Raw genomic sequence first — 55,726 nt, forward strand, 5'->3', positions numbered from 1 at the left:
GCCGAGACGAAGACCTGGGCGTAGCCCGGATCGGCGTCGGCGAAAAAGATCGTGCCCTTGTTGAACATCGCGAACAGCGTGATCACTGCGAACACGATGCCGGCGGCGCCCAGGATGACGCGCCCCGGATAGCGGGTCAGCCGCTCCGACAGATGCGCGTACCAGCCGGTGATGCCGGGAATGTCGCGCCAGTCGCCGGTCTCCGACGCTTCGATGGCGCGCTCGTGCTCGGCGTCGTGCGGCGGCCGCTTGCCGAAAATGCCGCCCAGCACCGGCAGGAAGATCAGCGCCACGACCATCGACGCCGACAGGATGACGATCAGCGTGATCGGGAAATAGCTCATGAACTTGCCGGCGACGCCCGGCCACAGCAGCATCGGCAGGAAGGCCCCGATCATGGTCGCCGTGGCGCTCACCACCGGCCAGAACATGCGCAGCGCCGCCTCGGCGAAGGCCTGCTTGGGCTTGTGGCCCTCCGTCATCTTGCGGTCGGCGTATTCGACCACGATGATCGCGCCGTCGACCAGGATGCCGACCGCCAGCAGCATGCCGAACATGATCATCATGTTCAGCGTGTAGCCGATGCCGTTCAGGATCATGAAGGCCATCAGGAACGAGGTCGGGATGGCGATGCCGACCAGGAGGCCCGAGCGCAGGCCGAGCGCCGCCACCACGATGATCATCACCAGCACGATGGCGAGCAGGATGGAATCCGACAGCGAGCCCAGCATGTCGCGGATGTCGGTCGACCGGTCGAACAGATAGGTGACGTGGACGCCGGGCGGCCAGGTCTTGGCGGCCCGATCGACGATCTCGCGCACCGCCAGGTTGTTGGCGATGATGTTGGAGCCGATGCGCTTGGAGACGTCGAGCGAGATGGTCGGCTGGCCGTTCACCCGCGCATAGGTTGTGGGGTCGTAGAAATTGCGCCGCACCTGCGCCACGTTCGACAGCGTCACGGTCGAATTGGCGTTCGAGCGGATCGGAAGGTTGAGCAGGTCCTCGGCATTGGCGATGACGCCGGGCACCTTGACCGCGAAGCTGCCGTGGCCGGTGTCGATCAGGCCCGCCGCGATGAGCTTGTTGTTCGTGGAAACCGCGCTGAACAGCTCCTGCTGGGTCAGGCCATAGGCTTCGAGCTTGGCCGGATCGATGACGATCTCGAGCTGCTCCTTGCGCTCGCCGTCGATGTCGACGTCGAGCACGCTGGGCACCAGCTTGATCTCGTCCTTCAGGTCGCGGGCCAGCTTCAGCAGGGTGCGCTCCGGCACCTCGCCCGACAGCGCGACCGAGATGACGGGCTGCAGCGCGATGTTGAACTCCCGCACCACCGGCGGATCGGCTTCCGCCGGCAGCAGCGAGCGCGTCTCGTCGACCTGGGCGCGGACGTCCTCCAGCGCCTTCTGCTTGTTGAAGTTGACGTCGAACTCCAGGATGATCACCGCGACGCCCGAATAGGCGCGCGCCGTGATGGTCTTGAGGCCCTCGACCGAGCGCAGCCCGGTTTCGAGGGGCTTTACCAGAAGCCGCTCGCTATCCTCCGGGCTGATGCCCGGATAGGTCACCTGGACCAGAAGCACCGGGATCGGGATGTCCGGCTGGGCTTCCTTGGGGATTTTGGCGAAGGCGACGATGCCCGCGATGATCACGACCAGGATCAGCGCGATGACCACGCGCGTGTTGTTCACCGCCCATTCGACTATCCGGGTCATGACGACTTTCCGCCCTTCTCGGCCACCGCCTCGACATGCTGGCCGTTGTTGACGAATTCCTGGCCGACCGTGATGACGCTCACGCGGTCCGGAAGGCCGGCGACCCACATGCCGTCGGGTCCGTCGGACACGACCGACACGGGAAGGAACCGCGCCGTGCTCGCGATCACCGCGCGCACGCCGATCCGCCCCGAATCATCCAGCACCAGGATGCCGGGCGAAATGTGCTGCGCCCGGATCTTCTTGACCGCGATATGGATGTCGACGCTCACGCCGTCGCGCAGCTTGGCGTCCGGATTGGGAAGCTGGACCTCGATGCGGAAGGCGCGGGTCATCTGGTCGGCGCGGTCGGCCACGAAGGTGACGGTGCCGGCCACGGTCTCGCCGGTGACGAGGTTGACCGTCGCATGGTCGCCCAGGCTGATCTGTCCGACTTCCTGCTCCGATACCGTGCCGACGGCGAGGAACGGCTCGGGCGCGATCACCATCTCGCACTTGTCGCCGGGGCGCATATAGTCTCCCGCATTGACGTAGCGGTCGTCGACGATGCCGTCGAACGGCGCCTTGATGCGGGTGTTCGCCAGCGCGACGTTCATGGTCGCAAGGCCCGCCTGGGCCTGGGCATAGGCGGCCTCGGCCTGGGCAAGCTGGGTCTTGGAGCGGAAGCCCTCCTTGAACAGGTCCTGCGCGACCTGGAGCTCCTTCTGGGTCTGCGCCACCATGGCGGCGGCCTGCGCCACCTTCGCGCTGCGGTCGTTGTTCTTGATCTCGCAGAGCGTGTCGCCCTTCCTTACCCGGTCGCCCTTGTCGAAATGGATCGCCTGCACCACGCCCTCGACTTCGGCGCGGACGTCGACCTCGTTCTTCGCCTGGGTGCGGCCGCGCACATTGATCGTCGCGTCGCGTTCGGAAGACACCAGCGTGGCGACGCTGACCCGCGGCACGCCCGACGTGGTGCGCGCCGCGTCGGGATCCTTCGGCGTCGCATGGCTGCCGAGCAGGCCGGTCGCGACCCAGATCGCGACGAGCAGCGCGATGGCGGTCGCCCACTGATAGCGCGGCTTCAGGCGCAGCCAGAAGCCGGGCATGTACGTGTCGTACAGCCGGCTGATTGTGCTTGCGATCTGGCGGAACATGAGATGCCTGGACTCCGTTATTCGGCCGCCTCGGCCGCTTGTTGTTGTTCCTCGATCTCGGCGCGATGCGTGGTCAGGAAATCCAGGACCGCGGCGTAAACCGCGCGGCCGAACCCGGCCACGAACTTCTCGCCGTTCGAATGGGATGCGGTATCATGGCCGTTCAGATGCGCCAGCTTGCGTTCGACTTGGCCGATATAGTCATCGAGCATTCCGCCGACGCGGCTTTGCGGCAACAGATCGGCGAAAAGCATCGCGAAGACGAAGGGCGAGCGGTGCCGGTCCTCCGGCAGGGGTTTCAGGAGCGAGGCGATGAAGGCGCTGCGGCCCGCCGGCGTGATCGAATAGACCTTGCGGTCGGGACGCTTCTCCTGGGCCTCGGACCTGACGGAGACATAGCCTTCGTCGGTCAGCCGGTTCAGCGCCGGATAGATCGACCCGAAGCTCGCCTCGACGAAATGCTGGTAGCCGTCGTCCTCGAAAAGCTTCTTGATCTCATAGCCGGTGGCGTCGCCGCGCGTGAGAATCCCCAGGCAGATTGTGCGAACGTCCACGACGTCAGGCCCCGCCGATCTATATAGGTCCGATATAGATCGTCGCTATATATGTTCGCAGGTGCGAAGTTCAAGCTGACATCGCAAATTTACCACGCGGAACCGGGATGCGCGCCTGGCAACCGTCGCAACTAGCCAACGGATGCTTGCGAAGGCGGCCTCAGATGACCTCGACCCGGTCCACTTCGACGCCCTTCTGGCCCTGGCGGGTGGAATAGCGGATGCGCTGTTCCGGCTCCAGGACCTGCACGCCGGAGCGCCGGAGCGCGCTGGCATGGATATAGACGTCGCCGCTGCCGGAATCCGGCATCACGAAGCCGAAGCCTTTCTGGTCGTTGAAGAACTTGACCTTGCCCTCGACCATCGGGCCGCTGGGGCCCGCGTCGCGGTCGCGATGGCCGAAACCGCCGCCTCCGCCGAACCTGTCTCCGCCGCCGCCCCCGAAGCGATCCCCGCCACCGAAGCGGTCTCCGCCGCCGAACCGGTCGCCGCCGCCGCCGAAGCGATCGCCGCCGCCAAAGCGTCCGCCGCCGCCGCCCCTGGTGCGCCCGCCGCCGCTATCGCCGCCGAAGTCGCGCCGCGGACCGCGTGGCCCGCCGCCGCCACCGCCGCCGGTATCGGCCGTGCTGGTGTCCACGCTGTGCACCGCCACGACCTGAAGGCCGCGCGGCGAATCCTGCAGATCGCAGACGATGGTCGCGCCTTGTGGAAGTTCGGAGTGCCCCGCCGCCTGCAGCGCCGATGCGTGACAGAACGCATCGCCGCCGTTCTCAAGTGTGATGAAGCCGTAGCCTTTGGTTGCGTTGAACCACTTGACCGTACCTTTTGCGGACGCCTGCGCGAGAGAGCGCGAGCCGCCATTGTCGAAGTTCGCCATGATGCCGAATGCCGTACCCCGCCGGAATGCCCAGTCGCTCGCCCGCCCACCGGCAACGGCCGGGCTCGTCCCAGCTATCATGCGCAAAACTACGGTGAATCCGCAACAGGGGTAGGGCCGTTGCGGCCATCGCCGGCGCCCGTTTTTGCACTTGGCGGAGCGCGGGTGGCGCGCCCCGATATGGGTTGTCGGGCGTCGGACGCCCGGCATGCCCGCCGGACGGAACCGCCGCCGCGTGTTCGCCGCGCAAGTTTATCAAATGATGAGTTCAATGAAGCGCCGGGGTCTATTGCCTTTTTCCGGTTTGACCTTCGCCTATGCTTGGGACCTCCGGCGCTGAAGGCCGGCGTCCTTCGCGATCCGCGGCCCGCCACGGCGGCGCCGAGTCCGCTTCGGCCGCCGGCGCGCCAACTATTTGAGAAAATCGATCAGGATCGCGTTGACGCGCGCCGGTTCGTCATGCGCGACCCAATGCGTCGCCTCCGGCAGGTAGGTCAGCCGCACATCGGCGCACAGGGCCTTGCTCGCCTCCGCGAGCGCGGGCAGGGCGTAGGGATCGTTCTTCCCCCAGATGATCTGGACCGGCGTCGCGATGCTCGCCGCCGGGATCGGCGCGAATGTCCGCGCGCGGATGGCGCGATACCAGTTGATCGTCGCCGTCAGGGCGCCGGGCCGGCTCCAGGCTTCCCGATAATGCGCGATCTCGGCATCGGACACCGGCGCCCGGGCTTCGCGCAGCGCGCCCGCCAGCGCACGGTAGTTGCCGGCGCGCATGAGCATTTCCGGAAGCCGGGGAATCTGGAAGGCGCGGACATACCAGCTCGCGCGCCGCTGCACCGGATCGTTGTCCATCGCGTTGCGCCACACCGCCGGATGCGGACAGTTCAGCACTGCCAGCTTGCGGACCGTTTGCGGCGAACGCGTCGTCGTCCACCACGCCGCGACGGCGCCCCAATCGTGCCCGACGAGGAAGACCGGCGCGCTTGTGTAGTGCGCCGCGAGCGCGACGACATCGGCCGCGAGCTTGTCGAGGTCGTAATTGGAGATGCCCGCCGGCTTGTCGGACAGGTTGTAGCCGCGCTGGTCCGGCGCCACGACCCGATAGCCCGCATCGGCCAGTGCGCCGATCTGATGGCGCCAGCCGAACCAGAACTCCGGAAAGCCGTGCAGCAGGATGACGAGCGGACCGTCCTCAGGCCCCGCTTCCGCGACGTTCAGCGTGACGCCGCCGCTCGCGGCACGGTGCGTGAAGCGGATGTCGGACAGATCGGTCATGGCGGAGCCTCCCCGGCGCGAACTTGACATTAAGACTTTTGGCCGTCATATACCCGCCATCGCTTGACGGTCGCACGCGGCGTGCATGGCACGCTCTCACCGCAAGCTTCATGAAAACTCCCGTTCGCTCCAGATGTGCGTGGAAGACGGCAACAAGCCGTTATCAGCGCGTGCATTCCGCACGTCCGTGCGGTTAAGGAACATTTTTTGAATACGACATTCGATTCCCTCGGCCTTTCCGAGCCGCTCCTGCGCGCCCTCGCCGCCGAGAACTACACCCACCCCACCCCCATCCAGACGCGCGCGATCCCGGCCCTGCTCGGCGGCCGCGATCTGCTCGGCATCGCCCAGACCGGCACCGGCAAGACCGCCGCGTTCGGCCTGCCGCTGCTGCAGCGCCTGGCGGAGAACCGCAAGCCTGCCGCGCCGCGCGGCGCGCGCGCCCTCATCCTCGCGCCGACGCGCGAACTGGCGATCCAGATCGATCAGAGCCTGAAGACCTATGGCCGTCACCTGAACTTCCGCCACGCCGTGATCCTGGGCGGCGTCAACCAGAGCCGCCAGGTCGCGGCGATGAAGGGCGGCGTCGACATCCTCGTCGCGACGCCGGGCCGCCTGCTCGACCTCATCAAGCAGAATTTCATCCGTCTCGACGGCGTCGGCATCCTCGTCGTCGACGAGGCCGACCGCATGCTCGACATGGGCTTCATCAAGGATGTGCGGCGCATCGTCGCGATGCTGCCGAAGGACCGCCAGTCCATGCTGTTCTCCGCCACCATGCCGGGCGAAGTCGTCCAGCTGATCGGGGACATGCTGCGCCAGCCCGAGCGCGTCGAGGTCTCGCCGCCGACCATGACGGCCGACCGCATCGAGCAGCGCGTGATCCACATCGCGCAGAAGGACAAGCGCGTCCTCCTGAGCCATCTGCTGCGCGACGAGGCCCTCAAGCGCGTCATCGTCTTCACCCGCACCAAGCACGTCGCCAACCGCGTCTCGGACCATCTGGAACGCTCCGGCTTCTCGGCCGACGCCATCCACGGCAACAAGTCGCAGAACGCCCGCCAGCGCGCGCTCGAAGGCTTCAAGTCGGGCGATGTCCGCGTCCTCGTCGCCACCGACATCGCGGCCCGCGGCGTCGACGTCGACGGCATCACCCATGTCATCAATTTCGAGCTGCCCAACGAGCCCGAGAGCTATGTCCACCGCATCGGCCGCACCGCGCGCGCCGGCGCGCAGGGCGTTGCGATCTCGTTCTGCGATCCGGCGGAGCGCAGCCATCTGCGCAACATCGAAAAGCTGGTGAAGCGCCAGATCGAGGTCGTGGCCCACGACCTGCCGGCCGAGGCGCTGACCGCGGCCAATGTGAACGAGCTGCCGCGCTCCTTCGGCCATCAGAAGCCGGCGGAGAACAATTATCGCCGGCCGAAGCGCCGCTTCCATCCGCGCGGCAACCGCCGCGCCGCCTAGCCGGGCGTCGGATCGACCTTGTAGGGAAAGGCTATGTCGGGCGACCAGTCGCGCCGGGCATAGCCGGCCGCCCCCATGCAGGCGGTATAGACGCGATTGAACATCTCGTGCCGCTCGGCGTGGGTGCCCGCGATGCCGTGGATGTCGTAGTTGCGCGCGACGCCGGCCCTGGCCTCGCAATCGGCGCTGTCGAAGGTGAAGCGCGACTGCGAAGCGGCGCCGGGCTCGAACGCATCCGACGTCAGATCGCCGTAGGACTCGCAGCCTGCCAGCAACAGGCAGACGGCCGCGACGAGAACCGGCCTATGCATCGCGCACCGCCTTTTCGACGGCGGCGTAGGTGAAGCGCGCGATCGGCTCGATCTCCTTGATCACCTGCCGGAGCTGCACCGTGTTTTCCTGGATGAACGCGAAGCTGCTTTCGCGATTTTCCTTGAGCCGCTCCAGCCGCGCCTCGATCCTGGCCTGCTCGTCGGGTCGCAGGTCCCGTGCGTCCAAGTGGGGCTCGAGCGCGGCGATCGTGTCGCTGGCGTCGAAGATGCCGTCGATCGACATGGAGATGCGCAGGATCAGCGTGTGGACCCGGGCGCGCAGGTCGGCGCGGCTGAGGTCGTAGAGCGACTCGCGGTTGCGGTTGTAGATGTCGACCTCGCCCATCGCCGAGCGCAGCATGCGCGTGGTGATCGGCCCGTAAGGATCGCCGATCTGCTTGGCGTCCGCGGCATAGCCGATGATGATGTTGAGGGTGGTCAGGACCTCGCCGAAGAACAAAGCGGCGTTGCGCTCGCGCCGGCGCCGCTCGATATACCATTCCATCTGCGTCGCCGCGAAGCCGCCAAGCGTCGCCAGCACGGCGCCCAGGAACACCGCCCACAGCGTCGAGAAATTGGAGATGAAATCCATGTCTTGCGGAGCGAGCGCCACGCCTTCCTCCCGGTGGCGGCCACCTTATAGGATGGCCGCGCGATGAGGCCACACCGTGCTTGAGATATTCGTCGACGGCGACGCCTGCCCCGTGAAGGCGGAAGTAGAGCGCGTGGCGGAGCGCCACGGCCTGGCCGTCGTCATCGTCAGCAATGGGGGCCTGCGCCCCAGCCGTCATCCGCTGGTCCGCCATGTGACGGTCGCCGCCGGCGCCGACGCCGCCGACGACTGGATCGCGGAACATGCCGGGGAGGGCGACATCGTCGTGACCGCCGATATCCCACTTGCCGCGCGTGCCCTGAAGAAGGGCGCCCGCGTCCTCGGTCCGTCCGGCAGGCCATTCACCGAGGCCGGCATCGGCATGGCGCTCGGCATGCGCGGTCTGCAGCGCCATCTGCGCGAGGCCACCGGCGGCCAGACCTACAATGCCGGCTTCACGAAGGAAGACCGCTCGCGCTTCCTGGGCGCGCTCGAGAACGAGATACAAGCCGTCCGCCGCGCCTTCCGGAAACGCTGATTGAATCAGCCCTCCATGATCGCCGCGCGCAACGCCGCGAGCCCGTCGGTCAATGCCGCCGGACCGGGCTGAAGGATCAGCGGCGACTTGATCTCGACGATGCGATCCGCCGTCACCGCGGGAATGGTCTGCCAGCCCCGCCGGCCGCGGATCTTCTCGGCCGAGACTTTCTTGCCGCACCACGATGCCACGATCACATCCGGCCGCGCCGCGATCACGTCGTCAGCCGATACGATCCGGTCCTTCGCCGCCTGATGCCCGCGCAGATGCCCGAAGCAGTCGATGCCGCCGGCGACCTCGATCAGTTCCGAGACCCAGCCGATGCCGGTGATCAAGGGATCGTCCCACTCCTCGAAATAGACGCGCGGCCGCGGTCCGCGCGCCGACGCGCGAATGGCGTCCACCTCGCGCTCCAGCCGCCCCGCCAGCGCTTCGCCTTTCTCCGGCGCGCCGACCAGCGCGCCCAGCGTGCGGACCATCGCGAGGATCCCGGCGATGTCGCGCTGGTTGAACAGGTGCACCGCGAGGCCCGCGCGCGCCAGGGCGGCCAGGATGTCGGCCTGCAAGTCGCTGAAGGCGAGCACCAGGTCCGGCCTCAGTTCCACGATCTTCGCGATGTTGGCGCTGGTGAAGGCGGCGATGCGGGGCTTTTCCTTGCGCACCTGCGGCGGACGCACCGCATAGCCGGTGACGCCGACGATGCGGTCCTGCTCGCCCATCAGATAGAGCGTCTCGACGGTCTCCTCGGTGAGACAAACGAGGCGGCGCGGCGGAAACGTCATGGGACGGCCTCGGCAAATCGGCGGGACGATAGCAAGGTTGCGGCCTTGCGGCACAACGCGGTCTGAGCGTTAGACCCTCCGGCAAAATCTGCTAGGCTTCTGCAAAGAGCGGTGGGGATTGCATGCTGCGTTTAAGGGAATTGGCCGCTGCCGCCGCCCTGTGCCTCGTGGCGATGAGCCTCGCCATGGTCGTGCCGGTCCTTGCGACGGTTCACGTGGCCTTCCGTCCGGATATCGCCCTGCGCCAGGTGCAGTTGGCCTCGGCGGAGGCCAATGCGGCCCTGCATGTGGCGATGGACGGAACGCCGGCGCCGCAGAAACAGGCCCAGCCCATAGCCGTTCCCGATCCTGCGGTGGCCCAGCAGGCCGACGCCGCGGATCGGTTGCGCGGCAAGATCCCGCCCGAGCTCTTCGCCTATTTCGACGTCTATCTCTATGTCAGCAAGGCGGCGTCCGGCGCGCTGGCGCAGCACATGTATGTGTTCCACAAGGACGCGGCGAATGCGCTGCTCTTCGAGCAGAGCTTTCCCGTCTCCACGGGGCGCGAATTGCACGAGCGCTACTTCACCTCCACGCCGGTCGGCCTGTTCGAGCTCGATCCCGACCGGTTCGAGCGCGTGCACTATTCCCACACCTGGCACGGCGCGGCGATGCCCTGGGCGATGTTCCTGAACGCGACGCTGCACGGCAGGCAGACCGGCGTCGCGCTGCATTCCGCGTCCGTCCACACCGCCGAGCTTGGCCATCGCGCCTCGGGCGGCTGCGTCCGCCTGCCGCCCGAAAAGGCGGCGGAATTGTTCGACCGTTTCCAGTCGCAGGAACGCGGCATGGTGCCGGTCTTCGCCTATGACCGCGCCCGCAACCGCACCAGCGGCGACGGTGTCGTGCTGCGCGACGGCCAGGGCCGGCCGATCCTGACGCCCGGCTTCCGCGTGTTGGTGTTCATCGAGGACTACGACGGCGGACCCGCGCTGGTCGCGGTCGTCGCCTGATCAGCCGGCGATGCTCTTCGCCACCGCTTCCGCGATCCTGATGCCGTCGACGCCGGCCGACAGGATGCCGCCGGCAAAGCCCGCGCCTTCGCCGGCCGGATAGAGCCCTCGCGTATTCGTGCTCTGCAGATCCTCGCCGCGCCGGATGCGGATCGGCGAAGAGGTCCGCGTCTCCACACCCGTCAGGATCGCATCGTCCATCGCAAAGCCCGGGATTTGCCGCCCGAAAACCGGCAGCGCCTCGCGGATCGCGGCAATCGCATAATCCGGCAGGCAGTCCGAAAGATCGGTCAGATGAACGCCCGGCCGATAGGACGGGGTCACCGCGCCCAATTCGGTCGACGCGCGGCCCGCGAGAAAATCTCCGACCTTCTGCCCCGGCGCCTGATAGGTGCCGCCACCGGCCTCGAAGGCTTTGCTTTCCCATCTGCGCTGCAGATCGATCCCCGCCAGCGGATGCTCGGGATAATCGGCCGGCGTGATGCCGACCACGATCCCGGCATTGGCGTTGCGCTCGTTGCGCGAATACTGGCTCATGCCGTTGGTCGCGACGCGCCCCGCCTCGCTGGTCGCCGCCACCACCGTGCCGCCTGGGCACATGCAGAAGCTGTAGACCGAACGCCCGTTCGCGGCGTGGTGCACCAGCCGGTACTCGGCGGCGCCCAGTTCCGGAATCGAGCGGCCGTAGCGCGCCTTGTCGATCAGCGATTGCGGATGCTCGATACGAAATCCGATGGAGAACGGCTTGGCCTCGATATCGACGCCGCGGTCGAACAGCATCTGGAACGTGTCGCGCGCGCTATGGCCGACCGCGAGCACGACGTGATCGGTCTCGATCCGCCCGCCATCCGCCAGCACCACGCCGCGCACCCGACGCTCGGCGTCGAGTTCGATGTCCGTGACGCGGTGGCGGAAGCGGTATTCGCCGCCGAGGCCCTCGATGGTCTCGCGCAGGCTTTCCACCATCGTCACCAGCCGGAAGGTGCCGATATGCGGATGCGCCTCGGTGAGGATCTCCTCCGGCGCGCCGGCCTTGACGAATTCGGTCAGCACCTTGCGGCCGAGATGGCGCGGATCCTTGATCTGGCTGTAGAGCTTGCCGTCCGAGAACGTGCCGGCGCCGCCCTCGCCGAACTGCACGTTGGATTCCGGATCGAGCACCGCGCGCCGCCACAGGCCCCAGGTGTCCTTGGTGCGCTCGCGCACCGCCTTGCCGCGTTCAAGGACGATCGGCCGGAAGCCCGACTGCGCCAGGATCAGCGCCGCGAACAGCCCGCACGGTCCCGCGCCGATCACGATCGGCCGCTTCTCCAGCCGCTCCGGCGCCCGTGCGACGAAGCGGTATTCCAGGTCCGGCGTCGGCCCGATATGCGGATCGCCCTTCAGGCGCTTCAGGACCGCGGCCTCGTTCTCCAGCTCGGCGTCCACGATGTAGACGAATAGGATCGCCGATTTCTTCCGCGCGTCATGGCCGCGCTTGAACACGGAAAAGCTCTTCAGTTCCCGCGCCGGAAGGCGCAGCCGCTTGAGGACCGCGCCTTTCAGCGCCTCCGGCCCGTGATCGAGCGGCAGCTTGATTTCCGTCAGTCGCAGCATGGCCGACAGATAGGCGAGGGCGTCCGCGAAGGGAAGGGCGCTTGCGCTTCCGGATCGGCGCACCGATACAGGCGGGATGACGAAGCCCCCGACCATCGCGGTGATCGGCGCTGGGCCCGCCGGGCTGATGGCGGCCGAGGTGCTGAGCGCGGCCGGCGCCGCGGTCACGGTCTACGACCGCATGCCGTCGGCGGGCCGCAAGCTGCTGATGGCGGGACGCGGCGGTCTGAACCTCACCCATTCCGAGCCGTTCGAACCGTTCCTGGCGCGCTTCGGCGCAGCGGCGCCGAGACTTCGCCCGATGCTCGAAGCCTTCCCGCCGTTGGCTTTGATCGCATGGGCCAACGGCCTGGGCGCCGAGACCTTCATCGGCTCCAGCGGCCGCGTCTTTCCGAAGGCGATGAAGGCCTCGCCGCTCCTGCGCGCCTGGCTGGCGCGCCTGGACCGGCAGGGCGTTCAGTTCCGTCTTCGTCACACATGGCGCGGCTGGAAGGACGGTTCGCTGCTCTTCCAGACGGCCACTGGCGAGATCGCCGTTCATCCGGACGCGGCGGTGCTCGCGCTCGGTGGCGCGAGCTGGCCGCGCCTGGGTTCCACCGGCGATTGGACGGCGATCCTCGCGGACAAAGGCGTTGCCGTCGCGCCGCTGCAACCCGCGAACAGCGGTTTTTCGGTTTCGTGGAGCGATCTCTTCCGCGAACGCTTCGCCGGCCAGCCTCTGAAGAATGCGCGCTTCTCGCACGGCGAACGCACGGCGCGCGGCGAGGCCATGATCGCGCGCTACGGCATCGAGGGCGGCGCGATCTACGCGCTGTCCGCCGCCTTGCGCGATGCGATCTCCAGGAACGGCCATGCCGCGCTGGACATCGACCTGCGACCCGACATGTCGCACGATGACCTCGTTCGCCGGCTCGCGAAGCCGCGCGGCAAGGATTCGCTGACCAACCATCTGCGCAAGGCGCTGAACCTGTCGCCCGTGGAGACCAATCTCCTGCGCGAGGTCGCGCCTCTCGACGCCGATCCCGCGACGCTCGCCCGGCGCATCAAGACGGTGCGTCTGACCCTGACCGGCACGCAAGGCCTCGAACGCGCCATCTCGACCGCGGGCGGCGTCTCGTTCGACGCGGTCGACGCGGGCCTGATGCTGAAAGCGCTCCCCGGCGTCTACGTCGCGGGCGAAATGCTGGACTGGGAAGCGCCGACCGGCGGCTATCTGCTCCAGGCCTGTTTCGCCACCGGCGCGTTTGCCGCCCGCGCCATCCTGGCTAGGATCGGCGCATGACGCACATCCTCGCCTTCCACGCCCATCCCGACGATATCGAGACGCTCGGCGCCGGCACGCTGGCGCTGCTCGCCGCCAACGGCCACCGCATCACCATCGCGACCATGACGGCCGGCGATTGCGGCTCGGCGGAACACAGCCAGGAAGAGACCGCCCGTATCCGCAAGGCCGAAGCGGCATCCGCCGCCGCCATGATCGGCGCGGATTATCGTTGCGCGGATATCGGCGATCTCTGCGTATTCCTCGACGATCCCACGCGGCGGCGGACGACCGAGCTCATCCGCGCCGTGCGGCCCGAGATCGTGATCACCGCCTCTCCCGCCGACTACCACCCGGATCACGAAGCGACGAGCGCCCTGGTACGCGACGCCTGTTTCGCCTCGAGCGTGCGCAACTACCGGACCGGCCCCGCGCCCGCCCTGGACGCCATCCCGCATCTCTACTTCATGGACCCGATCGGCGGGCGCGACCGCGACGGCCGCCCGGTCGCGCCGGATTTCGCGGTCGACATCTCGGCGCATTTCGCGAAGAAGCGCGAGATGCTCCGCGCCCATGTCAGCCAGTTCGCCTGGGTGATCAGGCAGCACGGGATCGACGACTACACCGGCTCCATGGAGAAATGGTCCGCCAAGCGCGGCCGCACCTTCGGCGTCGCCCATGCCGAGGGCTTCCGCCACTACACCGGCACGCCCTATCCGCGCACCGAGCGCCTTCAGGAGCTGGTTGGCGCCGCTCTCCTCGCGGTCTGAGCGTCAGAGCCCGCCGAGCAGCAGGTATTTGATCGCGAGATAGTCCTCGATCCCGTATTTGCTGCCCTCGCGGCCGATGCCGGATTGCTTGATGCCGCCGAACGGCGCGACTTCGGTCGAGATGATGCCCTCGTTGATCCCGACCATGCCGTATTCCAGCGCCTCGGCGACGCGCATCACGCGGCCGATGTCGCGGGCGTAGAAATAGGCGGCGAGGCCGAAATCCGTCGCATTGGCGATGCGGATCGCATCCGCCTCGTCCTGGAAGCGGAAGAGGGTCGCGACCGGTCCGAAGATCTCCTCCTTGGCGATATCCATCGCCGGCGTGACCTCGGTCACGACGGTCGGTTCGAAGAACGTGCCTCCGAGCGCGCTGCGCTTGCCGCCCATTACGATCTTCGCGCCCGAGGCCGTCGCCTGGCCGAGCAGCCGCTCGACCTTCTCGACCGCCTCTCGGTTGATCAGCGGGCCCTGCGTCACGCCGTCCTCGAAGCCGCTGCCGACCTTCAGCGTCGCGGTGCGCGCCTCCAGCCTGGCCGCGAAAGCGTCATAGACCTTGTCCTGTACCAATATGCGGTTGGCGCACACGCAGGTCTGACCCATGTTGCGGTACTTGGAGACCATCGCGCCTTCCACTGCGGCATCCAGGTCGGCATCGTCGAACACGATGAACGGCGCATTGCCGCCGAGTTCGAGGCTGACCTTCTTGATGGTCGAGGCGCATTGCGCCATCAGCAGCCTTCCGATCTCGGTCGATCCGGTGAAGCTGAACTTGCGCACCAGCGGATGGGTGGTCAGCACCTTGCCGACCTCCGGCGCCTGGTCCGACGTGACGACGTTGAACACGCCCTTGGGGATTCCGGCGCGAAGCGCCAGCTCGGCCAGCGCCGTCGCCGACAGCGGCGTCTCCGCCGCCGGTTTGATGATGAAGGTGCATCCGGCGGCCAGCGCCGGCGCCGCCTTGCGGGTGATCATCGCATTGGGGAAATTCCACGGCGTGATCGCCGCCACCACGCCGACCGGCTCTTTCAGCACGACGATGCGCTTGCCCGCCGCGAAGCTCGGGATCACGTCGCCATAGACGCGCTTGCCCTCTTCCGCGAACCATTCGATGAACGACGCGCCATAGGCGACCTCGCCGCGCGATTCGGCCAGCGGCTTTCCCTGCTCCGCCGTCATCAGCCGCGCCAGGTCCTCCTGGTTCGCCAGGATCAGCTCGAACCATTTGCGCATCAGGCCGGCGCGCTCCTTGGCCGTCTTCGCCTTCCAGGCGGGACCCGCTTCATAGGCGGCCTCGACCGCCTTGCGCGCGTCCTCCGCGCCCAGATCCGCGACCTGCGCGATGATCTCGCCGCTCGCCTTGTCGGTCACGGCAAAGCGCTTGGACGAACCGGCCCAAGCACCGCCCACATAGCCGTCGGCCCGGAGCAGCGTCTCGTCGTTCAATTTCAGCATGGGAAATCCTCGGTTGCAGTGCAAACGCCCGGAAGGGCAACATGGCCATGGCGGGCGCAAATTCAAGCGGCTCTTGCGCCGCGCGGCCCCGCCGCGCAGTGTCATTTTGATGTTCGCCGCGACCGCCATCCGCAATTTCGTCACCCGGCGGGGCAGGGCGCTGCCCTTCAACCTGCTGGGTTTCGGCTCCGCCACGCTGGGCAATCTCGGCCGGGCTTTCACCGAAGAGGAATGCGACCGGACCCTCGCTCATGCCTGGGATCGCGGCCTGCGCTATTTCGACACCGCGCCGCTCTACGGGCTGGGCCTTTCCGAAGAGCGCGTCGGCCGTAACCTGCGGTCGCGCCCGCGGGACGAATACCTTCTCTCGACCAAGGTCGGCCGCCTGATCGAGCCCTGCGCGCCGGGGGAGTCCAATGCCGGTGTCTTCGTCACGGCGCCCGACCGCAAATTCCTCTACGACTATTCCTATGACGGCGTCATGCGCTCCTTCGAGGAAAGCCTGAAGCGCCTCGGCCTGGACCGCATCGACATCCTTCTGGTGCACGATGTCGACGGCTTCACCCATGGCAGCCGCGAAGCCTCCGAAGCCCGCATCCAAGAGTTGATGCGGACCGGCGGCTGGCGGGCGCTCGACGAGTTGCGGGCAAACGGCGCCGTCTCGGCCATCGGCCTCGGCGTCAACGAGGGACAGCCCTGCGCGCGGATATTGGAGCTTGCCGATCCCGATCTTTTCCTTCTCGCGGGACGCTACACGCTGCTGGAGCAGGCGCCGCTGGGGACCCTGTTTCCGCAATGCGCCAGGGCCGGCGCCGGCATCGTGATCGGCGGGCCCTACAATTCCGGCGTGCTTGCCGGCAAGCCGACCTTCGACTACGCCTCCATCCCGCCGGATGTCGCCGCGCGCGTGAAGGCCCTGACCGAGATATGCCGCGCGCATGACGTGGCGCTGCGCGCGGCCGCCCTGCAATTCGTCGCTGCCCATCCCCTCGTGGTCAGTGTCATCCCCGGCGCCGTCTCGCCGGAAGAGGTCGACGACAACGTCGCGATGCTCGAAGCTGCGATCCCGCCCGCGCTGTGGCGCGATCTGAAGGCCGCCGGTCTCCTGCACCCGGACGCGCCCACACCCGCTTAGCGGATCGCAGCCGTCTCCGCTTCGGTATAGGCCGGCGCCAGCACACGGCCGAACAGGAATTTGACCAGGAACAGCACCGCCGCCGCGCCCAGGATCAGGACGACGTGCAGCGCCCAGAACGACGTCGCGCTCATCGTCGACAGCAGGCCGCCGACCCAGCCGACGAAGAAATTTCCCGCGAACAGATGAAGGTAATAGACGCCGATGATGGTGCTTGCCATGCCCTTGGGCGCCGCCCGCGAATAGAGCGCGAGGCCGACCGGCACCACATTGGCGAAGCCGAAATCGTTCAGGATCTCGAACCCGATCGCCCAGACGAGGCTGATCCTGCCGCCATGCGCGGCGATGATCGACGATGCCAGCACGAGCAGGAGCGGCGCCGTCGCGCTGAGCGCGACGCCGGCCGCGATCTTCGTCAGTTCGTCCGGCTCGGGCCAGCGCGCCGCCCACCACCGCCAGAACGCGACTGAGATCGCGATGGTCGCGGCGCTGATGATCGAGCCGTAGCCGAGAAGGTCGGTGATCGGCATGTGCAGGCCGAACAATGCGAGCTGGTAGTTCGCCTCGCCCCACACCAGATAGGCGTTGAAGATCTCCTGATTGCCCACGGCCGCCACCGCGAGCACCGGCAGCAGCGCGACGAGGAGCGCGATCTTGGTCCAGTCGTCGCGCGTGAGCGCCGGCCGCGCCGGGGCTTCGCCGCGCGTCGTCCGGGGTGCATCGGGCGGCAGGCTGCGGCGGCCGAGAAGATAGGTGGCAAGGCCGATCAGCATGCCGGCGCCGGCCGCGCCGAAGCCGTAATGCGGCCCGAAGCTGTCGGCCAGCCTTCCGCACACGAAGGGCGAGGCGATCACGGCGATCTGCACGAAGAACAGGAAGATCTGAAAGGCATCGGCGCGCCGCGGATCGCCGTCCCGGTAGAGGGCGCCGACCTGGCTCGAGATGTTGCCCTTGAAACAGCCGACGCCGAGCAGAAGGCAGAGCAGCGCCAGGAGGAAGGTCGCGTCGAACGCCATCAGGAAATGGCCGACGGCCATCAGGATCGCGCCGATGGTCACCGCGTTGGTGCGGCCGATGACGCGGTCGGCGAGCAGGCCGCCGCCGATCGGCGTGAGATACACGAACGCCGTGTAGAAGCCGTAGATGTGCGAAGCGAGGGCCTGTCCCGACGCCGGACCGTAGATCAGGGCGATGAACGACTGGAACGGCCCGAAGCCCAGGACGTGGCTCATATGCTGCGGCGTCAACAGGCTGTGCGTCATGTAAAGCACCAGCAGCGCCGTCATGCCGTAATAGGAAAACCGCTCCCACAATTCGGAGAAGGCGAGCCAGCCGAGACCGGCGGGATGTCCGAAGAAAGCGGTGTCGCGACGCGTGTGTTTTGTATCGAAGATGGCTTCGGCCACGGCACGGTTTCCGGTTGCTGCACCGCCTGCTTAGCGCAACTTCGCCGGCCGCGCGCGGCTTTGGCGGCCTCTGACGCGATTTTTACCGCGGTTTAATCGCCCGCGGGCCCGCCCAGCAGCGCCACGCCCGCCGCCACCAGCATCGCGCCGGCGCCCTTCTGCAGCAGTGCCCGCCGCGACAGGTCCTCGCGTCCCAGATGCGGGAAGAACAGCGTCAGCACGATGCCGATGGCGAAGACGAACAGCGTCGAGGTCGACGACACCGCCGAGACCAGCGCCACCGGCGCCAGCAGCGACGCGGCGCGCACGCCCAGCCCGCCGCCGAGATTGATCAGCTCGTTGGCGCCGTTGATCGCGATCACCGCGCCGGGGCTGCGGCGGAACAGGGCGAAGAACTGCCGCCGGTAATGCGGGATCGCGACGATGGCGAAGCCGAACACGCCCTCGCCGGCATAGATCCAGAAGGTCGTGACCCAGAAAGTGTCGCGCACCGCGAACAGCTTGAACAGCACCGACGACAGCGCCAGCACGAAGGTGCAGGCGAGCATGAGAGCCACGAATCCGAGCTTCCACCGCTTCAGCCGGAACGACGCATCGAGCGACAGCGACAGCGCGCCCGCGACGACCAGCACGCCGCCGCCGGCCTGGATCCAGTTCAGCGTCTCGCCGAGCAGGACATAGGCGATCAGGAAGGTGAAGAGCGTCGACATCTGGAACAGCGGCGCGACGACGGAGGCCTCCTCGGTCTGGATCGCGCGCAGATAGAGCAGCATCGCGCCCATGTAGAGGATGCCCGAGACCGCCATCACGAGGATGTCGGTCGGCGCGATCGCGAAGACGCCCCCCTGGAATATCGCGATCACGGGCAGCATGAGAAGCCCGATCAGCGCGGTGAACACCATGAGCACGGCGGTGTCGCTGTTCTTGAAGAACCGCTCGACGAGATATTTGTCGATATGGGTTGAGACCGCCCAAAGGACTGGACCGGTGAAGGCGAGAAGGAGCCACATGGGTGGATTGTATCGGCGTCCCTTCGCCAGCGCGCGGCCCGCATAAGCCACCCGAAGCTGCGCAGCAGCGAAGGGTGGCTGGGGGACTAGGATTCGAACCTAGACAGGCAGAGTCAGAGTCTGCAGTCCTACCGTTAGACGATCCCCCAACGGCGCGGTCCCTTTAGCGGAGGGGCCGGGCGCTGGCAAGGTTCCAGGTTCCGCCGCCTTTCGGTCCCGCACCGTACCGGCACGGCGTCTTCGCGCGCGGCCGAAAGTGTCGTTATGCTCCGCCGACGGTTCGCCAGGGGAGGCTTAGCGGAACCGGCAGGGAGGGATTCGCTTGCCCGAGGGGACGCGCGATGCGCGGAAACGGCGTGGCCGCGGCAGACAGCCGCCGCTCGTGGCCGCCCTCGACCTCGGCACCAACAATTGCCGCCTCCTGGTCGCGCGGGCGACGCGGCGCGGCGAGTTGCGCGTGGTCGACTCCTTCTCCCGCATCGTACGGCTGGGCGAGGGCGTGGCGCAGAGCGGCCGTCTGTCCGAAGCCGCCATGGCCCGCACTATCGAAGCGCTCAAGATCTGCGCGGGCCGGCTCGCCTCGAACAAAGTCAGCCGGGTGCGCGCGGTCGCCACCGAAGCCTGCCGCCGCGCCGCCAACGCCTCCGATCTCGTCGCGCGCGCGCAGGCCGAGAGCGGCATCGCGCTCGAGATCATCTCGTCGGACGAAGAAGCGAGGCTCGCGGCGATCGGCTGCGCGCCCCTGATCGACGGCGCGAGCGAGGGGAGCCTGGTCTTCGACATCGGCGGCGGCTCGACCGAAATCATCTGGATGAAGCGCGACGGCGCGGCGCCGCCGCGCGTCGTGGCATCCACCTCCCAGCCGCTGGGCGTCGTCACGCTGGCGGAAAGCTGGGCCGGCGGCCCGCTCGACCGCGACGGCTATGGCCGCATGCGCGACGGACTGATCGAACATCTGCGCCCCGTGCGGGCGGCCATGGACGCGGTCGCGCCGTTCTACGCGGCGGCGCATCATCTGCTCGGCACCTCCGGCACGGTGACGACGCTGGCCGCCGTGGCGCTCGGCCTTTCGCGCTACGAACGCGCGCGGGTCGATGCGAGCTGGCACGCTTGCAGCGACATGAGCGCCGTCATCGACCGGCTTGTCGGCCTGGACCTCAAGGCCCGCGCCGCCATCGGCTGCATCGGCCGCGACCGGGCCGACCTGATCGTGCCGGGCTGCGCCATCTTCGCCGCGATCCAGACGCTGTGGCCGTGCGAGCGGCTGCGCGTCGCCGACCGCGGCTTGCGCGAGGGCATGCTGCGTGAGCTGATGGGCCGGCGATGACCAAGCAATCCTCCGGCCGCGGCCAGGTCCGCGCCAAGATCAAGAACCGCAAGGACCGCACGGTCTCGTCCACGCGCTGGCTGGAGCGGCAGCTCAACGATCCCTATGTGCATGCCGCGAAGGCGAAGGGCTTCCGCAGCCGCGCCGCGTTCAAGATCGTCGAGCTCGACGACAAATACCGCTTCCTCAAGAAGGGCGCGCGCGTGCTCGATCTCGGCGCCGCGCCGGGCGGCTGGAGCCAGATCGCGGCCGAGCGTGTCGGTCCGTCCGGCCGCGTCGTCGCGATGGACATCCTGGAGATGGAGCCGATCGACCAGGTGACCTTCTTCCAGGCCGACATGCTCGATGCCGATACGCCCGCGATCCTGATCGAGGCGCTCGGCGGCCCGGCGGATGTGGTGCTCACCGACATGGCGGCGCCGACCACCGGCCACCGCGCCACCGATCATTTGCGCACCACGGCGCTGCTGGAAGCCGCGCTCGACATGGCGGAAGCGGTTCTGAAGCCCGGCGGGACCTTCGTCGGCAAGGCCTTCCAGGGCGGCGCGGCGAGCCAATTGCTGCAGCGGATGAAGAAATCCTTCGCGACGGTGAAACACGTCAAGCCGCCGGCCAGCCGGTCGGAATCCGTCGAGCTCTATCTGGTGGCGCAGGGGTTTCGCGGCGGCGCCTGAGAAAAACGGAAGCCCCGCCGTCGCCGGCGGGGCTTCCGTCATTTCGAATGCACCATGCCGATTTACGGCGCGGAGTGCAGCGAGATCGCGCCGATGCCGGCCGCGACGTTCAGGCCCTTGTTGCCTTCGACGCTGACAGGCTGCAGCGCGATCGACTTGTCGAGGCCGCCGATCAGCACATTGGCGCCGAGGCCGACGCCGACCGTGGCCGAGGCGGTGGCACCCGCATAGTCGCCCTCAAGGGCGCCGGGACGGATGTCGGACGAGGGCGCGAACACGCCCCAGACCAGCACGCCGCCTTCGGTGTAGCCGATGTCGACGCCGAACTTCGAGATCGAGCCGGTGTAGTGCTCGCCATGGTCGCGGTTGCCGTGGAACGTGCAGTGCAGGTCCTTGGAGGAACCGAACACGAAGCCCCAGCCGCTTGCGACGTTGCAGGTCAGCGTGCCGACCTTGACGCCATGGGGGGCGGCGTCCGCTGTGCCGGCAAAGGCGAGGGCGCCGGCGGCAATCGCGGCAACGCCCATCATCAGGCGAAATTTGTTCTGCATTTCAGGGAATCTCCTATGTCGTTCGATGGAATAGCCCTTCGATAGGGCTCAGGGCATACCACGCCCGCCGCCCGTTGAAACTCTCATTTTGCAGAACCGTTCCGTACAAACCGTGACGTTAATTTTAAGTTTTGCCGCTTTTAGGCCATTTTTTGCACACTTGCCGAATCGGCGCGCCGCTGCTAAAGGCTCGGCGCTCCAAAGCGATGGAGCGCGCACCCCATGACCATCCGCGAAGCACTGACTTTCGACGATGTCTTGTTGGTGCCCGCGGCTTCCGAAGTCCTTCCCGGCCAGGTCGATACCAGAACGCGGCTGACCAAGTCGGTCGAGCTCGGCATCCCCCTCATCTCCTCGGCGATGGACACGGTCACGGAAGCGGGCCTCGCCATCGCCATGGCCCAGGCCGGCGGCATCGGCGTCATCCACAAGAACCTCTCGATCGAGGAGCAGGCCGAGCATGTGCGGCGCGTGAAGCGCTTCGAGAGCGGCATGGTCGTCAACCCGGTCACCATTGCGCCCGACGCGACGCTGGCCGACGCGCTGGCGCTGATGGAGCGCTATCGGATCTCCGGAATTCCGGTGGTCGAAGGCGCCAATGGCCGGGGCGCGGGGCGCCTCGTCGGCATCCTGACCAACCGCGACGTGCGCTTCGCCAACGATCCGCGCGAGAAGGTCTCCGCGCTGATGACCAAGGACAAGCTGGTCACGGTGCGCGAGGGCGTGAAGCCGGACGAGGCTAAGCGGCTCTTGCATCAGCATCGCATCGAGAAGATCCTGGTCGTCGACGACGCCTATCGCTGCGTCGGGCTGATCACCGTCAAGGACATCGAGAAGGCGCAGAAATATCCCAACGCCTGCAAGGACGAGCGCGGCCGCCTGCGCGTCGCCGCCGCGACCGGCGTCGGCGAGGACGGCTATGCCCGCGCCCAGGCGCTGGTCGAGGCGGAATGCGACGTCATCGTGGTCGACACCGCGCATGGCCATTCCAAGGGCGTGCTCGATGCCATCACCCGCATCAAGAAGAAGTCGAATTACGTCCAGGTCGCCGCCGGCAATGTCGCGACGGCGGACGGCGCGCGTGCCCTGATCGATGCGGGCGCCGATTGCGTGAAGGTCGGCATCGGACCGGGCTCGATCTGCACCACGCGCATCGTCGCGGGCGTCGGCGTGCCGCAGCTCACCGCGATCATGGATGCTGTCGAGGCCGCCCGGAAGGCCGGCATCCCGGTGATCGCGGACGGCGGCATCAAATATTCCGGCGACCTTGCCAAGGCGATCGCCGCCGGCGCCGACGTCGCCATGGTCGGCTCGCTGCTCGCGGGCACGGAAGAGGCGCCGGGCGAGGTGTTCCTCTACCAGGGCCGCTCCTACAAGGGCTATCGCGGCATGGGCAGCATGGGCGCGATGGCGCGCGGTAGCGCCGACCGCTACTTCCAGGCCGAAGTCTCCGACACGCTGAAGCTGGTGCCCGAAGGCGTCGAGGGCCAGGTGCCGTACAAGGGCCCGGTCTCGGGCGTGGTGCACCAGATCATCGGCGGGTTGCGGGCCGCGATGGGCTATACCGGCTGCAAGGATATCGCGGCGTTCCACAAGAAGGCGCAATTCGTCCGCATCACCGGCGCGGGCCTGCGCGAGAGCCATGTCCACGACATCGTGGTGACGCGCGAAGCGCCGAACTACCCGGGCGGGCAGTAATTGCGGCCCGCCGCCCGACTCCAGGCCGCCATCGACATCCTCACTGCGCTCGAAACGACCGACCAGCCGGCGGACCGGCTGATCCGTGACTATTTCCGCGCCCGCCGTTACGCCGGCTCGAAGGATCGCGCGGCGGTGGCGGAGCGGGTGTTCTCCATCCTGCGCCATCGCGTCTCGCTCGCCTGGACGATGCAGGACGACACGCCGCGGGCGCTCGCGCTCGGCTCCGTCGCGCGCGACGGCGAAGACCCCGACCTCCTGTTCACCGGTCAGGACCACGCCCCTTCGCCGCTGACTGATGACGAACGCGGCCGGCTGAAGGCGCCGCGCGGCGAGCCGCCGCTCCATGCCGAGGGCGAGTTTCCGCAATTCCTCGAAGGCGAACTGACCCGCGCCTTCGGCGACCATGTGCTGCGGGAAATGGCGGCACTTCAGCAGCGCGCGCCGGTGGACCTGCGCGTGAACACCTTGCGGCGGGAGCGCGGCGAGGTGCTGAGCGCGCTCGTCGCGCAAGGCTTCGCCGCGGCGCCCACGCCTTTCGCGCCGCACGGCATCCGCATCGCATCGGGCGAAGCGTCGTCGAGCCTCGGCCGCGGCGCGATGTTCGAGAGCGGGGCGTTCGAATTCCAGGACGAGGCGGCGCAGATCGCGGCGCTGCTGGTCGGCGCGCGGCCGGACATGCGCATCCTCGATCTCGCGGCCGGCGCCGGCGGCAAGACGCTGGCGCTCGCCGCCGCGATGCGGAACCGGGGCGAGATCGTCGCCTGCGATATCCGCCAGCCCGCGCTGCAGGCGCTTGCCGCCCGCGCGACGCGCGCCGGCGCGAAGAACATCCGCACCCACCTGTTGGACGAGCGCGTGCCGCTGGAGGGAAGGTTCGACGCCGTCCTGCTCGACGCGCCGTGCAGCGGCTCGGGCACCTGGCGCCGCCAGCCGGAGCTGCGCTGGAAGCTGACGCCGAAGCTCCTCGCGCAAAGGATCGCGCTCCAGGACGAATTGCTGGCCCGTGCCGCCACGCTGGTGAAGCCGGGCGGCCGGCTGATCTATGCCACCTGCTCGATCCTGCCGTCCGAGAACGAGGACCGCGTCGCCGCCTTCCGCGCACGGCACCCCGCCTTTGCGCCCGTTTCGGCGGCGGACGTCTGGGCCCGCGAAACCGGCGCCGAAGCGCCGCCGGGCATGGCCGCCGATTTCCGCGCCACGCCGCTCACGACCGGCACCGACGGCTTTTACGCCGCCATTCTTATCCACAACACCGCGCCCAAGGGCGCGCTGGACAAGGGAGAGGGCTGAACCCTAAATCCGATCATGAGTGCTCCCGTACTGGTCATCGATTTCGGCTCCCAGGTCACGCAATTGATCGCGCGGCGCGTGCGCGAGGCCGGCGTCTATTGCGAGATCGTCCCCTACAACAAGGCGGAGGAGGCGATCGCCGCCGCGCCACCCCAGGCGATCATCCTCTCCGGCGGCCCTGCCTCCGTGACCGAGGCCGACACGCCCCGCGCGCCCCAGGCCGTGTTCGATCTCGGCGTGCCGGTGCTCGGCATCTGCTATGGCGAGATGACGATGGCCGAGCAGCTCGGCGGCAAGGTCGAGGGCGGCCATCACCGCGAGTTCGGCCGCGCCGATATCCTCATCGAAAAAGAGTCGCCGCTGCTCGCGGGCCTCGGCGGCCTCGGCCACCGCGAGCCGGTATGGATGAACCACGGCGACAAGATCGTCGCGATCCCGCCGGGCTTTTCCGTGGTGGCGACGAGCGAGAACTCGCCCTTCGCGGTGATCGCCGACGAGGCGCGCAAGCTCTACGGCATCCAGTTCCACCCCGAGGTCGTGCACACGCCGCGCGGCGCGCAGATATACAGCAACTTCGTGCTCGGCATCGCCGGCATCAGGCCGGAATGGAACATGCACGCCTTCCGCGAGCACGAGATCGCCAAGATCAGGAAACAGGTCGGCAAGGCCAAAGTGATCTGCGGCCTTTCCGGCGGCGTCGATTCCTCGGTCGCGGCGGCCCTGATCCACGAGGCGATCGGCGATCAGCTCACCTGCATCTTCGTCGACACCGGCCTGATGCGCGCGGGCGAGAGCGAGGAAGTCGTCTCCCTGTTCCGCAACCACTATAACATCCCGCTGGTGCACGCGGAGGCGCAGGACCTGTTCCTCGGCCGCCTCGCCGGCGTCAGCGATCCGGAACAGAAGCGCAAGATCATCGGCTCGACCTTCATCGACGTGTTCGATGCCGAGGCGCAGAAGATCGGCGGCGCGGATTTCCTGGCGCAGGGCACGCTCTATCCCGACGTGATCGAAAGCGTCTCGGCGACCGGCGGGCCGTCGGTGACGATCAAGTCGCATCACAATGTCGGCGGTCTGCCGGCGCGCATGAAGATGAAGCTGGTCGAGCCCTTGCGCGAGCTCTTCAAGGACGAGGTCCGCGCGCTCGGCCGCGAGCTCGGCCTGCCGGAAAGCTTCGTCGGCCGCCACCCCTTCCCGGGACCGGGCCTCGCGATCCGCGTGCCGGGCGAGATCACCCGGGAGAAGCTCGACATCCTGCGCAGGGCCGACACCATCTATCTCGACGAGATCCGCAAGGCCGGATTGTACGACAAGATCTGGCAGGCCTTCGCCGTGCTCTTGCCGGTGCGCACGGTCGGCGTGATGGGCGACGCCAGGACGTATGACTCCGTCTGCGCATTGCGCGCCGTGACCAGCAGCGACGGCATGACGGCGGACTACTACCCCTTCGAGCATTCCTTTTTGGCGAAGGTCTCGACCCGCATCGTGAACGAAGTCCGCGGCATCAACCGCGTGGTCTACGACATCACGGCCAAGCCGCCGGGGACGATCGAGTGGGAATGATCAACGCGGTCGAATCGCGGACGGCGACGCGTTGCAGCAGCGGCCGAAACGCGTCGAACGTCAGGGTCCGCCGGCCGGTCGTCTTGCCGCCGTCGTCCCAACGCCTCAGGCGCACCGCGTCTTCGTGGTGTTCCAGACGGCGAAACGCGGCGACCTCGGCGGCACGCATGGGCCCGCCCTGGAGCGACAGGCTGTGCTTGGACGCCCCGGAGAGCTTGTCGTAATACGTCTGGTCCGTGGCGCAGAGATAGCGCTTGGCGGCGACATGCAGGCGGACCGCTTCGGTGACGGCGGTCGGGAAATAGCCTGCCAAAACCTTCGCGCCCGCCGCCTCGTGGAGCTTGTCGATGGTGTCGCCGGGGGAGTATTCGCCGAATTCGCTGGTGAAGTGCCCGATGTCGTGCAGAAGCGCGGTGGCGATCAGGGCGTCGGATGCGCCTTCGGCCTGCGCCAGCGTTGCGGTCTGCAGCATGTGTTCGGCCACGGTGACCCTCTCGCCGAGATAGGCTTCCGCGCCGCGCCGCGCGAAAATATCGGCGATCCGGTCGATGATGTCGGTGCTGCCCGGGTTCGGGTCGGTCATGGGCTGGCTCCCTCTTCCTCCAGCGCGGCGATGGTCGACAGCAGGCCGTCCATGTCCGCATAGCATCCCTGCAGCCAGCGTTCGCCGCTGCCGGTGATGGCGCTGCGCGCGTGCAGCACGCGCAGATTGTCGACGATGAAGAAATCGCCCGGCGCCAGTTTGAAGCGCACCGCCAGGGCCGGATCCTCGATCAGCTCCGCCATGCGCCGATACGCGGCGTAGTAATCCATCATGTCGTCATAGGGAATGTCGGTGAAGGGTGCGGCGGAACGATTGTTGAAGCGAATGGCGATCAATTCGCCGTCCGGCCCGAGCTCGATGATCGGCCGCTTGGACCGCAGCCTGACGCCCTTCGCGCCCGCATATTCGAAGCGGGCGCAATATCTGGTGAGCAGGTCGAAGCCGCGCGGCGACTGCGTCTTCAGGCGCTCCGCGACCTTAAAGCCGTCGACGACGACGGAGTCGCCGCCCGCCGCGGTGTTTTCAAGGCAGACCAGGATTTGCAGGCCGGGGGCCGGATCGCGATAGGGATTGTCGGTGTGGGCCTGAAGACCGAGATTGGTGTAGGCGAGATTGCTCGGATTGACCTCGACCCGAACGTCGAACAGGCGGCCGTAATTGGTCTCCCGCACATAGCCGAACAGTTCGGCGATATCGCATGGCACGCCGGGCGTCGCCGGCGCGCCGGTCGAACGCGCGAAGCCGTAGCGCCGGACCGCTTTCAGCCAACGCAGCCTCGCGGCCGCGTCGGCGCGGATATCGCCGTAGTCTTCCGGCGGTATGCCATCGGCCAGGCCGACGTCCCAGCGCGTGATGTGCGGGCCGGTCCAGCCGGCGGTGTCCGGCATGGGCTTGTCGTAAGCGTGGGCGAGCAGCCAGTCCGCCTCGAACGTCACCATCTTGTCGTCCGGGGCGAACCTCAGGCGCAGCCGGCCCTCGGCCCATGCCGCCTCCGCGATGCGCGTCTCGCGCGGGATGTCCAGAAGCGTCACCAGGCGTTGCCCATTGGTGGGGCTGCGGGTCGCGGCATCCTGGGCGTTGTCGCGCAGCCAGACGGCGTGGAAGCGCCGCGGCTCGTCCTTCAGGACGATCTCCAGGGCGGTACCGCCGTCCAGCAGGCGGGGTACGGTGGCGAGGGTCTGGTCCGGCAAGCGGTCGTCCTTTCTCAGGCGCCACCGGAGAGCGACGCGGCGGGCAGGGGCGCGGCCACGCCGCCCGCGCCGATGCTCCGGTCCAGGGAGCGGCGGTAAAAATAGATGGCCGCGGCGAGGGTCGCGGCGGCGCCGCCGATTCCGGTGACATAGGCGCCCATCGTGAAGAACTGCAGCCAGTTGAGCGAGGATTGGCCGAAATTGCGCCAGAGCAGAAGCGCCACGCTGCCCATGTAACCGGACGAGTCCGCCACATAGATCAGGAAGCCGGCATTCGCGACCCGTCCGCTGACCGCCACCAGCCGGTCGAACAGCACGGCGTTGATCGGATTGTAGGCGATATAGAGGCCCGATCCGGCCAGGATCATCCACACCAGGGGCGAGACCAGATGCATCTGGAACGCCAGCGTGGAGAGACCCAGCAGCACAAACCCGCCTCCCACCATCGCATGAATGACCATCAGGGCCCGCCGATTGTCGCGGACCGCGATCACCGCCGCCATCCCGATCAGGGCGATGATCGCCACCGGCAATTCGCTGGCGGAGAATATCTCAGCCTCGCCGCCATACCCCAGGGCGGTCCAGATCTCGGCGGCGAAGTTGTCGCGAAAATCGCGAAAGGCGGTCAGGAGGATATAGGCGAACACGATGGCGATCAGACCCGGCCCATAGGCTCTCAGGAACTCGGCGCGCTCGGCACCGTTCATCGGCAGGCGCTTGACCCGCTCGGCCTCGTCGCGGGCGCCCGGCGGCGGCAATCGGCCGAGCACCCAGACCGAAGCGAGCAGCAGCGGCATGAACAACGCCCCCGTCGCCGCCGGCATCCAGAACCGATCGACATGCCAGGCCTGGATCAGCCAGACGCCGACGGACTTCACCACGCCGGACGACAGGATGAAGCTGGCGCACATCATCGAGGCCAGGACCTCGGATACGCGACGACCCTCCATGAAGCCGAACACCAGGCCCCAGATCATCCCGAGCGGCAGGCCGTTGACGAAGAGGGTGACGACGTTCCACGGGGCGGGGAAGAGGGCGAAGGCGACTAGCGCCAGCCACGAGACGCCGATCAGCCCGATGATGGCCGGGGCGCGGCGGCGCGGCTCGATCTCCGAAATCACCTTCACGCCGATGAATTTGGAGAGGGCGTAGCCGGCCACCTGGGCGACGATCAGGGCGATCTTGTAGTCGAGCGCGAAATGCCAGCCGAGCACATGGTCATACGTTGCCGCCGTGAACGGCTTGCGGAAAGCGTACATCGCGAAATAGGCCGAGAATCCCGCCAGCCCGGCGACGGCGGTGAAAATGACGGGATTGCTTTTCGACAGCGCCCGCTGAAAACGACTTTCCACTGCAACATCCCGAACCGCGCTGCGTCTCTCCCATACCGCGGACTCGTGACAGCCAAGCTTCGGCCCACGGATAGCGACCCTTCGATTGCGCCGACGCTGGATGCGGGCTTGTATACGGAACGCGGCGGCGCCGTCGGGAACAGGCCCTCAGATTTGCGCCCAGCCGCCGTCGGCCTGGATGTCGGCGCCGTTGATGAGGCTGGAGGCGTCGGACGCCAGGAACGCCACCACGTTTCCGATCTCCTCGGCCGTCCCAACCCGGCCGAGCGGCGTCTGGGATGCGATATGCGCAAGCCGGCGCTGAGCGGCCTCCGTGTCGGGCGACGCGCCGAGCTGTCCCGGCGTCGCGATGGCGCCGGGGCTCACCACGTTGATCCTGATCCCGCGGCCCGCCAGATCGACGATCCAGCTGCGTGCCAGCGCCCGGATGGCCGCCTTCGTGGCCGCGTAGACGCTGCGGCCGGCCAATCCCTTGTTGGCCAGGGTCGAGCCCGTGAGGATCACCGAGCCACCCTCGGTAAGGAGGGGGAGCGCCTTCTGGACCGTGAAAATGATGCCCTTCAGATTCGTCGATAGCATCGAATCGATCGCATCCTCGGAGATCTGGCCGAGCGGCGCGGGGACCAGGACGCCAGCATTGGCGAAGACGATGTCGAGCTTGCCTTTGGCATCGCCGATCGTCGCGTAAACGCGGTCGAGGTCGGCCGGAATCGAAGAGTCCGCCTGAATGGTGACCACATCTGTGCCGATCTCGGCGGCGGCTTTGTCCAATTCCCGCCGCCTGCGGCCGGTGATGAAGACGAAGGCCCCTTCGGCAACGAAACGCTTCGCCGTCGCCAGGCCGAGTCCGCTGCTGCCGCCGGTGATCACGGCGACCTTGCCCTGCAGGAATCCGCTCATGCGCGAAGGAACGCCAGCAGATCGGCGTTCACTTGGCTCTTGTGCGTCGTCGTCATCGCATGGGGAGCCTTCGGATAGATCTTGAGCGTCGAGTCGCGGACGAGCTTCGCCGCGATATAGGCGTTCGCCACGGGCGCGATCTGGTCGTCGTCGCCGTGAAGGATCAGTGTGGGGACATCGATCGTCTTGAGATCCTCGGTGACGTCGGTCTCGGCGAAGGCGGCGATTCCGAAGTAGGAGGCCGGGAAGCCGGAGAGCATCGTCATGCCCCAGTTCAGGTCCAGATCGCTCTGCGGAACGCTCGATCCTTCGCGGTTGGTCGAGAAGTGCGCCGCAATCATCGCCTTGAAGTGCTGGCCGCGATCCGTCAGGACCCTCTCCCGCAATCCGTCGAAATAGGCCGGCGGTATCCCGTTCGGGTTTCCCGGTGTCTGCTTGACCACGGGGACCGTTGCGCCGATGAACACCGCCTTGGCGATGCGGCTCGTGCCGTACTTGCCGATATAGCGCCCGGCGACACCACCGCCGGTGGAGTGGCCGACCAGGACGATATCGGTCAGATCGAGGAATTTCAGGAGTTCGTGGAGGTCGTCGACATAGGTGTCGACGTCGTTGCCGTCCCAGGGCTGGCTGGACCGTCCATGTCCGCGACGATCGTAAGCGACGACCCTGTAGCCCTTCGACGCGAGGAAGAACATCTGGTCCTCGAACGTATCGGCGTTCAGGGCATAGGCGTGGAGGAAGACGACAGGTTGTCCGGTTCCCCAGTCCTTGAGGTAAAGCTCGGTGCCGTCCTTGGTGGTGAAATAGCTCATGGTTTCTCCAGTCGGTAACGGTCTTGAACGAGGCGAAGCCTGAGCCGCGAAGAAAAGACGCCGCGGCCGGTCAACGGAGGAAATCGAGCGTCGCCTTGCCGAATTCGTCGGGATGCTGGAACAGAAAGGCGTGGCCGGCATCGCCGTAGAACAGCGCCGTCGCGGTCTTTAGGCGCCGCACCATGGCGAAGGAGTCGCCCGCATCCACCATCACGTCATGCGCGCCGTTGGCGACGAGCACGGGAACGGCGATTTCTTCCAGGCGGTCCCAGGCGGAGCCGTCCCCGCCGGCCCATGTCATGATCGCCTGGAGCTGCCGGCCCCAGGCCGTCGCGCTGACTTCGGCGTGCGACGCCGACAGACGCGGCTCGAGGCGCTTCAGCGATTGCCTGCCGGCGCGCTGGCTTGCTTCGTCAAGGCCGAAGAACAGATATAGGAAGTGCTCTTCGGTGCTGACCGGAGCGGTCATCGTCTGCACCACTTTCGGATCGGGCGCGGACGAACCCGGCACGCCGCCGGGACCGCTGCCCACGACAAGCAGGCGCCGAACCAGGCCCGGATGGTTCAAGGCAATCATCTGGCCGACGAACCCGCCGATCGACCAGCCGAGCAGGTCGACCTCCTTCAGACCGAGCGCGGCGATGAAATCGACGGCGGTTTCGGCCATCCCCGCAAAGGTCGTTGCGACTTCGCCGGTGCTCGCGCTGACACCCGCATTGTCGAAAAGGATCACACGACGCTCGGAGGCGAGAATGTCCAGGAAGGCGGGATCCCAGTGATCCATGGTCCCCCGGAAACGCGTAAGCAGCACCACGGGCGGGCCGGCATGCGCGGCACCGAAATCGCGATAGGCATAGATCGCCGACTTTCCTTGGATATGGCGGGTATCGACCGAGTCGGAGACAAATCCCATCGCAACTATCCTCTGGCTGAAGTGGATTGGAAAAACCAATCCTTTCTGGTCAGACCACGTCGCCGTTACCACGTCAATGGGTTTGGATTGCAAATCCACGAAGCGGGCGATAAAAGGCCGAAATGAGAACCCCACGCATCGCCGACCCCAGAATCTGTTCCATCGAGGCCGCCCTGAAAGTCATCGGCGAGAAATGGGCGCTGCTCGCCCTTCGCGAGATCGCACTTGGTCAGTACCGCTTCGACGACATCGCGTTCAACACCGGCGCCCCGCGCGACGTCCTGGCCGCACGACTGAAATCGCTGGAGGCCGCCGGCGTCGTGCGGCGGAAGCTCTATCAGGAGCGTCCGGCCCGATATGAGTATCGGCTCGCCGAGGCCGGTGAGCAGCTCTTCGGCGTTCTGCATGCGATCCGCGATTGGGGCGACAGGTTCGTGCGCGACGATCCGGAAAACGTCGTCCCTTTCCGCCATTCTTGCGGCGCCGAGCTGCACGTGGACATGCGCTGCGCCGCGTGCGGCGAAGCGGTTGCTCCGGGAACCGCTACCGGCGACCGGGTGGTGCGCCGATCGGACATCGACTCTCCCGCAGCCTGATCGCGCCGCCGGCAAAGTGCTGCTGGCGGCATAAGTCCGGCGAGCGATCGTTTGCCTGCCACACGCGCATCCGCTGAAGATGTCAATCGCATCGCATTAGTGTTGACTAATTGATTAGCCGTCACTAATATGATCGTCATGACCCAAGCAGCCGCCATCGACACTGTTTTTCGCACCTTGGCCGATCCCACGCGGCGCGCCGTCTTTGAGCGGGTGGTGAAATCGGACGAGATCACTGTCGGCGAACTCACGCGCGGAAGCGGGGTCTCGCAGGGCGCCATCTCGCAGCACATAAAGACGTTGAAACTGGCAGGTCTCGTCGCGGAGCGGCCCGAAGGCCGCAACGTCTTCTACCGCGTCCGCCCCGAAGGCCTCGCACCGCTGTTCGATTGGATGAGCCACTACGACGTTTTCTGGCGCAAGCGGTTCGTCAATCTCAGAGCCCTTCTCAAGCAGATCGATCCGTGAGCCAGACCGCAGTGAACACCCAAACCCAGGAAATCGTGGTCGAGGACGTCTTCCCGCACACGCCGGAGACGATCTGGATGACGCTGACGAACGGCGCACTGATGGCGCGCTGGCTCGGCATGACGCCGACGGGCTTCGAGGCTGTGACCGGCAATCGCTTCACCCTCCAGACGACACCGGCCGGCGCGTGGGATGGCGTCATTCATTGCCAGGTGCTGGAGGTGATCGCGAATAAGCGCCTCGTCTATGCCTGGAAGGGCGGGGACGAGGCAAACGCCGGATACGGTTCGAAGCTCGACACCGTCGTCACCTTCTCGCTGTCCAGGGTCGCAAATGGCACGCGCCTGCGCGTCGTCCACTCCGGCTTCGTGCTGCCGAAGAACCGGACCGCGTTCACGAACCTGGGCAATGGCTGGAAGAAGGTCGTCAAGCGCGTCGGCCGCTTCGGCAATGGCGGCTTCGACATGAGGGTTCTGGAGCTTGAGCCCACGCGGCACGTGTTGTGGCGGGTGGTGGACGGTCCGCAGGAATGGATCGGCACGACGATAAGCTGGGACATACAATCGAACGGCGACTGGATCATCGTCCTCTTCAAGCATGAAGGCTGGCGCGGGCCGGTGGAGTTCATGCACCACTGCAGCACCAAATGGGCGGTCTTCCTGCTCAGCCTGAAATCGCTTCTCGAAACCGGCAAGGGCGCGATCACCGCGCTGGCCGGGCCCGACGATCCGATCTCGCGCGGGCCCAATCCCGGCACCAAGCTGGATTGGGAAGTGGAGCTGGCGATCGTGGTCGGACGGCAGGCGCAGGACATCGCGGCCGCCGAAGCTGCCGGCTACATCTTCGGCTATGTCTGCATCAACGATGTCTCCGATCGCGCAACCCAGGTCGATGCCGAGGGCGGCCAGCATCTGGTCCGCGCCAAGTCGCGGCCGGGCTACGCGCCGATCGGACCTTATCTGACCACGGGCGTCGACGGCATGAACCTCGATCTGTGGACCAAGGTGAACGGCCGCTACGAGCAGCAGGGCAACACCAGCGATATGCTGTTCTCGATCAGCGAAATGCTGGCGTATTTCTCCGCCCACATGACGCTGCAAGATGGGGACAGGTCCCCATCTTGACCGCCGCGCCGGGATGACGCGGTCTGCGGCGCGGCGGTTTTCATCCCGTGCGAATGGTCTTATTCTGTGTGTCTTGTCGGCATTCGGGGAATAAGATGGAACGCGTCCTGCGGGTCGTCGACGGGGGACTGTTCGCCCTCGTCGCCTATTTCATCGTCACCAACATCGTTTATCCCTGGGTCGACTTGCCGTCGGGCGGCGATCTCGTCTTCGTGCCGACCTTTACGGCCTTCTCGCTGCTGCATGCGGGGCTGAGGCTGGGTGCGGGGCGTACCGCCCTGTTCTTCGGGCTGACGGTGGTCATCTCCTTCATCGCGGAAGAGGCGGGCGTGCGCACAGGACTCGTCTTCGGCCGCTATTATTACAGCGACATGCTGGGGCCGAAGCTCGGCCATGTACCGGTGCTCGTCCCGCTGGGCTGGTTCATGATGATCTATCCCTCCTGGGTGGTGGCACAGTCGCTGCTGCGCGGCGTGGATTTGCGCCGGCCCCTCGGCATGGTGGCGCTGGCGCTGCTCTCCGCCCTGACCATGACCGGCTGGGATATGGTGATGGACCCGCCGATGGCGGCCGCCCACAATTGGGTGTGGCTGGACGGCGGACCCCATTTCGGCGTGCCGCTGCACAATTATTTCGGCTGGGTGGCGAACACGTTCGTGATCTATCTCGCATTCGATACCGTCGATCGGCTGGTGGCCAGGCGCGACGGCGCGGCCTACCGCTTCGGCGGCCTCTTCGCCGCCCTGCCGGTCGCGCTCTATTGCCTGTTTTCGCTGCAATACCTGTCGCCGTGGCGGCTGCCGGAGCTGAGGCTCATCGCCGTTTTCTCCATGGTCGTACCGGGCGCGGTGGCGCTGGTGCGGCTGGCCTTGCCGGCAGCGCCGGACGGCCGTACCGAATCGGCGCCGGGGTGAGGCGGGTGATGGCGGGCCGGCAAGTCGCGCTGTATTTCGCCTGGAGCCGCCCGGACGAGGTGGCAGCGCCGCTCGGCGTTCTGGAGGACCGGTTTCCGGCGCTGTTCGAGCTGCGCCGGATGTTCTGGCCGCGGCACGAACACTTCGCCGATCCCGCGAAATTCGATCAGGGCATCGGTGGATTTCTCGACAACATACAACTGGCGAATTTCAGGCTGTTCGCCGATCTGGCGTCCTCCTGGACCGCAAATCCCGTCCGCCGCGCCGAACGCCGGACGGACGCCGGCCTGTGCGCGCTCGACGCCGGATTTCTCGCGGGCGTCGACACGCTCGTCGTCATCAGCTTCGACTCGTCCCGGACGCGGCAGCAGGCGAGCGCCGCGGAGATCGCCGCCATCCGGTCGTTTCTCGACGATCCCGACCACACGCTCGTCATATGTCCCCACCATGATATCGGCAATGCCGATGATCTGCCCACGGACGAAAGACTGGCGCGGCGGGAGCTCGAATTCCATCACCACGGCGATCCCGCCATTCCGGCAAGGCAGTGCTTCGGCGATTTCGGCCTCTCGCTTCTGGCCGGGCTGGGCCTGCCGGTCCGCAACCGCTTCGGCCTGCGTCCCGCGAGACTGCCGGACGGCTCGCCCGCACCGCTCGACATCGCCGCCGGACTCGATCGGGCCGGATTGATGGAAGGCGTCGGGACCTTCAACCTCCATCCGCATCTGCCGCATTTCGAGAGGCTGGGCGATAGCGCGGGGAATCTCGATGTGCTGGCGCGCCAGCCGATCGATCTCGGCGCCCCGCCGCATCCCTTCACCGCCGGAGGCCGAAAGGATTTCGATGCCCTGCTGCAAAGCAAGCCCGGTGTGTTCCCCGGCAGCGTGCTGATCTGCGATACGACGATCTGGAGTTCGACAGCGGGCGGCCTCGACGGCCTGCAACGCTTCTGGCGAAACGTCGTGTCGCGTCGTTGAATTCCAAATTCTTCGCCACACTCCTATGATCGGCACATGCCACCGCGCCATCCCCGCCGCAAATTCGGAGCATCGCAGAAGGATCGGATCTTTTTCGCTGTCCTGCCCGATGCCGGCACGGCGGCGCAAATCCGCGCCTTGGCCGACGATCTCAAGAACAGGAACGGTTTCTCCGGCACGTTGATCCTGCCCGAGCATCTGCACATCACGCTGTTCCATCTCGGCGACTGGCATGCGCTGCCCACGGAAATCGTCGATCTTGCGGGCAAGGCCGCGATGGAAGTGGCGGCCACACCGTTCGACGTCACCTGTCGCCGCGTCGAGAGTTTCGCGAACCGGACGGGCGTCTATCCTTTCGTTCTGCTGGCGGAGCCGGGCGCGACGCCTTTGCGGGCGTTCCAGCAGGCCCTGGGTGCCGCGTTGAAGAAGAACGGGCTCGGCGGCGCGACCCAAGGCGATTTCAAGCCGCATGTCACGCTTCTGCGCGACGAGAAGCGCGCCAAGCCGGCCGCGGTCGCGCCCGTCACCTGGCGGGTCGCCGATTTCGTGCTGGTGCACAGCCTGCTCGGCCAGACGAAGCATGTGCATCTCGGACGCTGGCCGCTCCGCGGCTAGGTCCTCACGCCTCGCGGCCGGCTCTCCATTCGCCTTCGGGCAGGCGCCAATAGATGCGATCCTTGCGCGCCAGCATGTGATGGCCGATCAGTTCGCGCCGGAGCGTCGCGCTGTCCCAGTGATGGGCCTGGATCGCTTCGTTCACTTCGGCCTCTGTGTAGCGCCGGTCCGCCGCGAAGTCGCGCATCAGCCAGCGCAGCACCGCGCCGCGTTTCTTCCGGCTCGCCGGAATCTGCTTGAGCGTGCCGTCGGCCGCGACAAAGCCCTGCAGGACCTTGGCGTCCGATGCGTCGGCACCGGCCGGCGCCTCGGCCGCCATGGACGAGGGCTGCAATACGCGCCGTGCCAGCTTTTCCAATGCGTCGCGGTCGAGGGCGTGCCAGCGCGTGGTGCCCTCGGCCCGCGCGGTCACGATGCCTTGCGCCTTCAGGATCGCCAGATGATGCGATACCGTCGGCTCTTTCAGGCCGAGCGCGTCCGCCAAATCCTGCACGCTGCGCTCGCCGCCCGCCAGCAGGCCGACGATCTTGAGCCGGCTCTCATGCGCCATCGCCTTGAAAAATTCGAGCAGGGTCTCGGTCATCGCGCTCTCCTTTCACGGATATCTAATTAGATATCCATCGAAGCTCAAGCGGGATCCGGCGACATCCGGCCAACAGTTCGAGCAAGACCATTGCCGCCGCGCGGCCGCGAAAGCGTTGCCCGCAGCCTTCGTTCCTGATATGTTCTCATCATGTCGTATGCCTCAACCGATCCCGGGCCGGCCGCCGCCTCGCGTGGTGACATTGACCGGCTCTTCCTGGCGCTGGTGCCCGATGGCGCCATCGCGGCGCGCGTGGCGGCGCTTGCCCAAGGGTTGAAACGGGCTCACCGCTTCACCGGCCGGCCGATCAAGCCGGAGCATCTGCACGTCACCTTGTTTTCCCTCGGCGATTGGGAGGTTCTGCCGCCGTCCATCCCCGCGCGGGCAGGGGATGCTCTCGAAGATGTGCAGGCGCCGTCTTTCGTCGTCACCTTCGATCGCGCCGTCAGTTTTCGGAGCGACGGCAACTATCCCTTCGTGCTGCTGGCCGGCGAGAATCGCGCACCGCTCAAGGCAATGCGGGCTTCGCTCGGCGCGGCCCTTTCCCGTCACAAGCTCGGGCGGTTCGCGCGCGGGCCGTTCACGCCGCACATGACCTTGCTTTACGATGCGCGCGCAGCCGACGAAGCGCCCATCGCGCCGATCTCCTGGACGGCGCGGGACATCGTTCTTGTGCACAGCCTCGTCGGCCGGACCCGCCATGTGCATCTTGTGCGCCGGCCGCTGGGCGCCCAATAGAGGCGGCATGACGATCACGATCTACGGCATCAAGAACTGCGACACGATGAAGAAGGCGCGCGCCTGGCTCGACGGCCATGGCGTGGCCTACGTGTTCCACGACTACAAGACGCAGGGCATCGACCGCGCCCGTCTGGAATCCTGGAGCAAGGAACTCGGCTGGGAGGTTCTGCTCAACCGCGCCGGAACCACCTTTCGCAAACTTCCTGACTCGGAGAAGGAAGATGTCACCGAGCGCAAGGCGATCGCGCTGATGCTGGCGCAGCCGTCGATGATTAAGCGCCCGGTGCTCGATCTCGGCGGCAAGCGGCTTGTCGGCTTCAAGCCGGAAATCTATGCAAGCACATTCGCAAAGCGATGATCGAATATCGCGTTTCATGCACAGGAAAGATGGCCGCGCGTTGCGACGCTGCGGCGCATCGCGCGTTTGACGCATCACGGGCGCGGAGCCCGGGTAAATTACCTGTTCATAACGCCGCGCCGCGCTTGCCGCGACGAACTTGCATCGCTTGATTCGGTCTTTCGCGCGTTTGCCCTCGCGCGGGCGCCGGGGTCAGAAGAAAAATAAGAAATGGAACACGAAGCTTACCGTCACGTCCCTTACGACATCGAGGTCGAGCAGGCTCTGCTCGGCGCGATGCTCGTCGACAACCACGCCATCGAGCGCGTCACCTCGATCCTGAAGGCGGAGGATTTCTACGATCCGCTGCATGCGCGCATCTATGAGGTGATGCTGGCGTCGTCCGACCGCGGCGGCATGGTGCTGACGCCCCTGACATTGCACGCCGCGATGAAGGCCGACCCCGGCCTGATCGAGGTCGGCGGCCACGCCTATCTCGCCGGCCTCGCCCAGGCGGCGCCCGCGATCCCCAATGTGCGCGATTTGGCGCGCATCCTGAGCGATCTTTCCGTGCGCCGCGCCCTGATCGGCATTGGCGAGGACATCGTCAACACCGCCTATGAGGCGCCGCACGACAAGCCGCCCAAGGCGCAGATCGAGGAGGCGGAAAAGGCGCTCTACCGCGTCAGCGAAACCTCGAAATACGGCGCCGGCCCGATCGACTTCGCCGAAAGCCTGCGCCGCACGGTGGAACTGGCCGAGAAGGCGCAGGCGCGGGGTGGGCGCATCTCCGGCCTCGCGACCGGCTTCACCGATATAGACTCGCTGCTCGGCGGCTTGCAGCCGTCGGACCTTCTCATCCTCGCCGGCCGTCCGGGCATGGGCAAGACCTCGCTTGCCACCAATATGGCGTTCCATACCGCCCGCGCCTATGTGCGCGACCTCGAAAGCGGCGCCGAGGTGCCGAGCGGCGCGCCGGTGCTCTTCTTCTCCCTGGAAATGGCGGCGCAGCAGCTCTCGGCCCGTATCCTGTCGGAGCAGACCGAGATCGAGATGTGGAAGATCCGCAACGGCAAGTTCACGGAAACCGAATGGGAGCAGTTCGTGCTCGCCATGCAGGACCTCTCGACCCTGCCGCTCTACATCGACGACACCGGCGGCATCTCGGTGGCGCAGATCGCGGCGCGCGCGCGGCGCCTGAAGCGCGAGAAGAACATCGGCTGCGTCATCATCGATCACATCCAGCTCGTCGAAGGCACCGGCCGCGCCGAGAACCGGGTGCAGGAGATCACCGAGATCTCGAAATCGCTCAAGGTGCTCGCCAAGGAGCTCGACGTGCCGGTGATCGCGCTGTCGCAGCTCTCCCGCTCGGTCGACAGCCGCGACGACAAGCGTCCGGTTCTGTCGGACCTTCGCGAGTCCGGCTCGATCGAGCAGGACGCCGACGTCGTGATGTTCGTCTATCGCGAGGAGTATTACCTTAAGACCCGCGAGCCCGATCCCGGCTCGCCCGATCACGCCAAGTGGATGGAAAAGCTCGATCGCGCCACCAATCGCGCCGAAGTGCTGGTCGAGAAGCACCGCCACGGCGCGACCAACAAGATCGACCTGCATTTCGATTCCCGCTTCACGCGGTTCTCGAACCTGGCCGCGGACGACGTGCGGGCCTGACGGCCCGGCGGAACCCGCGCGCCGCCACTGTCGATCCTACCAGTCCAGATAGGAAATTTCGTTGTCGCGGACCCAGTGCGCGCGGTCGAGATGCGTGCGGACGACGTTCAGCGCCCAGGCGGGATGCTCGTCGACATCGATCCGGAATATGGCGCGCGCCATCTCGCGCTCAGACGCGCCCTCGAATTCCGCGTTCAGCAGCCAGTTATACGTGCTGAGATGCTGCTTGTCGTAATCCGTCAGCGCGTCGGCCGAGGGACAGACGTTCCACAGCCGCACCGCATTCTCCGACGCGCCTGCGATTGCATCGTCCCGCAGCGCCCGGTCGGCCTGACCCGCCTCGCATAGGGCAAGACGCTCGCCGAGATCGGCGGCGGCGCTCACGGCGTGGGTCCGAAGAACACCATCGCCCGCACCTCGATGCTTTCGCGCGGCAGCGCGGTCGGCGGCGTCGTCGGATCGTCGAACCCGGTATGCGGTGCAAAGCGCGCCGGGTTGGTGATGTCGGAATCGTATCCCTTGATCAGCACGACTTCGTCGCGCTCAAGGCGCGGGAAGTAAAACCAGCGATGCTTGGGATTGTATTGGACGGCATAGGTCTCTCCCACCTTGTCGCGATAGATGAGGTCGCTGGGGATCAGGTCTTCCCTCGCCAGGGTGCGTCCGTCGAGAACCGCGAGCGGCGTATCCTCGAGCGGCCCGCGGATCGGCCGCCAGACGTTCACCTCGATGAAGCGATAGCGCAGCCGCTCGACCGCCTCTTCCCAGGTCAGGTTCTCATGTGCCCGGCGGACGCCCGAGAACTCGGTGTAGTCGTTGTGAACCCGGCGGACCGGCTCGCGCATGCCGGCGACGCCGTCCTTGGCCTTCGGAACCGATCGGATCGTATGATCGAAGATCGCGACCTTGTCGCCGCCGGTCTCGCGCTTCAGGAGCGCCTCGATCTCGGGATAGTAGACGTTGCGCAGCTCGTCCTCGTCGTAGAAGTCCGACACGCGGCTTTCGTGGCGGCGCAGCGCGAAGCCCTGTTCGTCCAGCGACAGTTCGTCGGCGACGGCGCGGCCGTCGCGGATCAGCACGTTCTCGATGCTGTTCACCTCGCCGGAGCGCGGCGAGACGCCGGGCGGCGGCTCGAAAGTATAGTTGTACGGCTTGATGCCGGTGCGGATCTGATAGTGGAGCGTTGCCCGCACGCCGCTGAGCGAGTCGAGGTGGTGAATGTTCATCCGAGCCTCCGATATTTCCGATTGCGCACCCGCATTGGATCGTCGATACTCTACTTAGTCAATAGACTATTGCCTGCGTTCGGTGCATGGCATGGCCGCAAAATCGCGGGGCGCCTGCCACAAAAGTCGGGATGCGCCGTTGTCTGAAAAACCACAGGAGGAGCGACGGTGAATCGGCAGGATGTGGCGATTTGCGGGAACGGCGCGGCATCGGCCGCCTTGTTCCGCGCCCTGGCGCGGAACGCCCAAGGCCCATTGGCCGTCACCATCGTGGGATCAGGCCCGCACGCCGCAAAGGGCGTTGCCTATGCGACGGAAGACCCTGCGCATGTGCTCAACGTCCCGGCTGAAAAAATGTCGGCAGACGCCCAGGAACCGGACCAGTTCCTCGCTTGGCTTGCGCAGCAGCAGATTCATGTCCCCGATTGGGCCCACAGCTTCGTCCCGCGCGAATTGTACGGTCGCTATCTCGTGGACCTGGTCGAGCAGACGCGGCTGCAGTTCGGCGGGAAGATCGACTTGAACATCGTGTCGTCCGAGGTTGTCGGTCTCGGAAGACAGCAGGGCGGGTGGTGCGTCTTCCACGCCGCCGGCGTTCTTGCCGCCGACAGCGTCGTTCTCGCGACCGGTCACGGACCGCCGCAGCCGCTGCTGCAGTCGTCCGATGACGCGGTCTCGCATGCGATCGTCGACGACCCCTGGACGGCATGGTCGGGCGAACCCACGGCGCGCGTTCTCATCGTCGGCAGCGGCCTTACGGCGATCGATACCGCCTTGTCTTTGATCGGCCGGGGACATCGCGGAAAAATCGTCCTGATGTCGCGCCATGGGCGGTTGCCCCAGATCCATGTCGCGCACGGCGTGGGCGCGGCGCTTCCCGGTCCTTATCCCGTCCGGTCTTCGGTCCTTCTGCAAAGTCTGCGTTCGGCGGTGAGGAGAGGTGCACCGGCGCCGGAATGGCAGGCCTTCATCGATGCGATGCGCCCGCATTGGCCGGAGGTCTGGGCGGCCCTGGGCGAAGCGGACAAGCGTCGGGTGCTGCGCCATGGCCTTTCCGCTTTCAACACGCACCGCCACCGCGTTGCCCCCCATCAGGGCCGCCAGATGGCGGAGGCCATCGCCGATGGGCGGGTCGAAGTCCTTCGCGGCCGCCTTGTGACGCTGACGGCCCGCTGCAATTCGGTCCTGGCGCGCATCGCCACGCCGACGGGCCGGCTCGAGGCGGTGTTCGGTCGGGTGGTGAACTGCAGCGGCCCGAACTCCGATGTCGAGCGCAGCCCCGGAACACTGCTGAAAACCCTGATCGCGCGCGGCCTGGCGCGGCCGGGACCGGCCAATCTCGGCATCGGCGTGGATGACAGCAACCGTGTGCTCGATCAGGACGGCGCCGCTCAGCAAGGCTTGTTCGCCATGGGCGCGCTGACGCGCGGCGCGTGGTGGGAAACCACCGCCATGCCGGAGATCGCCCAGCAGGCCCGCCGGATCGCGCGCGCCGTGCTCGCGCAAAGGGAAGCGCCGGCGCAACGCGCGGCGGGCGTTTCCGCTGGACATACTATACTGGCACGATAGACTTTATACGACCGCGTTGACGACGGCCGGCAACAGGAGCGCATGATGACACAAAGCGTACTGGTCGTTGGCGTCGGTGCCCGGGAGGGATTGGGCGCCGCGATTGCCAAGCGGTTCGCCGCCGGCGGCTTCTCCGTGACGATCGCCGGCCGCAACGCGACGAAGCTGGCGCAGACGGCGAGGGCGCTTGGCGCCGACGTCGAAGCCCTGGTCGGCGACGCGTCCGATCCCGCCGATGTGGCGCGCTTCGTCGCCGCCGCCAACCGGCGCGCGCCCTTGGCGGTCGTCATCCACAATGCCGGCAGCAACCAGCCGGCGCCCTTCCTGAAGGTCGCGCCGGAGACGTTCGAACAGCATTGGCGCGAGCATGTGCTGGGCGGATTTCATGTCGCGCAGAAGGCGCTTCCCGTACTGCTCGGAAACGGCGGCGGTTCGCTGTTTTTCACCGGCGCATCCGGCAGCCTGCGGGGCAAGGCGAATTTCGCGCCTTTCGCGGCGGCGAAGGCCGCGCTCAGGGCATTGGCCCAGAGCATCGCGCGAGAGTTCGGACCCAGGAACATTCACGTCGGGCACATCGTCATCGACGGCGGCATAGGCGGCGAACGTCTCCTGTCGCGCCTGCCGCTACTGCGCGAGCAGCGCGGACCGGACGGCTTGCTCGACATCGACGCCATCGCCGAAACTTATTGGGTCCTGCATCATCAGCACCGCAGCGCCTGGACGCTGGAGCTCGATCTGCGGCCCTGGGCCGAGCCGTTCTGAGGCCGCCGGCATGCGCCGCTTCTATGCCGGAATCGCACGGACGCTCGCCGATGCGTTTCGCCGGCCGCCGGAGTTCGGCGTTTCATCCGATGCCGTGCCATACGGGCCGCGGGTCGGGGTCTGCGCATGCGAGTGCCGGTCGGCGGGCGGCTATCAGTGGCTGTATCCGGGGCTGATCCTGCCCATGGGCGGCTTGGGCGACGGCGGATGCGGCTGCGCCGGTCGCGGCTGCGACGTCCGCGCGCCCCTCGACGGAGCGGATGTCAGGCTTCGTCCCTGAGCGCGCAGATTCCGGGTCCTGAGGCAAACCCCTGCTTTCTGGGGCGAGCCGCCGGCAGACCGGCGATGGCCTGCGCCACACGCCGGACGGCGACATCGGCCGCCGGAAGCGCGCCGCCCAGCAGCATGAAGTCGTGGATCATGTCGGGGAAATAGAGGGTCTCGACCGGAACGCCGTTCTCCCGCAATCGTCCGGCATAAGCGGCCGCTTCGTCGCGCAGCGGATCGAACCCGGCATAGAGGACGACCGACGGCGGAAGCAGGCTGACGTCATAGGCGAACAGCGGCGAGAGGCGCCACAGGCCCGGCTTGCCGTGGCCGGCAGCATAGTTCTGGCGGTACCAGCGATGCGTCTTGTCCGTGAGCAGATAGCGGTCGCCCATGGCCTTGTGCGACGGCATGCAGGCCGACATGTCGAGACACGGATAAAGAAGAATCTGGCGATGGGGCTGATAGCCCGTCGCCTCGTTGCACTCCGCCAGACAGACCGCGGCGGCGAGATTGCCGCCCGCGCCGTCGCCGGCAAGGCCGATGCGATCGGGATCTATTCCGAGCCAGCCCTGGTTGGCATGTGCCCAGCGCAGGGCGGCGCGCGCGTCCTCGAAGGCCGCCGGAAAGGGGTGCTCGGGGGCCAGACGATAATGCACATAGATGACGATGCCGGCGGTCGCGTTCGCGAGCTGGCGGCAGAGCGGTTCGTAGATGTCGAACGTCCCGGCCGTCCAGCCGCCGCCGTGCAGAAAGAGAAGGGCGGGCATGGCCTTTCGGCCCGTGCTGCCGGCCGGACGGATGACGCTCACCGCCGGCCCGTCGCCGCCGCGGGGATGGACATGAAAGACGCTGTCGACCGCCACGCGATCGGCCAGAAACGGCTTGCGGCACGCCTCGTAGCGCCGCCGAAACTCCTCGATATCGTCGAAAGGCTGCGGTGCGCGGCACGCGAGCTGCGCGATCACGTCGAGGGCCGCCGATGCCGGCTGGCCGGCATGCGCTTCCCAAACCAGACGCGGTTCCGCAGACGGCACAGGAATCGCGGGCGCGCTCCGCGTCCAACCGGCGTCCTGCCTCATTTCGGCCTCCGAATAGTCTAGTACATCGATATACTAACCGGTCTCGTCGTATTGCGATAGGGCCGTCGGCTGGCTATACAGGGCGCAGCTGGGGATCAAATGCTGTCAAACAAAGCCAAATACGCGTTCAAGGCGATGTTCGCGCTGGCGCGCCTTGCGCCGGGCGAGCTGTTGCAGTCGTGGGGCATTGCGACGCAGGAAAACATCTCGAAGAAGTTTCTCGATCTCATCCTTTTGGAATTGCGGGGTCAGGGCCTGATCCGAACCGTGCGGGGCCAGCACGGCGGCTATGCGCTGGCCAAGCCGCCGAGCGAGATCACGCTTGGCGAGATCGTCCGGATCATCGATGGCCCGCTGGCGCCGATCGCCTGCGCGAGCGTCACGGCCTATCGCCGCTGCAAGGACTGCAAGGACGAGGCGAATTGCCTGGTCCGCCAGAGCATGCGTCGCGTGCGGGACGCGGCGTCCGACATTCTGGACCACACCACGCTGGCGAGCGCCCTGTTGATGGAGAAGGCCCGAAAGACGCCACAGAAGCAGAAGCGCCGCACCGCCGCCTGACTACCAATCCAGCATCGGAAACAAGGTGTCGGCGATCCAGTGCGCGCGCTGCAGATGCGATCGCACGACGCGCTGCATGCGATCGCGGTTCGCGCGCGGATCGATGCGGAAGATCTCCTGCGCGAGCTCCGCTTCCGAGGCGCCTTCCGATTCGTCGTGCAGCAGGCGCGCATAGATCGCGATATGGCGCCGGTCGTAATCCGAGAGCGCGTCGCTCCAGGGGCAGGGCCCCCAAAGCCGGATCGCCGCCACAGGGCTTTCGCCGGCTTCGGCAGGCATGCCCGCTTGCAGCATTCGAGAGGCGGTTCCGGACATCGTCGTCAATCCCGAAAACAGCCGGGCGTTCGCCGCCGGCCGACTAGAAACAACGCATCGCCCGCTATTCGGCCGCGATCTTGAGGTCGGGAGCGCGCACCTCCTTGCGGCGCGTGACGCTCGATCTGCCGTCCACACTGACCGGCACGTCGCCGTCGATGGTGACGCGGTGCAGTTCGCGCGCTTCGGTGAAGTCGCCGATGCCGTAATGCTGGGTGGCGCGGTTGTCCCAGATGGCGACGTCGCCGAGCGCCCAATGCCAGCGCACCGTGTTCTCCAGCCGCGTGATGTGGTCCTGGAAGATGGCGATGAGACGCGCGGAATCGTCCCTGTTCAGCCCGACGATCTTCTGCGCGAAATTGCCCAGTACCAGCGTGCGCTCGCCGGTCTCCGGATGGACGCGGACGAGCGGATGCTCCGTTTCGTAGATCGTGGAGGCGAAGACGTTGGTGTGACGCTTCAGGCGATCCGCCGTCGCGTCGGGGCGCGTGGCGGCGTAGTCGAAGGCGTTCGTGTGCAGCGCCCAAAGCTTGTCCGCAAGCTCGCGCAGCGGCACCGGCAGGTGCTCATAGGCGGCGGCGGTGTTGGCCCACACCGTGTCGCCGCCCTTGGGCGGCAGATGGACGGCGCGCAGGATCGATGCCAAGGGATAGGCGTCCACGAAGGTCACGTCGGTGTGCCACTGATTGGCCGCGTAGCTGCCGTCCGAGATGATGTTGAGGGCGACTTCGGTCCCCTCGATCTTCGGGACGGTCGGATGCGGTACCAGATTGCCCAGCAGCTTGCCGAAGGCCTCTTGATCCGCATCGGTCAGGTGATGCTGGTCGCGAAAAAAGATGACCTTGTGCGTGAAAAGCGCCTGGCGGATGGCCGCCACGGTCCCGGCGTCGAGATCGCCGCCGAGCCTGATGCCGGATATCTCGGCGCCGATCCGCCCGGCGACGGGCCGATGCTTCAGTTCGGTGTCCTTGATCTTCTCATGCAAACCCATGTCGGTCTCCTGGTTGACGGTATCGAGGAAAGGTTCGGCCGGGTCGGGACAGTCCGCACGCCCCCCGCCTTCGGTGTGGCGATGTTCGTCGAGCGGATCAGGATGGCCGAGACGTCGCCGGCCGCCCCCGCGAACAGGATGGCAGGCGTCGACAGCGCGGCATGCGAATTGCTCCCCATCCTTTTCACGCCGCCGTACCCACCGCGTCTCTCCGATCTTACCATATATACTCTATCATTCAACTAGACTATATTGCCTTTTCGGCTGCGCGGCGATATTGTTGGTCATGAGCGCCGCGGCCGTCGTCAGGGGAGATTCATGCGCAAATTCAGCACGTCCGATCTGATCGGCTATGCGGTGTTCGCGGCGCTGTTCCTGGCCGTGGCGGGGTTGCGCCCGGCACACGCCGTCGATCCGGGCGCGCAGATGAAGCCCGGATCCATCGTGGTGCGCCTGCCGAGATAGGCGCCGCGACCGGCCGCCCGCGTCAATCGTCCGCGGCGTGCGGATCGATCTCCCGGATGGGCAGGTCCCAGTGGTTCAGGGTCAGTTCCCATCGCCTCTGCTCATCGCGTTCCAGTGTCGTCCGATCGGGGAAGAGCTGGCGCTCGACCTCCCGTTCGTGCGTCGTGGCGGCATAGTCCGGATATGTGATCACGATGCGATAGTCCCAGCGCGAATCCTCGCTCGTGTGAAGGCCGGGTCGATCCACGGTATAGGCCGTGACATATCCGAGCTGCTTCTCGCGATCGAGAATGGCGATCTGGTATTTCTGGAATATCTTCCACCATTCGCTCTGGTGGCCGTATTGAATCCGGTAAACCCACTCCACCTGATATGACGTGCCGGCCCCGGCATGGCTTGCGCCCGTGAGCGCCAACAGGGCGACACAGGCGGCCGATAGCGTTCTGCGATACATGGATGACCTGCCTTCCGATACGGAGTGAACGGCGGCGACCGCGCTCGCCATCGCCGCCTCGTTCCTATTCCACATGCGCGTCGAAGGTGACGCCGAACGTCCTTGGGTCGCCCAGCACGCCGACGACCGGGGTGATGGCAGACGCGCCGCCGATGCCGATCAGATAGCGCTGATCGGCCAGATTCTTCGACCAGAAGCGCAGTGCGTATTTGCCGTCGCTCGTCCGCACGCCGATGCCGAAATTGGTCAGCCCATAGGCGTCCTGATAGGCATAGGGCGAGACCGGATTGTACAGCGACGTCTTGGAACGGAAGGTCTGGTTCAGGTAGGTGAAACCGGTGAAATCGCCGTCCAGCGGCACCTCATAGTTCACGTTGAGCTGCGCATTCCACTTCGGCGCGCCCGGAAGCTGATAGCCGGACAGGTTCACCGACTTGGTGACGTTGGTCAGCTCGATCGGCGCCGGCGCGTCGTCGTAGGAAACGAACGTCGCGTCGTTATAGGCGCCGCTGAGCGAGATCGTCAGATTGTCGAGCGGCTGGTAGGTGGTCTCCAGTTCGACGCCGCGCTGGCGCACGCTGGCCGCATTGGTCAGGAAGATCTTCGTCGTCGGACCCGTCGTGACCGCCGCCGATGCCTGATAGTCCGAAATGTCGTTCCAGTAGAGGTCGAGATTGGCGATCAGCCGTCCGTCCAGCCAGGTCGTCTTCACGCCGGCTTCGTAGTCGGTGGCCCTCTCCGGCTTGATGATGACGGGGATGCCGGGCGCGGCGGTCGTGTTGATGCCGCCCGATTTCTCGCCATGGCTCACGGAAAAATAGGCGAAGATGTTCTCGTCGATCTTGTAGGACGGATTGATCAGCCAGGAGACGGAGCCGAAATCCTTCTGCTGGGCGACGGAGAACGGTCCGCCGAAGCTGGCGATCACCGCATTGCGCGTGGCAAGCGCCACGCCGGTGAGCGGCGCGCCGCCGAACGACGTGGCGACGTCGGAACCGGCCTTGTGCTCCCAGGTGTAGCGCAGGCCGCCGGTGATTGTCGCGGCGTCGGTGACGTGCCAGGTGCCTTGCGCGAATCCGGCATAGCTGTCCGTCGTGGCACGGCCGAACTGGTCGTATTCCACGCCGTTCAGGAGCGCCGGCGGGGCGGCCGGGTTGCCCAGAAGGAACGCCGAGGCATCCGAGAAAAAGATGTCGCGATTGTTGCTGAGCACGCGCTCGTGCAACAGGTAGGCGCCGCCCTGGTATTCGAAGGTCTGGCCCGTGGGCGAGGCGACGCGCAATTCCTGCGAATATTGCGACACGTCCACGTCATAGCCGCCGCGGAAGATCGGGAAGGGCGACAGATCCGAGTCGTTGTAGGGCCGGAAGCGCAGGCTGCGGAACGCCGTGATCGACGTGATCGTGTGGTCGGCGACGGTCCAGTCCGCCTGATTGGAGATGCCGTTGACCGAGGAGTGGGTGATACCCTGGGTATCGAGGTTGGCGCCCTTGGTCAGGTCGAAAATCGGCGTGTAGCCGAAGACGCCCTGCAAAAGCTTCGACCAGCCCACCCGCGGCGCGCCATTGGCAAAGTTCGGGTCGGTGATGGCGGGATAGTAATTGTTGATCTCATCGGTCTGGTTGTGCTCGATGATCAGCCGATCGCGGAAGTCGCTCGTGGGCGTGAACAGCAATTGGCCGCGCACCGACCAGCGGTCGGTATCGAGCAGGTGGTCGTCGTTGAAATTGTTCTTGATCCAGCCATTGCCCTTGTCGCCCGATACCGTCAGGCGGAAGGCGAGTTCGTCATCGATGATCGGCGCCGTCACATTGGCGCGAATCTGCTCCCGGTCGTGGTTGCCGTAACTGACTTCGAAATTCGCTTCCGGCGTGAAGCTCGGTTCCTGGGTCGTGATCACGACGGCCCCGATGGTGGTGTTCTTGCCGAGCAGCGTGCCCTGCGGGCCGCGGAGAATCTCGACGTGATCGAGATCGACGAAATCGAACCAGCTGAAGCCGACATGGGTGAACACGACGTTGTCCACGATCAGGCCGACGCCCGATTCGACGCCGTCGAAATTGGCGTTGCCGCCCAGACCGCGGATCGAGAATTGCGACACGCGGGTGTTCTGCTGCACGGCTGAGAAATTCGGGACCTTGTCGGCGTAGTCGGCGATACGGTCCGCGTGTTCGAGCTTCAGGTTGTCGCCGGCGATGAGGGAAATCGGAAGCGGGACGTCCTGGTTGTTTTCCGCGCGGTGCCGCCCGGTCACGACGATGGTTTCGACGCTTTCGATCGCGGCGGTTCCGCCCCCATCGGCATCCGCGGCGTGCGTCCTGGACGCGAGGAGCACGGCACTGCCCGCCAGCAACGCCAATCGGATGGACGAGGATTTTGCTCCGGCGCGCGTCGCGCCGGCCGAATGAAATGAAGACACGTAAATACCCCTGCTCTAGCTGCTGCAACGCCACGCACTTATGTTGATAGTCTATCAACAAACTATAGTATGAATAGGGACCCGGGGTCGGGCGGTCAATAGGATTGTTCCCGCCGATCCGCACGTGGAAGCGAAGGGACGCGGCAATGGCGGAGGTTGGAGCGGGCGAACGCCCGCATCGTTTGGAGCCGTCGCCGATATACTATATTTTGCGAGTAAACTTAGAGTGCGTCATGGCTCGCAGCGTCTTTCCTCGTCCCCGACCGTTGCCGGCGCGAAACGGACCGACGGACTTTTCTTCGGCGCGGGCGACACTACTTCTAGACTTGCGCGTCCGCATACAGGCCGCATCGCGCCCAGCAGGATGAAGGAACGTCTCCCATGAGCAGCACACGGCAACTGAAACTCGGCGCCTTCATGCGTCCCGTCGGAATCCATACCGCCTGGTGGCTTTATCCGGGCGCCTATCCGGACGGCAATTTCAACCTGAAGCATCTGGTGCGGTTCGCGCAGAAGTTGGAGCAGGGGAAATTCGACGCCTTCTTCATGGCCGATCACCTGGCGGTGCTGAACATGCCGATGTCGGCGCTCAAGCGCAGCGCGACGGTCACCTCGTTCGATCCGCTGACCCTGCTGCCCGCGCTGGCGATGGTGACGGAGCGCATCGGCCTCGTCGCCACAGCGTCGACGACCTACAACGAGCCCTATCACGTCGCGCGCAAGTTCGCCTCGCTCGATCACATCAGCGGCGGCCGCGCGGGATGGAATCTCGTCACCTCCGGCAATCCGACGGAAGCGTGGAATTTCGGACGGGACGAGCATTGGGAGCACGACACCCGCTATCGCCGGGCACGCGAGTTCTTCGACGTCGTGACCGGGCTGTGGGACAGCTGGGCGGACGACGCCTTCATCCGCGACACGAAGAACGCTGTCTATTTCGATCCCGACAAGCTGCACGTCCTCGACCACAACGGCGAATTCCTGAAAGTGCGCGGCCCGCTCAACGTCGCCCGGCCGGTCCAGGGCTGGCCCGTGATCGTGCAGGCCGGCGCATCGGAGGCCGGCAAGCAGATCGCCGCCGAGACCGCCGAGGTCATCTTCGCCGCGGGCGGGCGGCTGGCCGACGCGCAGCGCTTCTACGCGGACGTGAAAGGCCGGCTCGACAAACTCGGCCGGCCGCGCGACCACCTGAAGGTTCTGCCCGGCGCGCTGGTCGTGGTCGGCGACTCGGATGCGGAGGCGCGCCGCAAGCATGAGCTTCTGGACAGCCTCGTTCATGCCGACAGCGGGTTGCCGAACCTGTCGATGCGGCTGGGCACGGACGTCTCCGGCTTCGACCTCGACGGGCCGCTGCCGTCGGACCTTCCCGAGACCAACGCCAGCCAGAGCGGCCGCCAGGCGCTGATCGACCGCGCCCGGCGGGAGAATCTCACCATCCGCCAGTTGGCGAAGATCGTGGGCGCCTATGGCGGGCTTGCCTTCGTCGGCACGGCGAAGACAATCGCCGACAAGATGGAAGAGTGGCTCTTCAGCGACGCCTGCGACGGGTTCAACATCATGTTCCCCACCGTGCCGCAAGGTTTGGACGAGTTCGTCGATCAGGTCGTGCCGGAGCTCCAGCGCCGCGGCATCTTCCGGCGCGAATATGAGGGCACCACGCTGCGCGAGAATCTGGGCCTGCCCCGGCCGGAGAACCGCTTCTTCGCCAAGACGGCCGTGCCGGCGTGACACGATCCTCGGACCCCGAGACGCAGATCATCGAGGGCTTCCACGCCCATGTCTACTACACGCCGCAGACCAAGCCGATCGCCGCCCGGCTGCGCGAGGCGATGGGCGATCATTTCACCGTGACGCTCGGCCGCTGGCATGACGTACTGGTCGGACCGCACACCGAGCCGATGTATCAGGTCGCCTTCGCGCGCGAGGAATTCCCCAGGCTCGTGCCCTGGCTGATGCTGAACCGCGAGGGCTTGAGCATCCTCGTGCATCCGCTGACGGGCGACGACTACGAGGATCACGCGACCCACAGCCTGTGGCTCGGACCGCCGCTGCCGCTCAACCTCGATGTGCTGAGGGCAGGGCATGACGCCTGACGGCGTGACGCGGCGTGCATGGCTCGGCGCCGCCGCGGCCGGCAGCGTCGTGCTCTCCACCGCGAGCGAAGCGGCATCGATGGTTCCCGCGCGTCTGTCGCTGAACGAGAATCCATTCGGCCCCTCGCCGCTGGCCCGCCGCGCGATCCTGGAGCAACTGGACCAGGCCGATCGCTATGTCGGCGGCGAGGCGCGCGCCCTGGAAGAGCAGATCGCGGCCGTCGAAGGCGTCTCCGCCGATCAGATCGTCCTGGGCGAAATCCTCGACGCGCTGGGTCTGCAACTCGCGTTGGACGGCGGCCCCGGCGGCGAGTTCGTCTATTCCGAGCCCGGCTATACCGCGCTGGTCGATGCGGTGGCGCCCGGCGGCGGCGTGGTCGTCGGCGTGCCGCTGAACGACCGGCTGGAGAACGATCTTCCCGCAATCGCGGCGCATATCACGGCGCGGACGCGCGGGGTCTATCTCGTCAATCCGCACAATCCGAGCGGCACGGTCAGCGAGACTGCCCCGTTCGAGGCCTTCCTGCGCGCGGCCGCCGCGAAGACGACGGTCATCGTGGACGAGGCCTATCTCGAATTCGAACCGGACTTCGCGGATCGCACGGCCGTCGCGCTGACGCGGGAGGGCGCGAACGTCGTCGTCTTCCGCACCTTCGCGAAGGTGTACGGCCTGGCGGGCTTGTCCATCGGCTATGCCGTGGCGCCGAAACCGCTCGCGGCCTCGCTGAAGGCGAAAGGGCTCGGCGCGCCGCACGAACTCAACCGCCTCGCGCTGGCAGCGGCCTCGGCAAGCCTGCGCGATTCCGGCTACGTCCCGGCCGTGCGCGCCAAGGTGATCGCCGAGCGCCAGGAATGGAACGCGCTGCTCGACGGCCTCGGCATCCGCCGCAGCGACTCGCGGGGCAATTTCGTCTTCTTCGAAACGGGCCGGCCCCATGAGCCGTTCGCCGCCGCCCTGCTGGCGGAGGGCATCGAGATCGCGCGGGCCTTCCCGCCGCTCGACCGCTGGGCCCGCATCTCCATCGGATTGCCGGACGAGAACGCGCGCGCCCGCGCCGCCGTGCGCAAGCTGCTGGCCTGAGGCCGGCTGGACAACTCTATCAATCTGATAGAATATCAGGAGATACTGCAGAGGGCCGGGCCGCGGCCGGCAATGCCGGTCGTGGACATCACGTCATGAGAGAGTCTTCAAGAGTGTCGGTTCGCGACGAGCCTCCCAGATCGTTCGACGACGCGCCGGACGCGAACGGCCCGACGGACACGCTGAATCTGGACACCGTCGTCGCCGAACTGCGCCGGTCGCGCGAGGTCACGCACAACATCCGCGAGGGCGGGATTGCCCGGCGGCTTCCCTCCAGCGCGGCCATCGCCGAGATCGTCGAAGGGCTGTCCGCCGCGCTCTTCCCCACCCATTACGGCCAGCCGGAGCTGAGCGGCGAGCGCATCGACGGATTCGTCCGCGGCATGCTGCAGGACATGCTGGCGGCGCTGGAGGAACAGATCCGCCGCGCCCAGCCGCCCGCCGGCGACGCGGCGGAACGCGAAGCGGCCGACCGCGTCGCGCGCGACATCGTGGCCGCCTTCGCGGCGCGGCTTCCGGCGATTCGCGCGCTGCTCGTCGGCGACCTGCAGGCGGCGTATGAAGGCGATCCCGCCGCGACGACGGTGACCGAGATCCTGCTCGGCTATCCCGGCATGGTGGCCGTCATCCACTACCGGCTGGCGCGCGCCCTGCATCTGCTCGGCGCGACGCTGATCGCGCGGTTGATCTCCAACGTCGCCCATTCCCGCACCGGCATCGACATCCATCCGGGCGCCGAGATCGGCGCGAGCTTCTTCATCGATCACGGCACCGGCGTGGTGATCGGCGAAACGGCCGTCATCGGCGACCGCGTGCGGCTCTACCAGGCCGTGACGCTGGGCGCCAAGCGCTTTCCCGTCGACCGCGACGGCATCCTGGTGAAGGGCATTGCGCGCCATCCGATCGTCGAGGACGACGTCGTGATCTATGCCGGCGCCACGATCCTCGGGCGCATCACCATCGGCCGCGGCTCGACCATCGGCGGCAATGTCTGGCTGACGCAAAGCGTGCCGCCGGGCAGCAACATCACTCAGGCGCAGACGCGCGATGTTTGAGAACCCGTCCCGTCGCGGCCTGCTGCAGGGCGGCGCGGCTCTCGCATTGCTGGCCGCGCCGCTTGCCGGCTGCGGCCCGAATGCCGGCGTGCAGGCCGATACCGTGCGCATCGGCTATCAGAAGGATGGCGTGCTCGTCATCACCAAGCAGCAGAAGCGCCTTGAACCGCGGCTCGCGGCGGCCGGCATCAAGACCGTCGAATGGGCGCAATTTCCCTCCGGTCCGCCGCTGCTGGAGGCGCTGGCCGCCGGCGGCGTGGATTTCGGCGCGACCGGCGACACGCCGCCGATCTTCGCCCAGGCCTCGGGCACGGACCTCGTTTATACCGCCGCCGTTCCCACGCGGGGCCGGAGCTCGGCGATTCTCGTACCGGCCGACTCGAAAATCTCCCGCATCGCGGAGTTGAAGGGCGCCAGGATCGCCTTCACGCGCGGCTCCAGCGCCCACTATTTCGCCATTTCGGCGTTGCACGCCGCGGGGCTCACGCTGTCCGACGTGACGCCGGTCTATCTCGCGCCTTCCGACGCCAGGGCGGCCTTCGTGCGCGGCAGCCTGGACGCCTGGTTCATCTGGGATCCTTACTATGCCGATGCGGAACGCAAAGCCGGCGCGCGCGTCCTGTCGAACGCCGAGCCTTTTGTCCACAGCGCCTCGTTCTTCCTGGCGGCACGGGCGTTTGCCGAGCAGAACGCCGGTGTGGTTCGCGCCGTCCTCGACGAGCTACGGGCGGTTGGGCAGTGGATCGCCACGAACCGGGACGCCGCGAGCGCGCTCGTGTCGAGCACCAGCGGTCTCGATCTGGCGCTTGTGCAAACGAGCTTCGCGCGGGCGGATTTCGGGATCGTTCCGCTCGACGCCGGCATTGTCGCCCGCCAGCAGGCCGTCGCGGACGATTTCGCGCGCCTCGGCATCATTCCGCGGCGCGTGAAGATCGCCGATGCGGTGGCGCCGCTCGACTGGAAATGAATCGTATATCGAAGGTGAAAATCCCATGGCTCCCAAATTGAACTTCTTCTGGTTCCTGCCGAGCGCCGGCGACGGCAGCTATCTCGGTTCCGACGAACTGCGCCGGCCGGCGGATTTCGGCTATATGCGCGACATCGCGCTCGCGGCCGACCGGCTGGGCTATGGCGGCGTGCTGCTGCCGACCGGCCATGGCTGCTTCGACGGCTGGACGCTGTCGTCGGCGCTGGCGCCGATGACCGAGCGGCTCAAATTCCTCGTGGCGCTGCGGCCGGGCATCCAGACGCCGGCTCTCGCCGCAAGGCAGGCGGCCGCGCTGGACCAGATTTCCGATGGCCGCTTGCTGCTCAATGTGGTGACCGGCGGCAACCCGACCGAGCTCGCCTATGACGGCCTATTCCTCGGTCACGACGAGCGCTACGAGCAGACCGCCGAATTCCTGACGCTGTGGCGGCGCATCATGGAAGGCGCGCCGATCGATTTCCAAGGCAAGCACCTCTCGGCCAAGGGCGGCACGCCGCTCGTCTTCCCGCCGGTGCAGAAGCCCTATCCGCCGATCTATTTCGGCGGCTCGTCGCCCGCCGGCGTCGCCGTCGCGGCCGAGCACGCCGATCTCTATCTCACCTGGGGCGAGCCGCCCGCCCAGGTCGCGGAGAAATTCAAGGAGGTGCGCGAGGCCGCGGCGCGCGTCGGCCGCAAGGTCCGCT

The 55,726-nt window shown here is 66.7% G+C and carries 58 protein-coding genes, 1 tRNA gene and 1 pseudogene (2 of these 60 only partly in view); 31 read left to right on the forward strand and 29 right to left on the reverse strand.

Annotation, left to right across the window (positions count from 1 at the left end):
* The 6 genes and pseudogenes from WDN01_00280 to WDN01_00305 all read right to left on the reverse strand — a co-directional run.
* On the reverse strand, positions 1-1,712 hold the 5' portion of the coding sequence (locus WDN01_00280; GenBank protein ID MEJ0024435.1) for an efflux RND transporter permease subunit. It extends 1,498 nt beyond the left edge of the window; the window shows 1,712 of its 3,210 coding nt (coding positions 1-1,712); its start codon is at positions 1,710-1,712; its stop codon lies off the left edge, out of view.
* Positions 1,709-2,848 (reverse strand): efflux RND transporter periplasmic adaptor subunit, encoded by a 1,140-nt coding sequence (locus tag WDN01_00285; protein MEJ0024436.1) that lies wholly within the window; start codon positions 2,846-2,848, stop codon positions 1,709-1,711. The genes WDN01_00280 and WDN01_00285 overlap by 4 nt, the downstream gene beginning before the upstream one ends.
* Before the next feature lie 17 nt (positions 2,849-2,865).
* Positions 2,866-3,402, reverse strand: a complete 537-nt coding sequence (locus WDN01_00290) for a PadR family transcriptional regulator (GenBank protein MEJ0024437.1) — start codon at positions 3,400-3,402, stop codon at positions 2,866-2,868.
* 160 nt (positions 3,403-3,562) lie between these two features.
* On the reverse strand, positions 3,563-3,766 hold the full coding sequence (locus WDN01_00295; protein MEJ0024438.1) for a cold shock domain-containing protein: 204 nt from the start codon (positions 3,764-3,766) through the stop codon (positions 3,563-3,565).
* Between the two features lie 279 nt (positions 3,767-4,045).
* Positions 4,046-4,279: pseudogene (locus WDN01_00300) on the reverse strand (cold shock domain-containing protein).
* Between the two features lie 411 nt (positions 4,280-4,690).
* The gene (locus tag WDN01_00305; protein ID MEJ0024439.1) at positions 4,691-5,554 is read right to left on the reverse strand and encodes an alpha/beta fold hydrolase; all 864 of its coding nucleotides are present in this window, start codon (positions 5,552-5,554) and stop codon (positions 4,691-4,693) included.
* A 207-nt stretch (positions 5,555-5,761) separates the two neighbouring features.
* Here WDN01_00305 and WDN01_00310 point away from each other — a divergent pair, with 207 nt between their 5' ends.
* Positions 5,762-7,021, forward strand: coding sequence for a DEAD/DEAH box helicase (locus WDN01_00310; GenBank protein ID MEJ0024440.1), 1,260 nt, complete (start codon positions 5,762-5,764; stop codon positions 7,019-7,021).
* Here WDN01_00310 and WDN01_00315 read toward each other — a convergent pair.
* Positions 7,018-7,332, reverse strand: coding sequence for a hypothetical protein (locus WDN01_00315; protein ID MEJ0024441.1), 315 nt, complete (start codon positions 7,330-7,332; stop codon positions 7,018-7,020). The two genes, WDN01_00310 and WDN01_00315, sit on opposite strands and share 4 nt — an antisense overlap.
* Positions 7,325-7,945, reverse strand: coding sequence for a hypothetical protein (locus WDN01_00320; GenBank protein MEJ0024442.1), 621 nt, complete (start codon positions 7,943-7,945; stop codon positions 7,325-7,327). The genes WDN01_00315 and WDN01_00320 overlap by 8 nt, the downstream gene beginning before the upstream one ends.
* A 55-nt stretch (positions 7,946-8,000) precedes the next feature.
* Here WDN01_00320 and WDN01_00325 point away from each other — a divergent pair, with 55 nt between their 5' ends.
* Positions 8,001-8,462, forward strand: coding sequence for a YaiI/YqxD family protein (locus WDN01_00325; protein ID MEJ0024443.1), 462 nt, complete (start codon positions 8,001-8,003; stop codon positions 8,460-8,462).
* A gap of 5 nt (positions 8,463-8,467) precedes the next feature.
* On the opposite strand, the gene WDN01_00330 is transcribed toward WDN01_00325, so the two are convergent.
* Entirely contained in the window at positions 8,468-9,244 is a 777-nt protein-coding gene (locus tag WDN01_00330; GenBank protein ID MEJ0024444.1) for a cobalamin-binding protein, read from the reverse strand.
* Between the two features lie 122 nt (positions 9,245-9,366).
* Here WDN01_00330 and WDN01_00335 point away from each other — a divergent pair, with 122 nt between their 5' ends.
* A complete protein-coding gene (locus tag WDN01_00335; GenBank protein ID MEJ0024445.1) occupies positions 9,367-10,236 on the forward strand; it encodes a L,D-transpeptidase in 870 nt (289 codons plus the stop codon).
* Here WDN01_00335 and WDN01_00340 read toward each other — a convergent pair whose 3' ends face one another.
* Entirely contained in the window at positions 10,237-11,895 is a 1,659-nt protein-coding gene (locus tag WDN01_00340) for an NAD(P)/FAD-dependent oxidoreductase (GenBank protein ID MEJ0024446.1), read from the reverse strand.
* 13 nt (positions 11,896-11,908) lie between these two features.
* Between WDN01_00340 and WDN01_00345 the strand changes: the two genes are divergently transcribed.
* Positions 11,909-13,114, forward strand: a complete 1,206-nt coding sequence (locus WDN01_00345) for a TIGR03862 family flavoprotein (GenBank protein ID MEJ0024447.1) — start codon at positions 11,909-11,911, stop codon at positions 13,112-13,114.
* Positions 13,111-13,863 (forward strand): PIG-L family deacetylase, encoded by a 753-nt coding sequence (locus WDN01_00350; GenBank protein ID MEJ0024448.1) that lies wholly within the window; start codon positions 13,111-13,113, stop codon positions 13,861-13,863. Before WDN01_00345 ends, WDN01_00350 begins: the two co-directional genes overlap by 4 nt.
* A 3-nt stretch (positions 13,864-13,866) precedes the next feature.
* Here WDN01_00350 and WDN01_00355 read toward each other — a convergent pair whose 3' ends face one another.
* The gene (locus WDN01_00355) at positions 13,867-15,318 is read right to left on the reverse strand and encodes an NAD-dependent succinate-semialdehyde dehydrogenase (GenBank protein MEJ0024449.1); all 1,452 of its coding nucleotides are present in this window, start codon (positions 15,316-15,318) and stop codon (positions 13,867-13,869) included.
* Positions 15,319-15,427: 109 nt separating this feature from the next.
* Between WDN01_00355 and WDN01_00360 the strand changes: the two genes are divergently transcribed.
* The gene (locus WDN01_00360) at positions 15,428-16,453 is read left to right on the forward strand and encodes an aldo/keto reductase (protein ID MEJ0024450.1); all 1,026 of its coding nucleotides are present in this window, start codon (positions 15,428-15,430) and stop codon (positions 16,451-16,453) included.
* Here the strand turns inward: WDN01_00360 and WDN01_00365 are convergent.
* The 3 genes from WDN01_00365 to WDN01_00375 form a co-directional block, all read right to left on the reverse strand.
* Complete coding sequence (locus tag WDN01_00365) at positions 16,450-17,859, reverse strand: oligopeptide:H+ symporter (protein MEJ0024451.1); 1,410 nt, start codon at positions 17,857-17,859, stop codon at positions 16,450-16,452. The genes WDN01_00360 and WDN01_00365 overlap by 4 nt on opposite strands.
* A gap of 92 nt (positions 17,860-17,951) precedes the next feature.
* The gene (locus WDN01_00370) at positions 17,952-18,869 is read right to left on the reverse strand and encodes an EamA family transporter (GenBank protein MEJ0024452.1); all 918 of its coding nucleotides are present in this window, start codon (positions 18,867-18,869) and stop codon (positions 17,952-17,954) included.
* Between the two features lie 75 nt (positions 18,870-18,944).
* A tRNA-Gln gene (locus WDN01_00375) sits at positions 18,945-19,018 on the reverse strand.
* Positions 19,019-19,251: 233 nt separating this feature from the next.
* On the opposite strand from WDN01_00375, the gene WDN01_00380 reads away from it, so the two are divergent.
* The gene (locus WDN01_00380) at positions 19,252-20,196 is read left to right on the forward strand and encodes a Ppx/GppA phosphatase family protein (protein MEJ0024453.1); all 945 of its coding nucleotides are present in this window, start codon (positions 19,252-19,254) and stop codon (positions 20,194-20,196) included.
* Positions 20,193-20,870, forward strand: coding sequence for an RlmE family RNA methyltransferase (locus WDN01_00385; protein MEJ0024454.1), 678 nt, complete (start codon positions 20,193-20,195; stop codon positions 20,868-20,870). The genes WDN01_00380 and WDN01_00385 overlap by 4 nt, the downstream gene beginning before the upstream one ends.
* A 62-nt stretch (positions 20,871-20,932) precedes the next feature.
* On the opposite strand, the gene WDN01_00390 is transcribed toward WDN01_00385, so the two are convergent.
* Positions 20,933-21,421, reverse strand: coding sequence for a DUF992 domain-containing protein (locus tag WDN01_00390; GenBank protein ID MEJ0024455.1), 489 nt, complete (start codon positions 21,419-21,421; stop codon positions 20,933-20,935).
* 222 nt (positions 21,422-21,643) lie between these two features.
* Between WDN01_00390 and guaB the strand changes: the two genes are divergently transcribed.
* Genes guaB through guaA form a run of 3 tightly spaced genes read left to right on the forward strand, consistent with a single transcriptional unit; the run spans position 21,644 to position 25,975 of the window.
* Positions 21,644-23,119: an IMP dehydrogenase gene (gene guaB / locus WDN01_00395; GenBank protein ID MEJ0024456.1), complete on the forward strand. Its 1,476-nt coding sequence runs from the start codon at positions 21,644-21,646 to the stop codon at positions 23,117-23,119.
* Positions 23,120-24,412, forward strand: coding sequence for an RsmB/NOP family class I SAM-dependent RNA methyltransferase (locus WDN01_00400; GenBank protein ID MEJ0024457.1), 1,293 nt, complete (start codon positions 23,120-23,122; stop codon positions 24,410-24,412).
* Between the two features lie 15 nt (positions 24,413-24,427).
* Positions 24,428-25,975 carry a glutamine-hydrolyzing GMP synthase gene (gene guaA, locus WDN01_00405; protein ID MEJ0024458.1) on the forward strand — a complete coding sequence of 516 codons (1,548 nt, stop codon included), beginning with the start codon at positions 24,428-24,430 and terminating at the stop codon, positions 25,973-25,975.
* Here guaA and WDN01_00410 read toward each other — a convergent pair.
* The 6 genes from WDN01_00410 to WDN01_00435 form a co-directional block, all read right to left on the reverse strand.
* Positions 25,938-26,558 (reverse strand): HD domain-containing protein, encoded by a 621-nt coding sequence (locus WDN01_00410; protein MEJ0024459.1) that lies wholly within the window; start codon positions 26,556-26,558, stop codon positions 25,938-25,940. The two genes, guaA and WDN01_00410, sit on opposite strands and share 38 nt — an antisense overlap.
* A complete protein-coding gene (locus WDN01_00415) occupies positions 26,555-27,709 on the reverse strand; it encodes a TauD/TfdA family dioxygenase (GenBank protein MEJ0024460.1) in 1,155 nt (384 codons plus the stop codon). Before WDN01_00415 ends, WDN01_00410 begins: the two co-directional genes overlap by 4 nt.
* A gap of 14 nt (positions 27,710-27,723) precedes the next feature.
* Complete coding sequence (locus WDN01_00420) at positions 27,724-29,061, reverse strand: DUF5690 family protein (GenBank protein MEJ0024461.1); 1,338 nt, start codon at positions 29,059-29,061, stop codon at positions 27,724-27,726.
* A gap of 147 nt (positions 29,062-29,208) precedes the next feature.
* Positions 29,209-29,931 (reverse strand): SDR family oxidoreductase, encoded by a 723-nt coding sequence (locus WDN01_00425; protein MEJ0024462.1) that lies wholly within the window; start codon positions 29,929-29,931, stop codon positions 29,209-29,211.
* Positions 29,932-29,957: 26 nt separating this feature from the next.
* Positions 29,958-30,776 (reverse strand): alpha/beta hydrolase, encoded by an 819-nt coding sequence (locus WDN01_00430; protein MEJ0024463.1) that lies wholly within the window; start codon positions 30,774-30,776, stop codon positions 29,958-29,960.
* A gap of 70 nt (positions 30,777-30,846) precedes the next feature.
* Positions 30,847-31,689 carry an alpha/beta hydrolase gene (locus WDN01_00435; GenBank protein ID MEJ0024464.1) on the reverse strand — a complete coding sequence of 281 codons (843 nt, stop codon included), beginning with the start codon at positions 31,687-31,689 and terminating at the stop codon, positions 30,847-30,849.
* Positions 31,690-31,811: 122 nt separating this feature from the next.
* On the opposite strand from WDN01_00435, the gene WDN01_00440 reads away from it, so the two are divergent.
* From WDN01_00440 to thpR, 6 genes are all read left to right on the forward strand, one after another.
* Positions 31,812-32,285 carry a helix-turn-helix domain-containing protein gene (locus tag WDN01_00440; GenBank protein MEJ0024465.1) on the forward strand — a complete coding sequence of 158 codons (474 nt, stop codon included), beginning with the start codon at positions 31,812-31,814 and terminating at the stop codon, positions 32,283-32,285.
* 138 nt (positions 32,286-32,423) lie between these two features.
* Positions 32,424-32,753, forward strand: coding sequence for a metalloregulator ArsR/SmtB family transcription factor (locus WDN01_00445; GenBank protein MEJ0024466.1), 330 nt, complete (start codon positions 32,424-32,426; stop codon positions 32,751-32,753).
* Positions 32,750-33,877 carry a fumarylacetoacetate hydrolase family protein gene (locus WDN01_00450; GenBank protein MEJ0024467.1) on the forward strand — a complete coding sequence of 376 codons (1,128 nt, stop codon included), beginning with the start codon at positions 32,750-32,752 and terminating at the stop codon, positions 33,875-33,877. The genes WDN01_00445 and WDN01_00450 overlap by 4 nt, the downstream gene beginning before the upstream one ends.
* 95 nt (positions 33,878-33,972) lie before the next feature.
* Positions 33,973-34,791, forward strand: a complete 819-nt coding sequence (locus tag WDN01_00455) for a carotenoid biosynthesis protein (protein MEJ0024468.1) — start codon at positions 33,973-33,975, stop codon at positions 34,789-34,791.
* Positions 34,792-34,799: 8 nt separating this feature from the next.
* Complete coding sequence (locus tag WDN01_00460) at positions 34,800-35,768, forward strand: hypothetical protein (protein MEJ0024469.1); 969 nt, start codon at positions 34,800-34,802, stop codon at positions 35,766-35,768.
* Positions 35,769-35,804: 36 nt separating this feature from the next.
* On the forward strand, positions 35,805-36,383 hold the full coding sequence (thpR, locus tag WDN01_00465; GenBank protein MEJ0024470.1) for an RNA 2',3'-cyclic phosphodiesterase: 579 nt from the start codon (positions 35,805-35,807) through the stop codon (positions 36,381-36,383).
* A 4-nt stretch (positions 36,384-36,387) separates the two neighbouring features.
* Here thpR and WDN01_00470 read toward each other — a convergent pair whose 3' ends face one another.
* Entirely contained in the window at positions 36,388-36,966 is a 579-nt protein-coding gene (locus WDN01_00470; protein MEJ0024471.1) for a metalloregulator ArsR/SmtB family transcription factor, read from the reverse strand.
* A gap of 150 nt (positions 36,967-37,116) precedes the next feature.
* Between WDN01_00470 and WDN01_00475 the strand changes: the two genes are divergently transcribed.
* From WDN01_00475 to WDN01_00485, 3 genes are all read left to right on the forward strand, one after another.
* Positions 37,117-37,704 (forward strand): 2'-5' RNA ligase family protein, encoded by a 588-nt coding sequence (locus tag WDN01_00475; GenBank protein MEJ0024472.1) that lies wholly within the window; start codon positions 37,117-37,119, stop codon positions 37,702-37,704.
* Between the two features lie 7 nt (positions 37,705-37,711).
* A complete protein-coding gene (locus WDN01_00480) occupies positions 37,712-38,065 on the forward strand; it encodes an ArsC family reductase (protein MEJ0024473.1) in 354 nt (117 codons plus the stop codon).
* Between the two features lie 210 nt (positions 38,066-38,275).
* Positions 38,276-39,715 (forward strand): replicative DNA helicase, encoded by a 1,440-nt coding sequence (locus WDN01_00485; protein ID MEJ0024474.1) that lies wholly within the window; start codon positions 38,276-38,278, stop codon positions 39,713-39,715.
* 36 nt (positions 39,716-39,751) lie between these two features.
* Here the strand turns inward: WDN01_00485 and WDN01_00490 are convergent, their stop codons facing one another.
* Entirely contained in the window at positions 39,752-40,099 is a 348-nt protein-coding gene (locus tag WDN01_00490) for a hypothetical protein (protein MEJ0024475.1), read from the reverse strand.
* Positions 40,096-40,941 (reverse strand): CmcJ/NvfI family oxidoreductase, encoded by an 846-nt coding sequence (locus tag WDN01_00495; GenBank protein MEJ0024476.1) that lies wholly within the window; start codon positions 40,939-40,941, stop codon positions 40,096-40,098. Before WDN01_00495 ends, WDN01_00490 begins: the two co-directional genes overlap by 4 nt.
* Positions 40,942-41,109: 168 nt before the next feature.
* Here WDN01_00495 and WDN01_00500 point away from each other — a divergent pair, with 168 nt between their 5' ends.
* The 3 genes from WDN01_00500 to WDN01_00510 are packed head-to-tail and all read left to right on the forward strand — an operon-like array spanning position 41,110 to position 43,552.
* Positions 41,110-42,510: an FAD/NAD(P)-binding protein gene (locus WDN01_00500; GenBank protein MEJ0024477.1), complete on the forward strand. Its 1,401-nt coding sequence runs from the start codon at positions 41,110-41,112 to the stop codon at positions 42,508-42,510.
* 45 nt (positions 42,511-42,555) lie between these two features.
* Positions 42,556-43,272, forward strand: a complete 717-nt coding sequence (locus tag WDN01_00505) for an SDR family NAD(P)-dependent oxidoreductase (protein MEJ0024478.1) — start codon at positions 42,556-42,558, stop codon at positions 43,270-43,272.
* 10 nt (positions 43,273-43,282) lie between these two features.
* Entirely contained in the window at positions 43,283-43,552 is a 270-nt protein-coding gene (locus tag WDN01_00510; GenBank protein ID MEJ0024479.1) for a hypothetical protein, read from the forward strand.
* On the opposite strand, the gene WDN01_00515 is transcribed toward WDN01_00510, so the two are convergent.
* Positions 43,536-44,576: an alpha/beta hydrolase gene (locus WDN01_00515; protein ID MEJ0024480.1), complete on the reverse strand. Its 1,041-nt coding sequence runs from the start codon at positions 44,574-44,576 to the stop codon at positions 43,536-43,538. The genes WDN01_00510 and WDN01_00515 overlap by 17 nt on opposite strands.
* A 144-nt stretch (positions 44,577-44,720) precedes the next feature.
* Between WDN01_00515 and WDN01_00520 the strand changes: the two genes are divergently transcribed.
* The gene (locus tag WDN01_00520) at positions 44,721-45,182 is read left to right on the forward strand and encodes an Rrf2 family transcriptional regulator (protein ID MEJ0024481.1); all 462 of its coding nucleotides are present in this window, start codon (positions 44,721-44,723) and stop codon (positions 45,180-45,182) included.
* On the opposite strand, the gene WDN01_00525 is transcribed toward WDN01_00520, so the two are convergent.
* Positions 45,183-45,461, reverse strand: coding sequence for a DUF2285 domain-containing protein (locus WDN01_00525; protein MEJ0024482.1), 279 nt, complete (start codon positions 45,459-45,461; stop codon positions 45,183-45,185).
* A 100-nt stretch (positions 45,462-45,561) separates the two neighbouring features.
* On the reverse strand, positions 45,562-46,488 hold the full coding sequence (locus WDN01_00530) for a TauD/TfdA family dioxygenase (GenBank protein ID MEJ0024483.1): 927 nt from the start codon (positions 46,486-46,488) through the stop codon (positions 45,562-45,564).
* 318 nt (positions 46,489-46,806) lie between these two features.
* On the opposite strand from WDN01_00530, the gene WDN01_00535 reads away from it, so the two are divergent.
* Entirely contained in the window at positions 46,807-46,953 is a 147-nt protein-coding gene (locus WDN01_00535; GenBank protein ID MEJ0024484.1) for a hypothetical protein, read from the forward strand.
* A gap of 22 nt (positions 46,954-46,975) precedes the next feature.
* Here the strand turns inward: WDN01_00535 and WDN01_00540 are convergent, their stop codons facing one another.
* Together WDN01_00540 and WDN01_00545 are read right to left on the reverse strand one after the other, a co-directional pair.
* Entirely contained in the window at positions 46,976-47,407 is a 432-nt protein-coding gene (locus WDN01_00540) for a hypothetical protein (GenBank protein ID MEJ0024485.1), read from the reverse strand.
* 64 nt (positions 47,408-47,471) lie between these two features.
* Entirely contained in the window at positions 47,472-49,742 is a 2,271-nt protein-coding gene (locus WDN01_00545) for a TonB-dependent receptor (GenBank protein ID MEJ0024486.1), read from the reverse strand.
* 465 nt (positions 49,743-50,207) lie between these two features.
* Here WDN01_00545 and WDN01_00550 point away from each other — a divergent pair, with 465 nt between their 5' ends.
* The 6 genes from WDN01_00550 to ssuD all read left to right on the forward strand — a co-directional run.
* On the forward strand, positions 50,208-51,554 hold the full coding sequence (locus tag WDN01_00550) for an LLM class flavin-dependent oxidoreductase (GenBank protein ID MEJ0024487.1): 1,347 nt from the start codon (positions 50,208-50,210) through the stop codon (positions 51,552-51,554).
* Positions 51,551-51,919: a DOPA 4,5-dioxygenase family protein gene (locus WDN01_00555; GenBank protein ID MEJ0024488.1), complete on the forward strand. Its 369-nt coding sequence runs from the start codon at positions 51,551-51,553 to the stop codon at positions 51,917-51,919. Before WDN01_00550 ends, WDN01_00555 begins: the two co-directional genes overlap by 4 nt.
* A complete protein-coding gene (locus tag WDN01_00560) occupies positions 51,909-53,000 on the forward strand; it encodes a histidinol-phosphate transaminase (GenBank protein ID MEJ0024489.1) in 1,092 nt (363 codons plus the stop codon). The genes WDN01_00555 and WDN01_00560 overlap by 11 nt, the downstream gene beginning before the upstream one ends.
* Positions 53,001-53,113: 113 nt before the next feature.
* A complete protein-coding gene (epsC, locus tag WDN01_00565; GenBank protein MEJ0024490.1) occupies positions 53,114-54,055 on the forward strand; it encodes a serine O-acetyltransferase EpsC in 942 nt (313 codons plus the stop codon).
* Entirely contained in the window at positions 54,048-55,022 is a 975-nt protein-coding gene (locus tag WDN01_00570; protein ID MEJ0024491.1) for an aliphatic sulfonate ABC transporter substrate-binding protein, read from the forward strand. Before epsC ends, WDN01_00570 begins: the two co-directional genes overlap by 8 nt.
* A gap of 25 nt (positions 55,023-55,047) precedes the next feature.
* A protein-coding gene (gene ssuD, locus WDN01_00575) for an FMNH2-dependent alkanesulfonate monooxygenase (protein ID MEJ0024492.1) crosses the window boundary here: on the forward strand, positions 55,048-55,726 show its 5' portion. It continues 446 nt past the right edge of the window; the window shows 679 of its 1,125 coding nt (coding positions 1-679); it begins with the start codon at positions 55,048-55,050; the stop codon falls past the right edge of the window.

The sequence above is a fragment of the Rhizomicrobium sp. genome, from assembly GCA_037200985.1.
GTDB lineage: Bacteria > Pseudomonadota > Alphaproteobacteria > Micropepsales > Micropepsaceae > Rhizomicrobium.

Bases quoted from the DNA above. Each gene is read 5' to 3' on its own strand.
- WDN01_00285 (MEJ0024436.1), bottom strand. From the start codon at position 2,848: ATGTTCCGCCAGATCGCAAGCACAATCAGCCGGCTGTACGACACGTAC.
- WDN01_00295 (MEJ0024438.1), bottom strand. From the start codon at position 3,766: ATGGTCGAGGGCAAGGTCAAGTTCTTCAACGACCAGAAAGGCTTCGGC.
- WDN01_00305 (MEJ0024439.1), bottom strand. From the start codon at position 5,554: ATGACCGATCTGTCCGACATCCGCTTCACGCACCGTGCCGCGAGCGGC.
- WDN01_00315 (MEJ0024441.1), bottom strand. From the start codon at position 7,332: ATGCATAGGCCGGTTCTCGTCGCGGCCGTCTGCCTGTTGCTGGCAGGC.
- WDN01_00330 (MEJ0024444.1), bottom strand. From the start codon at position 9,244: ATGACGTTTCCGCCGCGCCGCCTCGTTTGTCTCACCGAGGAGACCGTC.
- WDN01_00335 (MEJ0024445.1), top strand. From the start codon at position 9,367: ATGCTGCGTTTAAGGGAATTGGCCGCTGCCGCCGCCCTGTGCCTCGTG.
- WDN01_00345 (MEJ0024447.1), top strand. From the start codon at position 11,909: ATGACGAAGCCCCCGACCATCGCGGTGATCGGCGCTGGGCCCGCCGGG.
- WDN01_00350 (MEJ0024448.1), top strand. From the start codon at position 13,111: ATGACGCACATCCTCGCCTTCCACGCCCATCCCGACGATATCGAGACG.
- WDN01_00355 (MEJ0024449.1), bottom strand. From the start codon at position 15,318: ATGCTGAAATTGAACGACGAGACGCTGCTCCGGGCCGACGGCTATGTG.
- WDN01_00360 (MEJ0024450.1), top strand. From the start codon at position 15,428: ATGTTCGCCGCGACCGCCATCCGCAATTTCGTCACCCGGCGGGGCAGG.
- WDN01_00370 (MEJ0024452.1), bottom strand. From the start codon at position 18,869: ATGTGGCTCCTTCTCGCCTTCACCGGTCCAGTCCTTTGGGCGGTCTCA.
- WDN01_00385 (MEJ0024454.1), top strand. From the start codon at position 20,193: ATGACCAAGCAATCCTCCGGCCGCGGCCAGGTCCGCGCCAAGATCAAG.
- WDN01_00390 (MEJ0024455.1), bottom strand. From the start codon at position 21,421: ATGCAGAACAAATTTCGCCTGATGATGGGCGTTGCCGCGATTGCCGCC.
- guaB (MEJ0024456.1), top strand. From the start codon at position 21,644: ATGACCATCCGCGAAGCACTGACTTTCGACGATGTCTTGTTGGTGCCC.
- guaA (MEJ0024458.1), top strand. From the start codon at position 24,428: ATGAGTGCTCCCGTACTGGTCATCGATTTCGGCTCCCAGGTCACGCAA.
- WDN01_00410 (MEJ0024459.1), bottom strand. From the start codon at position 26,558: ATGACCGACCCGAACCCGGGCAGCACCGACATCATCGACCGGATCGCC.
- WDN01_00430 (MEJ0024463.1), bottom strand. From the start codon at position 30,776: ATGAGCTATTTCACCACCAAGGACGGCACCGAGCTTTACCTCAAGGAC.
- WDN01_00435 (MEJ0024464.1), bottom strand. From the start codon at position 31,689: ATGGGATTTGTCTCCGACTCGGTCGATACCCGCCATATCCAAGGAAAG.
- WDN01_00440 (MEJ0024465.1), top strand. From the start codon at position 31,812: ATGAGAACCCCACGCATCGCCGACCCCAGAATCTGTTCCATCGAGGCC.
- WDN01_00445 (MEJ0024466.1), top strand. From the start codon at position 32,424: ATGACCCAAGCAGCCGCCATCGACACTGTTTTTCGCACCTTGGCCGAT.
- WDN01_00455 (MEJ0024468.1), top strand. From the start codon at position 33,973: ATGGAACGCGTCCTGCGGGTCGTCGACGGGGGACTGTTCGCCCTCGTC.
- WDN01_00460 (MEJ0024469.1), top strand. From the start codon at position 34,800: ATGGCGGGCCGGCAAGTCGCGCTGTATTTCGCCTGGAGCCGCCCGGAC.
- thpR (MEJ0024470.1), top strand. From the start codon at position 35,805: ATGCCACCGCGCCATCCCCGCCGCAAATTCGGAGCATCGCAGAAGGAT.
- WDN01_00470 (MEJ0024471.1), bottom strand. From the start codon at position 36,966: ATGACCGAGACCCTGCTCGAATTTTTCAAGGCGATGGCGCATGAGAGC.
- WDN01_00475 (MEJ0024472.1), top strand. From the start codon at position 37,117: ATGTCGTATGCCTCAACCGATCCCGGGCCGGCCGCCGCCTCGCGTGGT.
- WDN01_00480 (MEJ0024473.1), top strand. From the start codon at position 37,712: ATGACGATCACGATCTACGGCATCAAGAACTGCGACACGATGAAGAAG.
- WDN01_00485 (MEJ0024474.1), top strand. From the start codon at position 38,276: ATGGAACACGAAGCTTACCGTCACGTCCCTTACGACATCGAGGTCGAG.
- WDN01_00495 (MEJ0024476.1), bottom strand. From the start codon at position 40,941: ATGAACATTCACCACCTCGACTCGCTCAGCGGCGTGCGGGCAACGCTC.
- WDN01_00505 (MEJ0024478.1), top strand. From the start codon at position 42,556: ATGACACAAAGCGTACTGGTCGTTGGCGTCGGTGCCCGGGAGGGATTG.
- WDN01_00510 (MEJ0024479.1), top strand. From the start codon at position 43,283: ATGCGCCGCTTCTATGCCGGAATCGCACGGACGCTCGCCGATGCGTTT.
- WDN01_00520 (MEJ0024481.1), top strand. From the start codon at position 44,721: ATGCTGTCAAACAAAGCCAAATACGCGTTCAAGGCGATGTTCGCGCTG.
- WDN01_00525 (MEJ0024482.1), bottom strand. From the start codon at position 45,461: ATGCCTGCCGAAGCCGGCGAAAGCCCTGTGGCGGCGATCCGGCTTTGG.
- WDN01_00530 (MEJ0024483.1), bottom strand. From the start codon at position 46,488: ATGGGTTTGCATGAGAAGATCAAGGACACCGAACTGAAGCATCGGCCC.
- WDN01_00535 (MEJ0024484.1), top strand. From the start codon at position 46,807: ATGCGCAAATTCAGCACGTCCGATCTGATCGGCTATGCGGTGTTCGCG.
- WDN01_00540 (MEJ0024485.1), bottom strand. From the start codon at position 47,407: ATGTATCGCAGAACGCTATCGGCCGCCTGTGTCGCCCTGTTGGCGCTC.
- WDN01_00550 (MEJ0024487.1), top strand. From the start codon at position 50,208: ATGAGCAGCACACGGCAACTGAAACTCGGCGCCTTCATGCGTCCCGTC.
- WDN01_00560 (MEJ0024489.1), top strand. From the start codon at position 51,909: ATGACGCCTGACGGCGTGACGCGGCGTGCATGGCTCGGCGCCGCCGCG.
- WDN01_00570 (MEJ0024491.1), top strand. From the start codon at position 54,048: ATGTTTGAGAACCCGTCCCGTCGCGGCCTGCTGCAGGGCGGCGCGGCT.